This is a genomic window from Dietzia cinnamea NBRC 102147 (genome assembly GCF_001571065.1).
GTDB classification, from domain to species: Bacteria; Actinomycetota; Actinomycetes; order Mycobacteriales; family Mycobacteriaceae; genus Dietzia; species Dietzia cinnamea.
In genome coordinates, this window is sequence record NZ_BCSW01000019.1 from 1 (window position 1) to 57,625 (window position 57,625).

The 57,625-nt window shown below is 72.3% G+C and carries 51 protein-coding genes; 15 read left to right on the top strand and 36 right to left on the bottom strand.

Annotated elements, in window-relative coordinates; all coding sequences use genetic code 11:
* The 11 genes from urtC to DCI01S_RS08755 all read right to left on the bottom strand — a co-directional run.
* On the bottom strand, positions 1-1,029 hold a 1,029-nt coding region (gene urtC, locus DCI01S_RS08705), incomplete at its 3' end, for an urea ABC transporter permease subunit UrtC (RefSeq protein WP_061228891.1).
* A 146-nt stretch (positions 1,030-1,175) separates the two neighbouring features.
* Positions 1,176-2,060, bottom strand: coding sequence for an urea ABC transporter permease subunit UrtB (urtB, locus tag DCI01S_RS08710; protein ID WP_061228856.1), 885 nt, complete (start codon positions 2,058-2,060; stop codon positions 1,176-1,178).
* Positions 2,061-2,178: 118 nt separating this feature from the next.
* Positions 2,179-3,426 (bottom strand): urea ABC transporter substrate-binding protein, encoded by a 1,248-nt coding sequence (urtA, locus tag DCI01S_RS08715; RefSeq protein WP_156482563.1) that lies wholly within the window; start codon positions 3,424-3,426, stop codon positions 2,179-2,181.
* 426 nt (positions 3,427-3,852) lie between these two features.
* Positions 3,853-4,821: an urease accessory protein UreD gene (locus DCI01S_RS08720; RefSeq protein WP_061228857.1), complete on the bottom strand. Its 969-nt coding sequence runs from the start codon at positions 4,819-4,821 to the stop codon at positions 3,853-3,855.
* Positions 4,818-5,453, bottom strand: a complete 636-nt coding sequence (ureG, locus tag DCI01S_RS08725; protein ID WP_061228858.1) for an urease accessory protein UreG — start codon at positions 5,451-5,453, stop codon at positions 4,818-4,820. Before ureG ends, DCI01S_RS08720 begins: the two co-directional genes overlap by 4 nt.
* A 353-nt stretch (positions 5,454-5,806) precedes the next feature.
* Positions 5,807-6,655 carry an urease accessory protein UreF gene (locus tag DCI01S_RS08730; protein ID WP_061228859.1) on the bottom strand — a complete coding sequence of 283 codons (849 nt, stop codon included), beginning with the start codon at positions 6,653-6,655 and terminating at the stop codon, positions 5,807-5,809.
* The gene (gene ureC, locus DCI01S_RS08735) at positions 6,655-8,832 is read right to left on the bottom strand and encodes an urease subunit alpha (protein WP_082767703.1); all 2,178 of its coding nucleotides are present in this window, start codon (positions 8,830-8,832) and stop codon (positions 6,655-6,657) included. Before ureC ends, DCI01S_RS08730 begins: the two co-directional genes overlap by 1 nt.
* Before the next feature lie 54 nt (positions 8,833-8,886).
* Positions 8,887-9,663: a hypothetical protein gene (locus DCI01S_RS08740; RefSeq protein WP_061228860.1), complete on the bottom strand. Its 777-nt coding sequence runs from the start codon at positions 9,661-9,663 to the stop codon at positions 8,887-8,889.
* Entirely contained in the window at positions 9,660-9,980 is a 321-nt protein-coding gene (locus DCI01S_RS08745) for an urease subunit gamma (RefSeq protein ID WP_061228861.1), read from the bottom strand. The genes DCI01S_RS08740 and DCI01S_RS08745 overlap by 4 nt, the downstream gene beginning before the upstream one ends.
* Positions 9,981-10,101: 121 nt before the next feature.
* Positions 10,102-11,067 carry a PDR/VanB family oxidoreductase gene (locus DCI01S_RS08750; protein WP_061228862.1) on the bottom strand — a complete coding sequence of 322 codons (966 nt, stop codon included), beginning with the start codon at positions 11,065-11,067 and terminating at the stop codon, positions 10,102-10,104.
* Positions 11,064-12,170 (bottom strand): Rieske 2Fe-2S domain-containing protein, encoded by a 1,107-nt coding sequence (locus tag DCI01S_RS08755; protein WP_082767704.1) that lies wholly within the window; start codon positions 12,168-12,170, stop codon positions 11,064-11,066. The genes DCI01S_RS08750 and DCI01S_RS08755 overlap by 4 nt, the downstream gene beginning before the upstream one ends.
* A gap of 181 nt (positions 12,171-12,351) precedes the next feature.
* Between DCI01S_RS08755 and DCI01S_RS08760 the strand changes: the two genes are divergently transcribed.
* The 8 genes from DCI01S_RS08760 (at position 12,352) to uraH (ending at position 19,717) form a co-directional block, all read left to right on the top strand.
* On the top strand, positions 12,352-12,945 hold the full coding sequence (locus DCI01S_RS08760; protein ID WP_061228863.1) for a helix-turn-helix domain-containing protein: 594 nt from the start codon (positions 12,352-12,354) through the stop codon (positions 12,943-12,945).
* Positions 12,946-13,069: 124 nt separating this feature from the next.
* Positions 13,070-14,443, top strand: a complete 1,374-nt coding sequence (locus DCI01S_RS08765; RefSeq protein ID WP_061228864.1) for an amidohydrolase family protein — start codon at positions 13,070-13,072, stop codon at positions 14,441-14,443.
* A 38-nt stretch (positions 14,444-14,481) separates the two neighbouring features.
* Positions 14,482-15,993, top strand: a complete 1,512-nt coding sequence (locus tag DCI01S_RS08770; protein WP_061228865.1) for an aldehyde dehydrogenase family protein — start codon at positions 14,482-14,484, stop codon at positions 15,991-15,993.
* 65 nt (positions 15,994-16,058) lie between these two features.
* A complete protein-coding gene (locus DCI01S_RS08775) occupies positions 16,059-16,559 on the top strand; it encodes a thiamine pyrophosphate-binding protein (RefSeq protein ID WP_061228866.1) in 501 nt (166 codons plus the stop codon).
* A gap of 29 nt (positions 16,560-16,588) precedes the next feature.
* On the top strand, positions 16,589-17,203 hold the full coding sequence (locus DCI01S_RS08780; protein ID WP_061228867.1) for a thiamine pyrophosphate-dependent enzyme: 615 nt from the start codon (positions 16,589-16,591) through the stop codon (positions 17,201-17,203).
* Positions 17,203-18,813 (top strand): GMC family oxidoreductase, encoded by a 1,611-nt coding sequence (locus DCI01S_RS08785; RefSeq protein ID WP_061228868.1) that lies wholly within the window; start codon positions 17,203-17,205, stop codon positions 18,811-18,813. The genes DCI01S_RS08780 and DCI01S_RS08785 overlap by 1 nt, the downstream gene beginning before the upstream one ends.
* Complete coding sequence (locus tag DCI01S_RS08790) at positions 18,813-19,373, top strand: 2-oxo-4-hydroxy-4-carboxy-5-ureidoimidazoline decarboxylase (protein ID WP_061228869.1); 561 nt, start codon at positions 18,813-18,815, stop codon at positions 19,371-19,373. Before DCI01S_RS08785 ends, DCI01S_RS08790 begins: the two co-directional genes overlap by 1 nt.
* Positions 19,373-19,717, top strand: coding sequence for a hydroxyisourate hydrolase (gene uraH, locus DCI01S_RS08795; protein WP_061228870.1), 345 nt, complete (start codon positions 19,373-19,375; stop codon positions 19,715-19,717). The genes DCI01S_RS08790 and uraH overlap by 1 nt, the downstream gene beginning before the upstream one ends.
* Here uraH and DCI01S_RS08800 read toward each other — a convergent pair.
* From DCI01S_RS08800 to DCI01S_RS08870, 15 genes are all read right to left on the bottom strand, one after another.
* Positions 19,702-20,301: a glycosyl-4,4'-diaponeurosporenoate acyltransferase CrtO family protein gene (locus DCI01S_RS08800; protein ID WP_156482561.1), complete on the bottom strand. Its 600-nt coding sequence runs from the start codon at positions 20,299-20,301 to the stop codon at positions 19,702-19,704. The two genes, uraH and DCI01S_RS08800, sit on opposite strands and share 16 nt — an antisense overlap.
* Before the next feature lie 102 nt (positions 20,302-20,403).
* Positions 20,404-21,783, bottom strand: coding sequence for an amidohydrolase family protein (locus DCI01S_RS08805; protein WP_244881686.1), 1,380 nt, complete (start codon positions 21,781-21,783; stop codon positions 20,404-20,406).
* On the bottom strand, positions 21,780-24,575 hold the full coding sequence (locus tag DCI01S_RS08810; protein WP_082767706.1) for a molybdopterin-dependent oxidoreductase: 2,796 nt from the start codon (positions 24,573-24,575) through the stop codon (positions 21,780-21,782). The genes DCI01S_RS08805 and DCI01S_RS08810 overlap by 4 nt, the downstream gene beginning before the upstream one ends.
* The gene (locus DCI01S_RS08815; protein WP_167349553.1) at positions 24,572-25,402 is read right to left on the bottom strand and encodes an FAD binding domain-containing protein; all 831 of its coding nucleotides are present in this window, start codon (positions 25,400-25,402) and stop codon (positions 24,572-24,574) included. Before DCI01S_RS08815 ends, DCI01S_RS08810 begins: the two co-directional genes overlap by 4 nt.
* Before the next feature lie 14 nt (positions 25,403-25,416).
* The gene (locus DCI01S_RS08820; protein WP_061228896.1) at positions 25,417-26,802 is read right to left on the bottom strand and encodes an 8-oxoguanine deaminase; all 1,386 of its coding nucleotides are present in this window, start codon (positions 26,800-26,802) and stop codon (positions 25,417-25,419) included.
* A 14-nt stretch (positions 26,803-26,816) separates the two neighbouring features.
* Complete coding sequence (locus DCI01S_RS08825) at positions 26,817-28,247, bottom strand: amidohydrolase family protein (RefSeq protein WP_061228873.1); 1,431 nt, start codon at positions 28,245-28,247, stop codon at positions 26,817-26,819.
* Between the two features lie 23 nt (positions 28,248-28,270).
* Positions 28,271-28,876 carry a pyridoxamine 5'-phosphate oxidase family protein gene (locus DCI01S_RS08830; protein WP_061228874.1) on the bottom strand — a complete coding sequence of 202 codons (606 nt, stop codon included), beginning with the start codon at positions 28,874-28,876 and terminating at the stop codon, positions 28,271-28,273.
* Positions 28,873-29,703, bottom strand: coding sequence for a creatininase family protein (locus tag DCI01S_RS08835; protein ID WP_061228875.1), 831 nt, complete (start codon positions 29,701-29,703; stop codon positions 28,873-28,875). Before DCI01S_RS08835 ends, DCI01S_RS08830 begins: the two co-directional genes overlap by 4 nt.
* Entirely contained in the window at positions 29,691-31,034 is a 1,344-nt protein-coding gene (locus DCI01S_RS08840) for an FAD-binding oxidoreductase (RefSeq protein ID WP_061228876.1), read from the bottom strand. The genes DCI01S_RS08835 and DCI01S_RS08840 overlap by 13 nt, the downstream gene beginning before the upstream one ends.
* A 5-nt stretch (positions 31,035-31,039) precedes the next feature.
* Positions 31,040-32,230 (bottom strand): hypothetical protein, encoded by a 1,191-nt coding sequence (locus DCI01S_RS08845; RefSeq protein WP_061228877.1) that lies wholly within the window; start codon positions 32,228-32,230, stop codon positions 31,040-31,042.
* 92 nt (positions 32,231-32,322) lie between these two features.
* Positions 32,323-32,841 carry a nucleoside deaminase gene (locus DCI01S_RS08850; protein WP_061228878.1) on the bottom strand — a complete coding sequence of 173 codons (519 nt, stop codon included), beginning with the start codon at positions 32,839-32,841 and terminating at the stop codon, positions 32,323-32,325.
* Positions 32,841-34,031 carry an ABC transporter substrate-binding protein gene (locus DCI01S_RS08855; RefSeq protein ID WP_156482562.1) on the bottom strand — a complete coding sequence of 397 codons (1,191 nt, stop codon included), beginning with the start codon at positions 34,029-34,031 and terminating at the stop codon, positions 32,841-32,843. Before DCI01S_RS08855 ends, DCI01S_RS08850 begins: the two co-directional genes overlap by 1 nt.
* Positions 34,032-34,151: 120 nt before the next feature.
* Positions 34,152-35,096, bottom strand: coding sequence for an ABC transporter permease (locus DCI01S_RS08860; RefSeq protein WP_244881687.1), 945 nt, complete (start codon positions 35,094-35,096; stop codon positions 34,152-34,154).
* Entirely contained in the window at positions 35,096-35,872 is a 777-nt protein-coding gene (locus DCI01S_RS08865; protein ID WP_061228879.1) for an ABC transporter ATP-binding protein, read from the bottom strand. The genes DCI01S_RS08860 and DCI01S_RS08865 overlap by 1 nt, the downstream gene beginning before the upstream one ends.
* The gene (locus DCI01S_RS08870) at positions 35,869-37,224 is read right to left on the bottom strand and encodes an amidohydrolase family protein (RefSeq protein ID WP_082767709.1); all 1,356 of its coding nucleotides are present in this window, start codon (positions 37,222-37,224) and stop codon (positions 35,869-35,871) included. The genes DCI01S_RS08865 and DCI01S_RS08870 overlap by 4 nt, the downstream gene beginning before the upstream one ends.
* A gap of 335 nt (positions 37,225-37,559) precedes the next feature.
* On the opposite strand from DCI01S_RS08870, the gene DCI01S_RS08875 reads away from it, so the two are divergent.
* On the top strand, positions 37,560-38,174 hold the full coding sequence (locus DCI01S_RS08875; protein WP_061228880.1) for a type II toxin-antitoxin system RelB family anti-toxin: 615 nt from the start codon (positions 37,560-37,562) through the stop codon (positions 38,172-38,174).
* Between the two features lie 438 nt (positions 38,175-38,612).
* Positions 38,613-40,247 carry an HNH endonuclease signature motif containing protein gene (locus DCI01S_RS08880; RefSeq protein WP_082767710.1) on the top strand — a complete coding sequence of 545 codons (1,635 nt, stop codon included), beginning with the start codon at positions 38,613-38,615 and terminating at the stop codon, positions 40,245-40,247.
* 11 nt (positions 40,248-40,258) lie between these two features.
* Here the strand turns inward: DCI01S_RS08880 and DCI01S_RS08885 are convergent, their stop codons facing one another.
* From DCI01S_RS08885 to DCI01S_RS08920, 8 genes are all read right to left on the bottom strand, one after another.
* Positions 40,259-41,812 carry a SidA/IucD/PvdA family monooxygenase gene (locus tag DCI01S_RS08885; RefSeq protein ID WP_082767711.1) on the bottom strand — a complete coding sequence of 518 codons (1,554 nt, stop codon included), beginning with the start codon at positions 41,810-41,812 and terminating at the stop codon, positions 40,259-40,261.
* A 173-nt stretch (positions 41,813-41,985) separates the two neighbouring features.
* Positions 41,986-42,780 carry an alpha/beta fold hydrolase gene (locus DCI01S_RS08890; RefSeq protein ID WP_061228881.1) on the bottom strand — a complete coding sequence of 265 codons (795 nt, stop codon included), beginning with the start codon at positions 42,778-42,780 and terminating at the stop codon, positions 41,986-41,988.
* A complete protein-coding gene (locus tag DCI01S_RS08895) occupies positions 42,780-43,844 on the bottom strand; it encodes an isopenicillin N synthase family dioxygenase (RefSeq protein ID WP_061228882.1) in 1,065 nt (354 codons plus the stop codon). Before DCI01S_RS08895 ends, DCI01S_RS08890 begins: the two co-directional genes overlap by 1 nt.
* Positions 43,845-43,998: 154 nt before the next feature.
* Entirely contained in the window at positions 43,999-45,054 is a 1,056-nt protein-coding gene (gene alc / locus DCI01S_RS08900) for an allantoicase (protein ID WP_061228883.1), read from the bottom strand.
* On the bottom strand, positions 45,051-46,436 hold the full coding sequence (gene allB / locus DCI01S_RS08905) for an allantoinase AllB (RefSeq protein ID WP_061228884.1): 1,386 nt from the start codon (positions 46,434-46,436) through the stop codon (positions 45,051-45,053). The genes alc and allB overlap by 4 nt, the downstream gene beginning before the upstream one ends.
* Positions 46,433-47,800, bottom strand: a complete 1,368-nt coding sequence (locus DCI01S_RS08910; protein WP_061228885.1) for a DUF6986 family protein — start codon at positions 47,798-47,800, stop codon at positions 46,433-46,435. Before DCI01S_RS08910 ends, allB begins: the two co-directional genes overlap by 4 nt.
* A complete protein-coding gene (locus DCI01S_RS08915; RefSeq protein WP_061228900.1) occupies positions 47,797-48,543 on the bottom strand; it encodes an aspartate/glutamate racemase family protein in 747 nt (248 codons plus the stop codon). The genes DCI01S_RS08910 and DCI01S_RS08915 overlap by 4 nt, the downstream gene beginning before the upstream one ends.
* Before the next feature lie 50 nt (positions 48,544-48,593).
* Positions 48,594-49,340 (bottom strand): GntR family transcriptional regulator, encoded by a 747-nt coding sequence (locus tag DCI01S_RS08920; protein ID WP_061228886.1) that lies wholly within the window; start codon positions 49,338-49,340, stop codon positions 48,594-48,596.
* A gap of 205 nt (positions 49,341-49,545) precedes the next feature.
* On the opposite strand from DCI01S_RS08920, the gene DCI01S_RS08925 reads away from it, so the two are divergent.
* Positions 49,546-51,087 carry an NCS1 family nucleobase:cation symporter-1 gene (locus DCI01S_RS08925; RefSeq protein WP_082767713.1) on the top strand — a complete coding sequence of 514 codons (1,542 nt, stop codon included), beginning with the start codon at positions 49,546-49,548 and terminating at the stop codon, positions 51,085-51,087.
* A 65-nt stretch (positions 51,088-51,152) separates the two neighbouring features.
* Here the strand turns inward: DCI01S_RS08925 and DCI01S_RS08930 are convergent, their stop codons facing one another.
* On the bottom strand, positions 51,153-52,292 hold the full coding sequence (locus DCI01S_RS08930; RefSeq protein ID WP_061228887.1) for an XdhC family protein: 1,140 nt from the start codon (positions 52,290-52,292) through the stop codon (positions 51,153-51,155).
* A gap of 47 nt (positions 52,293-52,339) precedes the next feature.
* On the bottom strand, positions 52,340-52,627 hold the full coding sequence (locus DCI01S_RS08935; protein ID WP_061228888.1) for an ArsR/SmtB family transcription factor: 288 nt from the start codon (positions 52,625-52,627) through the stop codon (positions 52,340-52,342).
* A gap of 110 nt (positions 52,628-52,737) precedes the next feature.
* Between DCI01S_RS08935 and DCI01S_RS08940 the strand changes: the two genes are divergently transcribed.
* The 4 genes from DCI01S_RS08940 to DCI01S_RS08955 all read left to right on the top strand — a co-directional run.
* Positions 52,738-54,408, top strand: a complete 1,671-nt coding sequence (locus tag DCI01S_RS08940) for an ABC transporter substrate-binding protein (protein WP_061228889.1) — start codon at positions 52,738-52,740, stop codon at positions 54,406-54,408.
* On the top strand, positions 54,405-55,400 hold the full coding sequence (locus DCI01S_RS08945) for an ABC transporter permease (protein ID WP_244881688.1): 996 nt from the start codon (positions 54,405-54,407) through the stop codon (positions 55,398-55,400). Before DCI01S_RS08940 ends, DCI01S_RS08945 begins: the two co-directional genes overlap by 4 nt.
* Positions 55,393-56,958: an ATP-binding cassette domain-containing protein gene (locus DCI01S_RS17560; protein ID WP_061228890.1), complete on the top strand. Its 1,566-nt coding sequence runs from the start codon at positions 55,393-55,395 to the stop codon at positions 56,956-56,958. The genes DCI01S_RS08945 and DCI01S_RS17560 overlap by 8 nt, the downstream gene beginning before the upstream one ends.
* A partial coding sequence (locus tag DCI01S_RS08955) for an ABC transporter ATP-binding protein (RefSeq protein WP_082767714.1) occupies positions 56,955-57,625 on the top strand: 671 nt, incomplete at its 3' end. The genes DCI01S_RS17560 and DCI01S_RS08955, both read left to right, overlap by 4 nt.

Here is a 57,625-nt window from a genome sequence, read left to right on the forward strand (position 1 = left end):
CTCCTGGCCCTTGGCGCGCCGACGTCGCATCACGAACAGCGACGCCAGGCCGCCGGGCAGGAACCCCACCACCACGATGAACAAGATGCCCTGCAGGTAGGTCCACTGCGACGGGTAGGCCTCGGAGAACGCGGTCTGCGCCCAGGCCACACCGATCGCGCCGAGCACCGGGCCGAGCAGGGTCGCGCGGCCGCCGATCGCGACGCCGATGAGGAACGCGATCGAGGGCGCGATACCGATCGCCGACGGCGAGATGATCCCCACGATCGGCACGAACAGCGCCCCGGCGAGCCCCGCGGCGAACGCGGCCACGGCGTAGGCGAACGACTTGACCATCGCCGGGTCGTAGCCGAGGAACCGCACGCGCTCCTCCTGGTCGCGGACGGCCACGAGCAACTCGCCGAACCGGGAATTCATGACCTGGCGCACCAGCAGCACCACGAGAAGCAGCGCGCCGCCGGCGAGGAAGTACAGCATCCGCCGGTTGGCCGGGTCGGACAGCGCGAACCCGAAGAACCCGGTGAAGCGGTTGAGCCCGTTGGACCCGCCCAGCTCCGGCCGGCTCACGAGGAAGATCGCGGCGGCCGCCGCCAGGGCCTGCGAGAGGATCGCGAAGTAGGCGCCCTTGACCTTGCGGTTGAACACCAGGTAGCCGAACCCGAACGCCAGCAGCGGCGGCACCAGCAGGATCACCGCGAGCGTGAACCCGGGCGAGGCGAACGGCACCCAGTAGCCGGGCATCTCGCGCATCCCGGCGATCTGCATGAAGTCGGGCAGCGCGTCGGCGCCGCCGCGGTCGCGGGCGTCGGAGATTTTGAGGAACATCGCCATCGCGTAGGCGCCCACGCCGAAGTACACGCCCTGGCCGAGGGTGAGCATGCCGCCACGCCCCCATGCCAGACCGATGCCGCTGGCGACGATCGCGTAGCAGAAGAACTTGGCCAGCAGGCTCAGCCGGAAGTCGGACAGCAGCGCGGGCGCGAGGCCGAAGATGATCAGCGCGGCCACCGCGAGCGCGGCCCAGAACATCCACCGTGGCCGCTCGGCGTCGCCGGTCAGCAGGCGCCGGGCGCGGGTGCGCCGAGGTGGCGCGGCGGCGGGATCGGGGGCGGTGGTGGCAGCGGAGTCGGCGGAGTCGGCGCCGCCAGCCGCTCGGGTGACGGAGATGGTCTTGGTCATGCCAGGCTCCTGGTCTTGACGGCGAACAGGCCCTGCGGGCGCACCTGCAGGAAGATGATGATGGCGACAAAAACGAGCACCTTGGCCACCGACGCGGTGGTGGAGTACTCGAAGAACGAGTGCAGGACCCCGAGCGCGAACGCCGCGATCACGGCGCCCCGCAGCTGGCCGAGGCCACCCACGACCACCACGAGGAACGCGTCGATGAGGTACGACTGGCCGATCGTCGGGCTCGTTGAGCCTATGAGCGTGAGCGCCACCCCGGCGACGCCGGCCAGGCCGGAGCCGATGAAGAACGTGGTGATGTCGGTGCGGCGGGAGCTGATGCCCGACGACTCGGCGAGGTCACGGTTGAGCGTGACCGCCCGGATGCGGCGGCCCATGGGCGTGAACTTCATCGCGGCCATGACCGCGGCGACGCAGGTGATCGCCAGGACGAAGATGAACACGCGAGTCAGAGGCACCGACGCACCGAGCAGTTCGACGCTGCCGCGCAGGAACTCCGGCACCGCCACGTTGACGGCCGGGGCGCCCCAGATGTCGCGGGCGATCTGCTGCAGGACCAGTCCCACACCGAACGTCACGAGCAGGGTGTCCAGTGGACGGGCGTAGAGGCGCCGGATGAGCGTCACCTCGAGCAGCACGCCGAGCAGGCCGCCGACGACGAAACCCAGGGCCAGGGACAACAGCAGGCTCATCCCAGAGGCGGCGGTGATCTGCTGGACGACGTAGGCGGTGTAGCAGCCGGCCATGATGAACTCGCCGTGGGCCATGTTGATGACGCCCATCTGGCCGAACGTCAGGCTCAGGCCGAGGGCGGCGAGCAGGAGGATGGAGCCGATGCTCAATCCGGTCGCGAGTTGTCCGATGAGGATGTCCACATCGGCTCCTTTCTCCGGGTCCCGCCCTCCCCCTCCCCCGCTCCCGACTGACGGGCCGGGAGCGGGGTGGGTCGGGCGGGGTGGGCGGGGCTGGGTGATCCGGGCTGACGGTCGGGCGTCAGTTCCCGGACAGGTCGCCGGCCCAGTCGTAGGACTCGAGGAACGGGTCGGGCTCGATCGCCTCGCCGGAGCTCCACACCTCGTAGATCAGGCCGTCGGGGCGGATCTCGCCGACGATCGCGGTCTTGGAGATGTGGTTGTTCTCGCCGTTGATGGTGACGGTGCCCTCGGGGGCGTCGAAGCTGACGCCGTCGGCGGCGTCCTGGATGGCGTCGACGGCGAAGGAGTCCGCCTTCTCGACCGTGTTCTTCCACAGGTAGACCGACGTGTACGCGGCTTCCATCGGATCGGAGGTGACGCGGTTCGCGCCGTACTTCGCCTTGAACGCGTCGACGAACGCGGTGTTCTCCGGCGAGTCGATCGTCTGGTAGTAGTTCCACGAGGTCAGCTGGCCGTCAATATTCGCGGCGCCGATGCCCTGGACCTCCTCCTCGGCGATCGACACGCTCACCACCGGGGTGTCCTCGGCGGACAGGCCGGCGTTGGAGTACTCGCGGAAGAACGCCACGTTGGAGTCGCCGTTGAGCGTGTTGAACACGGCGTCCGGGTTGGCAGTGCGCACCTTGTTGACGATGGTGGAGAAGTCGGTCGAGCCGAGCGGGGTGTAGTCCTCGCCGAGGATCTCGACCTCGTTGGCCTCGGCCCACGCCTTGATGACGCGGTTGGCGGTCTGCGGGAAGACGTAGTCCGAGCCCACGAGGTACATGGACTCCACGCCCTGCTCCTTGAGGTACTCCAGGGCGGGGACGATCTGCTGGTTGGTGGTGGCGCCGGTGTAGAAGATGTTCTCCGACGCCTCGAGGCCCTCGTACTGCACCGGGTAGTAGAGCAACGCGTTGGCGTCCTCGACCACGGGCAGCATCGCCTTGCGGGAGGACGAGGTCCAGCCGCCGAAGATCGCGGCCACGCAGTCACTGGTGATGAGCTTCTGCGCCTTCTCCGCGAACACGGCCGGGTCGGAGGCGCCGTCCTCCACCACCGGTTCGATCTGCTTGCCCAGCACCCCGCCCTCGGCGTTGATCTGCTCGATCGCCAGCGCCACCGAATCACGCACGGTCTTCTCGGAGATGGCCATGGTGCCCGACAGCGAATGCAGCGACCCGACCTTGATGGTGTCGCCGGAGGTGTCCACGCAGGACTCGGCGGCGGCCGCGGCGGTGTCACCGGTCCGGTTGCCGCAGGCGGTGAGCGCACCCGCGCCCAGGATCACGAGGCCGGCGGTGGCCAGTGCACGCCGGGTGCGGATCGAGCGCGGCGTCTGGCTCGCGCGAGCTGTCTTCCCAGAGGAGATGGAGGTGGAGTTCACGTGGTTGACCTGACCTTCACTGACCGGCTGTCGAGTGCTCCCGCGGGCTGCGGGGCTCGAAGCGCGATGTGGATAAAGGTATGGACATGATGTGATTCAGCTGAGTCGCCGGTGTTTCGCCACCGTTGCCTCTACCGGCGTTGTGTGAACGGTGTGTTTCTCGCCCACCCCGCGATACAAGTGCGCGGGCGCGGCCGGCTGAGCCCGCACGCCGCTCCTGCGCGGGGTTACGCGTCCCCTTCGGCTTGTGATGCCTCTATGTACGCGTACGCGCGGGATGTGCTGGCGGAACGGTCCATAGAGGGCGCATACCTGGGCGTCGGCGGGCTGGGCGGCGGCCGTCGTCTCTCGGGGCCGGCCCGGCTCTCAGCTCTTGCGCAGGTCCGGCGCCGGCGCACCGAGGAGATGGACTCGCGCGGCGGACCAGACCGCGCGCACCGCTGCCTCCACGTTCTCCTGCCCGCGGCCGAGCACCCGCAGCCAGGCGCCGCAGCCGTCGGGCAGGGTGCTCACCCCGCACCGCACAGACCCCTCGGGATCGAGCCGGCCCGCCTGTGTCGCTACGACGCCGGCGGCCGCGTCGGCCGCGTCGCGCATGACCGCCGCGAGCTCCTCCGCCGGGCCGGGCGCCACGACGAACAGGGTCCCGATCGCGTCGGCGTCTCCTGTGACCAGCGGGTGGCCGGCCTCGTCGCGGGCGATGTGGGTGGTGTCCACGGCGAGCAGGGTGCCGTCGGGGCGGGAGATCTCCACGGCCGAGACGTAGGCGTCCACGTCCCAGCGCTCCCCGCGGGCCACGCGTCCGGCGGTGAGGACGTCGCCGGCGATGAGCACGGCGTCCTCGGGCACCTCGGCCCGCAGCTGCTGCTGGAACCTGCTGCCGCCGTACGGAATGAGCGGGTCCGGCAGCCACTCGCACACCGCGCCCTCGCCCAGCGTGAGGGAGACGGTCTGCGTGGCGTAACCGACGTCCATCCGGTGCACCCGGTTCGCGGCCTGCGTGGTGACCAGCGCCTGCGCGCCCTCGGCCAGACGGACCTCCATGTCCAGCCGGTCGCCGCCGACGATCCCGCCGCCGGTCGACATCACGTACACCGTCGGCATCTCGCGGAGGACCGGGTCGATGTACAGCGACCGCATCACCTGCAGCGGCGACTTCTGGAACCGTTCGGCCAGTACCGTGCGGCCGCGGCCGTCCCGGCGGAAGGCCAGGTCCAGCACGCCGACCTTGCCGGGCGAGCCGGCGGGCAGCGCGCCGGGCCCGGACTGCGGTCCGGCGGCGACGGCGGGCCACACGAACCCCGGGTCGGCGGCCCGGGTCAGCCGGTCGCTCACCGTGCGGGCAGCAGTTCCACCCGGCGGGACTCGAAGTAGTCGAGCACCTCGGCGATGCCGGTCCCGGAGAGGCAGTCGGTGAGCGCGACGGGCTTGCCCGAGCGGACGCGGTCAGCGTCCGAGGACATGATTCCCAGATCGCAGCGCACGTACTGGGCGATGTCGATCTTGTTGATCACCAGCAGGTCGCACTCGGTGATGCCGGGCCCGCGCTTGCGGGGCATCTTCTCGCCTTCGGCGGTGTCCAGGACGAAGACGAACAGGTCGACCAGTGCCGGCGAGAACGTCAGGGTGAGATTGTCGCCGCCGGACTCGTAGATGAGGGTGTCGACGTCCGGGTGGTCCTCGAGCATCTCCGCCCCCACCGCGAGGTTCATGGTGGGGTCGTCGCGCACGGCGGTGTGCGGGCACGAGCCTGTCTCCACGCCCACCACCCGGGCGGGATCGAGGACTCCGGCCAGGGTGCGGCGGACGTGCTCGGCGTCCTCCTGCGTGTAGATGTCGTTGGTGATCACGGCCGGGGTCCGGCCCCGCGCGATCAACTCCGGGACCAGCGCCTCGATGAGAGCGGTCTTGCCCGAGCCCACCGGCCCACCGATCCCGATCCGCAACACCTGCTGTGCCTCTGCCATGGACGAGACGCTAACGCAGCCGTGTTTCGGCAGTGTTGCGCGGCGTACGCAGCGCGGCCCTGCCCTCGGCGGGATCCGCCCTGACCTGGGGTGCCCTGCATCGCACGTTCAGGGCACCGCAGTTCAGCGGGCAATTGCAGGACCGGGCCCATGAATCAGAGCATCGCCAGCAGGAAGCCCGTGTAGTGCTGCCGCGGCGGCGTCGGCCGCAGCGGCAGAGACGGTGGCGGCAACTGCTCCACCCCGGCCGGCACGGCCCTGACCTGGGGTGCCCTGCAGCGCGCGTTCAGGGCACCCCAGGCCAGAGCGCTACCTCGTACGCAGGTACTCCGGTCAGGAGGGGGGAGGCCGGGTCACGAGGCGAACAGCCGGGCGTCGGCGCGTTCGTGGTGGCAGGACGCCAGGTCCAGCACTGGCGCGAACCCGCCGAGTTCCTCCAGCGACCGGCCCACCGCGGCGTCGGCGACCTCGGCGATCACCGGGGCCGCCCCGCGCACCAGCGCCTGCGCGGTGCGGTGATCGGCCAGTCGCAGTCGCAGCGCGGCGCCGGACAGGCTGATGACCAACGCTGTGAGGTCTGCGGCCACGGCCTCTCGCCGGCTCAGCCCGCCGCGGGCGTAGACCACGCCCATGACCACCGACTGCGACCCCGGCGACCGGCGGGCCCGGACGTGGTCGTTCCATGCGGACACCACCGGGTCGTCGAGTAGCTCGGCGGCCAGGTCGAGCACCTGTTTGCCGGTGCGGGTGGCGCCGTCGCGGAACTCGCGGGTCAACCGGGTGGCGTGCAGCCGCCGGTCGATGCGGGTCAGCGCGGCGAGCAGAGCAGCAGTGTCAGTGCAAGCAGGATTGGCGGCCGGCGGCGGGGCGAGCTCGTGGGTCGCCGCCCAGGCGAGGGCCAGCGCGGTCGCCTCGGCCGGGCCGGCGGAGTGGCGCAGGATCCCGTGCACGGCCTCGGCCACGGACCGAGCCCCGGCGGCGGCGCCGGCTCCGGCCCCGGCGTCGACAGCGCCCAACTGCCGGAGCCCCTCGAGCCCGTGCGAGAGCGTGTACATGCCCGAGGGGAACGAGGAGTCGGTGAACTGCAGCGCTAACAGCAGAGTCGCCAGTTCGGCGCGACCCGCATCCGGCACACCATCCGGGACGCGGCGGCCCTCGTCGTCGTGGTCGTCGTGGTCGTCGTGGTCGTCGTGGTCGGACATCACGCGAGGTAGTGCAGCTGGGCCAGCGGCAACGTGGTGGCGGGGGCGATGGTGGCGGGCTCGCCGTCGACGGTCACCACGTAGGTCTCGGGATCCACCTCGATCGTCGGGCAGCGGTCGTTGCGGACCATGTCCTTCTTGCCGATCCCCCGGCAGCCACGCACGGGCAGGCACGGCGAGGTCAGGCCCAGCTCCTCGGGCACGCCGGCCTCGATCGCGGCGGCGGACAGGAACGTCACCCGCGTGGACTGCAGCGCCCCGCCGTACGCGCCGAACATCGGGCGGTAGATCACCGGCTGCGGCGTGGGCAGCGACGCGTTGGGATCGCCCATCGGCGCCCACACGATCATCCCGCCCTTGATGATCAACGACGGCTTGGCGGCGAACGACTCCACCGGCCACACCACCAGGTCCGCGAGCTTGCCCGGCTCGATCGACCCCAGGTGGTCGGCGACCCCCGCGGCGATGGCCGGGTTGATGGTCATCTTGGCCACGTAACGCAGGACGCGCTCGTTGTCGTTGCGGTCGCTGTCCTCGGGAAGCGGCCCCCGCTCGACGCGGCAGTGGTGTGCGGTCTGGAACGCGCGCTGCCACGACTCCCCGATCCGGCCCATGGCCTGGGAATCCGACGAGAAGATGGAGATGATCCCCTCGTCGTGCAGCACGGTCTCGGCGGCGATCGTCTCCGCGCGCACCCGGGAGTCGGCAAAGCTCACGTCCTCCGGGATGTCGTGCGACAGGTGGTGGCACACCATCACCATGTCGAGCAGCTCGTCCACCGAGTTCACGGTGTACGGCAGGGTCGGGTTGGTCGAGGCGGGCAGCACGTTGGGCTCGCCGCACACCCGCAGGATGTCGGGGGCGTGGCCGCCGCCGGCGCCCTCGGAGTGGAAGGTGTGGATGGTCGAGTCGCCCAGCGCGGCGCGGGTGTCCTCGTAGAAACCGGACTCGTTGAGGGTGTCGGTGTGGATCGCGACCTGCACGTCGTAGGCGTCCGCCACCTCCTGCACGCAGCGGATCGCCGCGGGCGTGGTGCCCCAGTCCTCGTGGATCTTCAGCCCCGCGGCGCCGGCGACGATCTGCTCGACCGCCGATTCCGGCTGCGAGGTGTTGCCCTTGCCCAGGATCCCGATGTTCACGGGCAGCCCGTCTGCGGCCTGCAGCATCCGACCGATGTTCCACGCGCCCGGGGTGCACGTGGTGCCCTTGGTGCCCTCGGCCGGACCGGTACCGCCGCCGAACAGGGTGGTCACGCCGTTGCTCAGAGCCTCGTCGACCTGCTGCGGCGCGATGTAGTGGATGTGGGTGTCCACGCCGCCGGCGGTGACGATCTTGTGCTCGCCCGCCACGACCTCGGTGCCGGGGCCGATCACCAGGTCCGGGTGCACCCCGTCCTGCAGGTGCGGGTTACCGGCCTTGCCCACGGCCACGATCCGCCCGTCCCGCACACCGATGTCGCCCTTGACCACGCCCAGCACCGCGTCCACGATGATCGCGCCGGTGATCACCAGGTCGAGCGCGCCCGAGGCCCGCGTGCCGGCCGGGTCCTGCGCCATGCCGTCGCGGATCGCCTTGCCGCCGCCGTACACGGCCTCGTCGCCGTAGCCGCTGCTGCCGTCGGTGGTCACGGCGTTGTGGTCGGTCGCGATCTCGATCACCAGGTCGGTGTCGGCGAGCTGCAGCCGGTCCCCGACCGTGGGTCCGTAGATGTCCGTGTAGGTGGCGCGCGGGAGCACCGTGGGCGGGCCGTCGGCCGGGGGAACACGGTCGGGCGACGGGGCCACCTCGTCGTCGTCGCCGCCCCCGCCGCTGTGCAGGAACCCCCCGGCGACCATCCGCTCCAGCGCGCGCTCGCGCACGGCCGGGTCGTCGAGCGGGCCGTCGACCAACCCGGAGAACCCGTGGCACACGCGCTCGCCCGCGAAGTCGACCAGTCGCACCGTCCGCGTCTGGCCCGGTTCGAAGCGCACCGCCAGGCCCGCGCCGATCGCCAGGTGCCGCCCGTACGCCGCGATCCGGTCGAAGCGCAGCTCCCGGTTGGCCTCGAAGAAGTGGTAGTGCGATCCCACCTGGACGGCGCGGTCGCCGGTGTTGGTCACGCGCACCTCGATGGTCGCGCGGCCGGCACCCAGCTCGATGTCCCCGTCGCCGTAGAGGTAGTGCACCGATCCGGACATGTGTGGCTCCTGGAGGGTCGTCGGGGTGGGGTCGGGGTGAAGTAGCTGGGGTGACTAGTGGGAATGCGTGTAAACGGTGCCGTCGGCGGCCACGTGCGAGTGGGCGTACCCGTGGCCGTCCTCGGCGTCGAGGGCGACGTCGATACCGTCGTCGCCGTGGTCGAGCCGGTGCACGGCCTCGCGGACGCGGGTGTCGACCACGCTGCGCAGCACGGCCGGGCCGAACAGGTACTCGCCCTCACCGGGCAGGTCGAGTCCGGTGACCGGCGCGGGGGCGAGGGTTGCCGAGACCAACGCCGGCCGCCCGCCACCGAGGGCACGGACGCGCTCGAGTCCCTCGGCGAGGTCGGGGTCGGGTTCGTCGCCGCCCCGGAACGCCACCTCGACCAGGCCGGGCTGCCCGTACTGCCGCGCGAGCCGGGCGAGGCGGTACAGCTCGGCGTCGGCGAACGGGTCGATCGCGCGGCTCACCACGAGCGCCGAGCACACCGCGCCGTGCTTCCGGATCACCGCGCGCAGTCGGGTGATGAGCATGGTCGCGTCGCCGAGCGGAGCGGCCAGCGCCACGCTGCCCGGGGCGAGCCGCGCGCGGACGTCGCGCAACGTCCGGGAGCAGTCGGCGATCATCGCGGGCGCGCGGCCGAACGTCATGGGGACGACGACGACAACACCCGCACCCTGCCCCGCCTGGGCTTCCACCAGGTCGGCCAGGTCGCGGCCCGGCCGTGCTGCGGGGATGCCCAGGTCCGGCATCTGCTCGGACTCCGGGCCCAGCGCCAGCACGATCCGCGCGGTGGCCGGGTCGGTGTGCCCGTGTGCGTGGCCGGTCACGCGCTCTGCTCCACCGGCCCGATGGGATCGTGCACGGTGACGAGCTTGGTGCCGTCGGGGAACGTGGCTTCCACCTGGATCATCGCCAGTCGCTCGACCACGCCGTCCATCACCTGGCCGGAGTCCAGCACCTGGCGGCCCAGGTTCATGCACTCGGCGACCGTGCGGCCGTCGCGGGCGTGCTCGACGATCTCCCACGAGATGAGCGCGGTGGCCTCGGGGACGTTGAGCAGCACCCCGCGCTCGAGCCTGCGGCGCGCGACCTCGGCCGCGGTGAACAGGGTGAGCTTGTCCAGTTCGCGGGGGGTGAGCTTCATCCTCGGGTCCTCTCGTGCTCGGGCGGCGACGCAGCGTGCGCGTCGACGCTTCTGAACGCTAGCGACGTTGTGTGTCGGCAGTGTTACTTACCTCCGGTCCGGCCCACCCTCGTGCCCTCCCTCAGACGCCGAGCGTCAGTGACGGGGTGAGGGATCGCGAACAGCACACATTGATCAGGGCGTTGGACTCCCTCTCCGCGGGCGACTGGACCTCGTCGCGGTGGTCGGGGATGCCGGCCAGGACCGGGGTCAGGCACGAGCCGCAGATCCCCTGTTCGCAGGCGAGCGACGTCTCCACGCCATCGCGGCGGAGCACCTCGGCGATCGTTTCGTCCGGGCCCACGGTGAGCTCCCGGCCGGTGGAGGACACCACCACGGTGAACGCCTCCCCGGCGGTCTCCACCGACTGCGCCCGCGCGAACTGTTCGGTGTGCACCGCGTCCTTGGGCCACTCCATCGCGGCCGCACAGCCCGTCGCCGAGGCGATCATGCCCAGCGGTCCGCAGACGTAGAGCGCCAGGCCCGGGGCCGGGCGCGGGATCACCGTCTGGGCGTTGCCCCGGAACCCGTCACCGTGATCGCTGTAATGAAGGACCGTCCGGTCGCGCCACGGGCGGCTCTTCAGATGGCGACGCAGCGGCAGGCTCTCCGGCGTCCGCGAGTAGACGTGCATCTCGAAGGAGGCGCCCCGCCGGTGCAGCCTCTCCGCCATGGCCACCATCGGGGTGATCCCGATGCCGCCGGCGATGAGGACGCTGTGCTCGGCCTCCGTATCGAGCCGGAAGGTGGTGCGGGGGTGCGAGATCGTCAGCCGGTCCCCCACGGCGAGGGCGTGGACGGCGACCGAGCCTCCCCGGCCGTCGATCTCGCGCAGCACGGCGACAAGGTAGCGGTCGGGTTCGTCACCTCGGCCGACCAGCGAGTACTGCCGGGTCAGCTCACCCAGGTGGAGGTCGATGTGCGCCCCGGCGTCGAACCCCGGCAGCCGCGTCCCGGGCGTGGCCGGGCGCAGTTCCACCAGGACGACGCGGTCGCCGTCGGCGGTGAGTGAACCGACGACGACGTCGAGGACTCCGGCGGCGCTCACGCGGTGAAGAACTCGGACAGACCGGCGGCGCGCAGGGCCCGGCGGTAGGCGATCGAGGACCGGTCGGCGGGGATGTGTACCTCCAGTTTCGGGTCCAGAGGCAGGTTCTCGGGCTTCTGCTGTTCCACGATTCGGCGGTCCTCGTTGAAGACCTGCAGGTTGAAGTCGTACACCTCGGACAAGGGCTGGTCTAGGTCGAAGTTGCGGCACCGGGCGTCGAACAGCCGGGTCCGGGTGGCCGAGACCGGTGACGCGGCGTTCATGAGGCTGAGTCGGATGCCTTCGGGGAAGAACACCACCAGCGTCCCGGTGAACGGCACGTGCAATCGGTAGTGCCGGAGCCACAGGAAGTCGTCGGAGACCTCGAGGTCGGTCCCGGGCGGCAGGTTGGAGACCGTCGACCAGTACTCGGATTCGAACCCATCGGCGGTGGGCACCGGCGTGTACTCGGGAACCACCTGGTTTTCGGGGTCGGCGAACGTCTCGTGGTGGACAAATGCGAAGTGGCCCACGTCGAGGAAACCCTCGATTTGCCGGCCGGCGAACGCCTCGATGTCGATCCAGGGGCAGTTGATTTGCTGGAAGCCGGGCTCGTCCCAGTGCGGGACCGGCGGGATCGCGGGCTCGTCCCCGGGAGCCGCGGCCAGGCAGGTCCACACCAGGCCGTACCTCTCGACTGCGGCGTAGGAACGCAGGTGCATCCGGGCGGGGATCTTGTCTCCCGGGTGCGCGGGAATCGCGTTGCACTTCCCGCCCGAGCCGAACCTCAGTCCGTGGTAGGGGCACCGGATGCCCTCGCCGTCGCCCTGGTCCTCCCCCAGGCTCAGCTTGGTCCCACGGTGAGGGCAGATGTCATCGGCGACCACCACCTCGCCGCTCCCCTCGCCCCCCACGCGGTAGACCACCAGCGGAACGTCCAACAGGGTCGCCCCCAGCGGTCCCCCGGTGACCTCGACGGACCTGGCGACCGGGTACCAGTAGCGGGCCAGGATCTGCCAGTCATCAGGTGTGAACGTCAGCCCGCGGGGCAGCGGGAGCGGCTCCGGGACGGCGGTGGTCTCCGCGGGTGATGTCTCGGCGTGTGACAGCGTCGGCAGCGACATTGGTACTCCCTGTGATTTCGGGCGGGCAGGTGTCTAGGTCTCGTGACGACGCGCTCGTCCCGACGGCTCGTCCGCGTCACTGCCCTGATCGTAGGAAGCAATATGTATTAGTACGGATCTATCGCGTTACGGCCGCGTTTCCACTCACAAGGTGACGGGCCCGCGCGGTTATGGTCGACCCGTGCCCCACTCCCACCGCCGCGCCGGACAGGCCCCGGTCGAGCCCCTCATCAGCGCCTCCCTGGGCCGTGCGATCCGCGAGGCCCGCACTGGCAACAAACTCTCCATGCGCGCGCTCGCCGCCGCGGCCGAGATGAGCCAGCCCTTCCTCAGCCAGATCGAGGCCGGGCAGACGATGCCGTCCCTGGCGACGCTCTACCGGATCGCCAAGGTCCTCGAGATCTCGCCCGCCGAGTTATTACCGGCCGAACCGGACCCGGCGCCGGTGCACCTTTCGCGCGCCGACGAGGCCACGTGGGTACCGATCAGCGAGAAGGAGAACGCCGGCACCACGCGCGTTGTGAACAAGGGGTTGGCGAACGTCCAGGAGTACCGAATCCTGCCGGGCCAGTACCTGGGCGACTGGTTCGAGTCCGACGGCGAGCTGAGCGTCTACGTCATCGAGGGCACGATCTCGGTGGATCTCGACGGCATGGACCCGTTCGAACTGGGCCCCGGAGATGCGGTTACCCATCCGGGAGGACTGCGTAACCGCTGGTCCGTGGTCGGCGACGATCCGGTGCGCATCATCCTCGTTTACGCCGGCGACCGCTGAGGGCCACCTCGCACCGCTCCTTTAGCGCGCGCCCGCACGCCGCAACACCGCCGTAACGTTATAGCCACAAGCAATAAATGATTGACTCCTACTATCGGCGATAGCCGACAGAAGAGAGTCAGAAATGACCACCCAGCGCCTCCTCGTCCCCGACCTCATCGTCACGATGGACGACGACCTCACCATCCTCTCGGGCACCGCCGTGCTGGTCGAGAACGGGATGATCACCGCCCTCGGCGACCCCGACGACCTGGCGGCGGCCCACCCCGGAGCCGAGCGGGTCGACCTGCCCGACCGGCTGCTCATGCCCGGGCTGATCAACGCCCACCACCACTCGGGCATGCTTCGCGGCACCGCCGAACACCTGCCGGTCTGGGAGTGGCTGCGGCTGCACATCGACCCCATGCACCGGGTCCTGCGTCCCGAGGAAGCCGAGGCAGCGGCGTGGCTCTGCTACGCGGAGGGCCTGCTCGCCGGCACCACCACCGTCGTCGACATGTGGCGGTACATGGACGGCGCCGCACGCGCGGCCTCCACGTTGGGAAACCGCGTGGTGACCGTCAACTACGTGGGTGAGCACCCCGACTTCGACTACTTCGACACCCTGGACGACAACGAGCGGATGCTCCGCGAGTGGACCGGCGCAGCAGGCGGACGCATCATGCCGTGGGTCGGCCTCGAGCACCCCTTCTATGCCGACGCCGCGGGCCAGAAGCGCGCGATCGCGATGGCCAAGGACTACGACACCGGCCTCTACACGCACTGCAGCGAGTCGGAGGTCGAGCTGGCGGACTTCCAGTCGCGGTACAGCGCCAGGCCGATGTTCGCGCTCGAGAAGCTGGGGTTCTTCGACGTCCCACGGGCGCTGATCGCCCACGCCGTGTGGCTGGACCAGTCCGAGATCGACCTCATCGCCGAGCGCGGGGTGGGCGTGTCCCACAACCCCGTGTCCAACATGAAGCTGGCGAGCGGGATGGCCCCCGTCGCCGACATGATCGCCGCCGGCGTCAACGTGGGGCTGGGCACAGACGGCGAGAAGGAGAACAACAACCTCGACATGTTCGAGGAGATGAAGGTCGCCTCCCTCCTCGGCAAGCTCCGCACGATGGATGCCGCCGCCATGGACTCGTGGGAGGTCCTGCGCATGGCCACCCGGGGTGGCGCGGCCGCGATCGGCCGGGGCGACGAGCTGGGAGCCGTGGCGGTGGGCCGCGCGGCCGACCTCGTCGCCGTGCGGACCGACACCCCCCGGATGACACCGCTGCTGCCCGACGGGTCCTACGCGAACCTGCACCACAACCTCGTCCACGCGGTCCGCGGATCCGACGTCGACCTGACCATGGTCGCGGGCGAGATCGTGGTCCGTGACGGCCGGCTGGTCAACGCCGATCTCCCCGAGCTCATCGAGCGCGTGCGCTCCCTGGTCCCCGACCTGTTCGACCGCCGCTCGGCGTGGCTCGCCACCCAGCAGGACCCCGCGGGCCTGTTCCACGGCTGATCACCCCGCCACCCACCTCTACGGATACGAGACCCACCATGACGATCGAGATCCCGACCATCACCTACCTCGACCGCGTGGCCCGATTCCTGTCCGACGACCCCGGTCGCCTGCTCGTCGACGGCACCTGGCGCGAACCGGCCACCGGCCGTTCCCTGCCCACGGTCGACCCCGCGACCGGCGCCCACCTCGCCGACATCGCGTGCGCGGACGCGGCGGATGTCGACCGCGCCGTCACCGCCGCCCGCGCGGCGCTCGACGGGCCGTGGGCCACCATGACCCCGGCCGATCGCGGAGCCCTTCTCTGGCGCATCGCCGACCTGATGGAGGAGCACCTCGACGACCTCGCGGAACTCGAGACCCTGGATCAGGGCAAGAACCTGCGGACCTCCCGCTTCGGCGAGGTCCCGGCGGCGATCAACCAGTTCCGCTACTACTCGGGCTGGCCCACCCGGATCCTCGGGCAGACCATCCCCACCTCCCTGGGCCGGACCCCGCCGGACAAGCAGGTCCTGGCCTACACCCGCCGCGAACCCGTCGGAGTGGTCGCCGCGATCGTCCCGTGGAACTCCCCCCTGATCATGGCCGCGATGAAGCTCGCCCCCGCGCTGGCGGCCGGCTGCACAATCGTGCTCAAGCCCGCGGAGAACACCTCGCTGACGGCCCTGTACCTGGGCCGGTTGCTCCTGGAGGCGGGCCTCCCGGACGGCGTGGTCAACATCGTCACCGGCCTGGGCGCCGAAACCGGTCAGGCCCTCGCGGAGCACCGCGGGGTCGACAAGATCGCGTTCACCGGGTCGACCGCCATCGGCAAGCAGCTCGTGGCCACGGCGTCGGCAGACCTCAAGCGGTGCACCCTCGAACTCGGGGGCAAGTCCCCCGCGCTGGTGCTGCCGGACGCCGACCTCGACGCCGCCGTCGAGGGCATCTCCCGGGGGATCTTCGACAACGGTGGGCAGGTCTGTGTGGCCAGCGCCCGCGTCTACGCCCACCGCAGCGTGTACCGGGACGTCGTCGACGGTATGGCCGCCTTCGGCAGCAGGCTCCGGCTGGGGCACGGGCTCGATCCCGACGCCGACCTGGGGCCGCTGGTCAGCCGGACTCAGGCGCGTCGGGTCGCCTCGTTCATCGACGAGGGCCGCCGCGACGGTGTGACCGTGGCCGGCGGCGGCGGCGAACTCAGCGGACCCGCCGGCACCTTCTACTCCCCCACCGTGGTGACCGACGTGCGCGCCGACATGCCGCTGATGCGCGACGAGGTGTTCGGTCCCGTCGCCGTGGTGACGCCCTTCGACGACGTCGACGAGGTGATCGGCTGGGCCAATGACTCGCGGTACGGACTCGCGGCGAGCGTGTGGACCGAGGGCCTGAGCACAGCGCACCGCCTCGCCGCCCGGCTGCAGGCGGGAACCGTCTGGGTCAACTGCCACTCCTTCCTCGGCCCGGAGCTGCCCAAGGGCGGCCACAAGGAATCGGGATGGGGCTACGAGAACGGCGCGCAGGGGCTGGAGAACTACCTGGAGACCAAGACCGTCGTCGCGCTGGTCTGACCGCACCCACCTCTCCGCCGACACCCACACAAGACACCCACGTACAGACCAGAAAGGACCACACCATGCGCGCAGACGCCGTCGAGGCCGTGTTGAGCGGACTGAAGAAGGCCGGGGTGAGCATCGCCACCTACCTACCGGATTCCCTGCTCAAGGAGCTGTACCCCGCCCTGGACGCCGACCCCGACATCCGCACCATCCCGGTCACCAACGAAGGGGAGGGCGCCGCCCTGGCCGGCGGCGTCTTCCTGTCCGGCAAGCGCGCGGTGCTGGTGATGGAGAACTCCGGCCTGCGCGCAGCGACCGAGCACCTGGCCCGCCTGGGCCTGGGCGCCGGGATCCCCGTGGTGATGATCATGAGCTACCGCGGCGAGATGGGCGAGAACAACTGGTGGGCCATCCCCCACGGGATCACCATGGAACCCCTGCTCCAGGCCTTGCGTACCCCGTACACCATCGTACGCAGCGTCGAGGAGATCGAGACCGCCATCGTCCGGGCCTACGACACCGCGTACGCGTCCTACCACCACACCGCGATCGTCCTCGCCGGCGACCTGGTCCGCTGAGCCACCGAGAAACACGGAAAGGAACCACCATGAGCTATTCCCGTTTCGAGGCCATGAAGCTCCTCGCGGCGCGCCTGCAGGACCAACTGGTCATCCTCTCCCTCGGTGGCGCCGTCGACGAGTGGTACAACGCGGCCCCCCACATGCGCGAGGCGAGCCTGTTCCAGCAGCAGCTCGGCTGCGTCACGCCCGAGGCCCTCGGGTTGGCCGTCGGCCTGCCGGACCGGCAGATCGTCTCCCTCGACACCGACGGCGGGCTCCTGTTCAACCTGGGTGCCCTGGCCACCGTGGCCAACGAGCAGCCGGAGAACCTCTTCGTCGTCGTCTGGGACAACGAGCAGTACCAGTCCATCGGCGGGCCGGCCACCCACACCGCCGCCGGCCGCGTCGACCTCGCGGGCATCGCCCGCGGCGCCGGCATCACCCACGCCTACACCGCGCAGACGCTCGAGGAGTTCGACGCCCACTGCGCCGCGGGCCTGGCCGCCCGCGAGCCGTACCTGGTGGTGGCCAAGACCGACGGGATCCTCGAGCCCGGCATCCGGCGCAAGCACTCCGACGGCCGCGAGGACAAGTACATCTTCGTCCGGCACGTGGAGGCCTCCGAGGGGATCTCCATCATGGGACCGAGCGAGCACAACTGATGCCGGTCGTCACCGCGCCGGCGCCGCGCTACGACACGGTGGTGGTCGGGGGCGGCGCGGCCGGCTGCGTGCTGGCCGCCCGCCTCACCGAGGACCCCGACCGGCGGGTCCTGCTCATCGAGGCCGGACCGGACCACCGCGACCTGCGGGAGGTCCTCGACGCCGCCCACTGGGATGCGCTCATCGGCGGACGCCTCGACTACGGCTACCGGTCCCGGCCGACCGACCACGTCCTCGGCCGGTCCATCGCGATGCCCCGGGGCCGGGTGCTGGGCGGCTCGTCGTCGACCAACGCGATGCTCTGGTACCGCGGCAACCGCGCCGACTACGACGCGTGGGCCGACGCCGGGGCGACCGGGTGGGGTTACGACGACCTGTTGCCCTACTTCCGCCGCTCGGAGGCCCGCCCCGGCGGCGACCCGGCGTACCGGGGGCTGGACGGCCCGATGCGGGTCGCGCCCCTGGCGCAGGTCCACCCCATCGCCCATGCCCTCGTCGACGCCGCGGCCGAGCGCGGCCTGCCGGTGCTGGACGACGCCAACGCGGAGTCCAACGAGGGCGCCGTCCACGCCGACTACAACGCGGTGACCGGCGAGGACGGCGGCTTCGAGCGGTGGAGCACCGCCCGGGCCTACCTCGAACCGGCGCTGGACCGGCCCAACCTCGACGTGCTGGTGGACTCCCCCGTCCACGCGGTGCTGCTCGCCGGCACCCGCGCGACCGGGGTGCGGCACCTCCTCGGCCGGGGGACTCCCGGCGGAACCGATGGCCCTGGCCGCCCCGAGCCCGTCGAGACTCTCGCCGACCAGGTGGTCCTCGCGGCCGGCGCGCTGGACACCCCGCGCCTGCTGCAGCTCTCGGGCATCGGCGACCCCGGGCGCCTGGCCGCCGCAGGCATCGAGGTGCGGCACCCGCTGAGCGGGGTCGGCGAGAACTTCCAGGACCACCCGCTGATCCTGGGCATGAACTTCCGGGCCCGCGCCGACCTGGGCCCGGTGGTCGGCAACGGCGGCGGCACCATGGTCAACTGGCGCAGCTCCCACGCCGAGCACGGGCCGGACCTGCACGCCGTGGTGGCGCACGGCTCGCGCGGCGACGAGGCCCTCCACGCCGCCCACGACCTCACCGGCAACCGGGTGTTCGCCCTGGTGCCGGGGCTGTACCGCTCGCGCAGCGTGGGCTGGGTGCGGGTCCGCTCCGCCGACCCGACCGCCCCGGCGGACTTCCACCCCAACTACCTGGCCGACCCCACCGACCTGGCGGCGATGGTCGAGGCCGTGGACGCCGTCCAGGACCTCGTGGCCACCTCGGCGTACGCGGACCTGGCCGAGGGCCCCATCACCCCGGCGGCCGGCCTGGACACCGCGGCCAGGACCCGGTTCGTGCGCCAGAACATCGGGTCGTTCTTCCACTGCTCGGGCACCGCGCGGATCGGCACCGACGAGCTCGCCGTGGTGGACCCCGGGCTGCGGGTGCGGGGCCTGGACGGCCTGTGGGTCGCCGACGCCTCGGTGATGCCCTCCATCCCCACCTGCAACACGCAGGCGCCCACGGTGGCGATAGCCGAACGCGCCGCGGACCTGATCCGCGGCCAGAATGGAGCACGATGATGACCACCTCCCCGTCTGACGACTCTCCCTCTGACCACTACGGTTCTGACGACTCCGCGCTCGCGCCGGGCCTGGGCGGGTTCAACTCCGCCGACGCCGCGCGGCTCACGCCGGTGCTGACCAACCTGTCCGGGTCGGCGGAGTGGGCCCGCGAGATCGTGGGCGCCCGCCCGTTCCCGACCGTCGAGGCGCTGCTCGCCGCCGCGCGCGGGGTCCTGGCCGGGCAGGACGACGACGAGGTGATCGCCGCGGTCCGGGCGCACCCGCCCATCGGGGCCCGGGGACCGGTGAGCGACGCGTCGGCCCGCGAACAGAGCGCCGCCGCCCGCGCGGACGCCGAGACCGCCCGCGTCCTGGCCGAGGGGCAGGCCCGCTACGCCGAGCACTTCGGCCGCGGCTTCCTGGTCTGCGCCACCGGCCTGTCCGCCGAGCAGGTCCTGGCCGAGATCGACCGCCGGCTGGCCCTGCCCCCGGAGCAGGATCTGGTGGAGACCCGCGAGCACCTGGCCCGCATCAACGCCCTGCGCCTGGGGCGCCTACTCGAGGAGGGGACCCTCTGATGTCCATCAGCACGCACGTCCTGGACACCGCCACCGGCACGCCCGCCGTGGGGCTGGCGTACTCGCTGGTCCGGGCCGATCCCTGCAGCTGCGATGGATCCGGGGCCGTCCTGGCCGCCGGAGTGACCGACGACGACGGCCGCGGCCCGGACCTGTCCGGCGTCGCCGTCCCCGCCGGGATCTACCGGATGACCTTCGACACCGGCGGCTACCAGCGCACCCGCGGCGTCGACGGCTTCTACCCCGAGGCCGTGGTGTGCTTCGAGGTCACCGACCCCGCCGCCCACCACCACGTCCCGCTGATCCTGTCCCCGTTCGGCTACAGCACCTACCGCGGGTCCTGACCCCACGGCGTGGGCTGGCCAGCTCTCCCCGCAAGCCTGGCCGATATGGACTGGATGCGGGCGCGCAGGAGTCGCTGGAGCAGCACCGGGTACACGTGCACTACCAGTCCGAGCGCGATCAGCCACGCCGCGCCGTACCATGCCCCTGTCGAGAGCACGCCCACGGCCAATGCCACAGTGGCGACGATGCAGAGACCGTGGCCGACTTCGGAGCGCCGCGTGTGCTGATCGAGCCCGTGGAGGCCCTCTCTCGTGCCGCTGAACCCGCGTTCCTTCTCCACGACCCGGTTCCATCCGGTCACGTCGAGCAGCGTCCCGAACAGCCGGACCCCGAGTGCGGGGTAGAGCCGCGACTCCCAGGGCCGGACCCGGAGCCAAGCCAGATCCGGAATCCGTACCCGGGGGCTGATGATGGACGACACCCACGCCATGAGAACGAAATGGGTGACCAGGGCGAAGGAGAACCCCGCAGGGCCGATGAACAACCACGCCGCCGCGATAGCGCCTGCGGCGAGTGCCGTCGCCGCCAACGCCGACGCCGACGCGACCGGCATGACGCGCGCTGAGTCGAGGCGTGGAGGCACACGCCAAGGCTAAGCGACCTGCTCCCGGCCCGTGACCTGCGGTGCCCTGCGGGGCACGTGCAGGGCACCCCAGGTCAGGGCATTTCGGACAAGCCCGGTCACCTACCGGCCGATCCCCCTGGCGCGACACTGCCCGCGCAGCTCGGCGGCCATGTCCTGCTCGTCCGCGGTGACCAGTTCGTAGTCCCGCACCACCACCCTGCCGCCCACCACCACGTGTCGCGGCCGCCGGCCGGGCGAGGCCCACAGCAGGCCGCGCACCGGATCGGCCACCCCGGCGTCGGCGACACCGGAGACGTCCCACACGGCGAAGTCGGCCGCGCAGCCCGGGTCGAGGCGCCCGAGTTCGGGACGTCCGAGCCCGTCGGCGGACCCGGCGGTGGCCATGGTGAGCACCTCGAGCGCGTCGAGGGGTCGGCCGACCAGCGGCGCGACCTGCATGGCCAGCCGGGCGTCGGCCATCAGGTGCCCGGCGTCGTTGCTGCCGCCGCCGGAGGTGCCCAGGCCGACGGGCACGCCCGCGTCCAGCAGACCGGCGACGGGGGCGATCCCCCAACCCATGGGCAGATCGCAGGCCGGGGCGTGGGTGGCGGTCACCCCGGCGCGGGCCAGCGCGACGATCTCCTCGGGCGTGACGTCGCACAGGTGCGCCAGGGTGACATCCGGTTCGAGCCAGCCCCACTCCTCGAGGAGCTCGATCGGGCGGCGGCCGTACTCCCGCTCGGCGCGCTCCACGTCCACCTGCTCGTTGGACTGGGTGCGCCGCCGCAGCCCGTGCCGCGCCGCGACCTCCCGCAACACGGCGAAGGTCCCCGGACCGTCGGCGTGCACCCCGGAGGGGCCCACGGCGAGCTGGCGCAACCCGTCGGCGCTCACACCGCCGGCAGCGTCAGGCAGGTGCGCGGCGAGGATCGCGGTGACGGACGCGGCGGCCGCGTCGGGGTCGCCGCCGGCGGTGCCGCGGACAAAGGCCAGCCGGGCGCCGAGCGAGCCGGCCGCGTCATAGGCGGCTCCCGCCAGATCCACCGGGTCCTGTCCCGCGGGCCAGGTGAGGTGGTGGTCGCCGACGGTGGTGACGCCGCACAGCAGCGACTCCGCCATCGCCACCCGGGCGGCGGCGGACACCAGCTCGGGATCCACCGCCGCGCCCACGTAGGCAGCGCGCATCCGTCCGAGCCACTCGGCCATCGTCACGCCCCGCGTCCCGGGCAGGGTCCGGAAGGCGCTCTGCAGCAGGTGGTGATGAGCGTTGACCAGGCCGGGGGTGACGATCCCGCCCCGGGCGTCCAGGGTCACGGTGGGGCTCGCCGCCGGGCCCGCCGCCGCGTTCGCCGCCGACGCGGTGCCGGCCTCCTCCACCACTCGGCCGTCCACGCAGGTCAGCGAGGTAGTCGACCTCGCCGCCGACCCGTCCGACCCGGTCTCCCACCCGCGCGACCACACGCCCGACGCACCGGTCAGGCGCAGCACCCGCGCGGTCACCGCCGGACCCCCGCGGCAGCCGGGGCCGACAGGTCCGATCCCGGCCCGGCCTCCCCGGGGTCGACCCCCACTGCGTCAGCAGCCGCCTCGGCCGCACCGCCCGTAGCACCGCCCGTAGCACCGCCCATGGCACCCCCCGAAGCACCGTCCAGCGCACCGCCCGCGTCGGCGTCCGGCGCGAAGCTCCGCAACCACACCCGGTCCGGCGTGAGCGGGATGGACTCCTGGCGCACCCCCGTCGCGCGGGCCACCGCGATCCCCACCGCCGCCGCGACCGGACAGTACGGCGCCTCGGACATGGACTTGGCCCCCAGCACGCCCTGGGACTCCACGGTGTCGGCAAAGAAGACCTCCGTGCGCGGGACGTCGCCCAGGCGCGGCGGGTGATAGTGGCGGAAGGTCGCGTTGGTGACGGCGCCGTCGTCGTCGAGCAGCATCTGCTCGTACAGCGCCGCGCCGAACGCCTGCGCCACCCCGCCCTCGATCTGGCCGCGCAACTGCTGCGGGTTGAGCACCCGCCCCGCGTCCACCGCGTGGACGCTCTGCAGCACCCGCACCGTCCCGGTGTCGGGGCACACCGCCGCGCGCACGCCCTGCACGGTGAACGCGGCCTGCCGGGCCATCCCGTCGGTGGAGCCCTCCGCGGACACCGGCAGCGTCGCGCCGGCGGCGAGCAGCGCGGCGACCCGGGAGGCGGCGCGGTGCAAAGCCCGGCCGCCGACCACCGTGCCGGCCGAGCCGAACGCGCCCGTGTCATGGGCGAGCAGGCTCGTGTCGGAGGCGTGCAGCACCACCTTCTCCGACGGCACGCCCAGCACCTCGGCGACGATCTGCGTGTGCACGGTCGCGGTGCCGTTGCCGAACTCCGCGGTGCCCACGTAGGCGTGGACGGTGCCGTCGGCGTCCACCTCCACGCGCGCGGACCCATGGTGGCCCCCGGGCGGGGTGGTGGCGATCATGGTCATCGCGACCCCGCGGCCCTCGAGCCAGCCGGCGGGCGAGGGCTCGCCGCGGCCCGAGGCGAGGGCCTGCTCGACGTGGTCCAGGCACTGGTCGAGGCCGTAGGAGGAGAGCGTCAGCTCGTCGTCCACGCCCGCAGCGCTGACCAGCGGGTCGCCGGGCCGGATGACGTTGCGCCGCCGCAGCTCGACCGGGTCCAGGCCCGCCTTGTCGGCGAGCTCGTCCAGGGCCGCCTCCAGGGCGAACCCCACCTCCCCCAGTCCGTATCCGCGGAACGCGCCCGAGGGCACGGTGGAGGTGTAGACGGTCTCGGCGTCGACCCGCTTGGCCGGGCTGCGGTACAGCTCCATCGACTCGGTGATCGAGTGGAACATCACGCCCGCCGAGTGCCCGCCGTACGCCCCCGCGTCGGAGAGCACGTCCAGGGCCAGGGCGGTGAGCCGGCCGTCGTCGTCACACGCCGCCGTGACCGACACCCGGAACGGGTGGCGCACGGTCGCCGAGGTGAACTGCTCCTCGCGGCTGAGCTCCCACGCCACGTCCCGGCCGGTGCGCAGCGCGGCGAGCACAGCCAGGTCCTCCACGATCATCTCCTGCTTACCGCCGAACCCGCCGCCGACGCGGGCGGCGTGCACCCGCACGGCATCCCGGTCCAGGCCGAACACGTGGGCGATCTCGTCGCGCACCAGGAACGGCACCTGGGTGGACGAGCGCACGTCCAGGCTCCCGCCCCCGTCGCTCCCGCCCCCGCCGGGCCCGCCGTCGACGTGCCGGACGACCACCGAGTGCGTCTCCAGGTGCGCGTGCTGCACGCGCGCGGTCCGCCACGTACCCCGGACGACGTGGGCGGCCGCGGCCACCCCGCCGGCCACGTCCCCCACCTCGCCGTGGAAGTCGGCCACGAGGTTGCGGGACGGGTCGGCGATCCGCGCGGCGGGGGCGGCGTCGCCGTGCAGCAGCGGGGCGCCGGGGGCGCGGGCGACCTCCGGGTCGAACACCGGCTCCAGGACCTCGTAGGTCACGTCGATCTCCAGGCACGCGCGCCGGGCCAGGGCGGCCGTCTCGGCCACCACCGCCGCGACGCGCTGGCCGCGGTACCGGAGCACCCGGTCCAGCACGCGGGTGTCGTCGGGATCGTCCTCGCGGTTCTGGTGACGGGCGGCGGAGAACGCGCGCCCGGGGTCGTCGTGGTGGGTGAGGACGGCCACGACGCCGTCCATCGCCAGCGCCCGGCTCGCGTCGATCGAGACGATGCGCGCGTGGGCGTGCGGCGAGCCCAGCACCGCCAGGTGGGCGCACCCGGTGAGGTCGGTGTCGAGGGTGTAGGGCTCGCGGCCCCGCACCACCCGGTCCGAGGCCGGGGCCGCGACCGGGTCGCCGATCCGCCCCGACCGGCGCGTGCACACCGTCCCGTCGATCGCGTCCGAGATCGCCCGATACCCGGTGCAGCGGCACAGGTTGCCCTTCATGGCCGCGGCCCGGGAGGCCGGGGCGCCGTCGCGCGCGCACGGGGCCCGGTCCAGGCCGGTGACGGTGGTGACCATGCCGGGGGTGCAGAAGCCGCACTGGAACCCGCCCGCCGCGGCGAACGCCTCGGGCACCGCGTCCGGCACGCCGGACGCGGTACGGATCTCGGCGCCCTCCGCCCGGTGCGCGGGCACCACGCAGGAATGGGTGGGCACGCCGTCGAGCAGCACCGTGCACGCCCCGCAGTCCCCGGTGTCGCAGCCCTTCTTGACCGCGTGCACCCCGAACTCGCGCAACAGGGTCCGCAGGCACTGCCCCGGGCGCGGCTCGAGCCGGGTGTCCGTGCCGTCGATCACGACTCTCATCGCGTCTCCTCTCCTCGGGTGGCGGCCAGGGTGGTGGCCAGTTCCGCGGTGACCGCCGCCGCTGCCAGCCCGGCCACGTGCCGACGCCAGCGCGGGTCGCCCTGCGGGTCCGAGTACCAGTGCGGCAGGGCGCGCACCGCCTCCGTGGCCTCGGCCGGCGACGGCGGAACTGCCCAGGTGAGCACCTCGGGCGCGGGCACGGCCGCCGTGACGACCAGCGTGCAGCGGCCACCCGGGTCCAGTCGCCCGGTGACCAGCGACGCCGAGCGCCCGCTGGGCACGAGCGAGTTCCGGCGCACCGCGTACCGGGCCGTCAGGCTCGACGCGGGGATCCGCAGCGCCCGCAGCACCTCGCCGGGCGCCAACACCGTGGTCCCCGGCCCGTTGACGAGGCCCGCCGCCGGGACCGTGCGGGTGTCGCCGTTAGGGGTCCAGATCTCGGCGACCGCGCCGAGCGTGCACGCCGCTGCGGTGCCGGCGCCGGCGGGCAGCGCCGCGCACAGGTTGCCGCCCCAGGTGCCGCGCGACCAGATCTTCCACGAGGCCAGCAGGCACGAGAACGTGTCGTGCAGGAACGGCCGGATCGGCGCGGTGAGCGGGTGGTCGAGCACCGTGCGCAGCGAGGCCGTGGCGGCGGCCCTGAGGTCCCCATCGGGCAGGACCTCCAGGTCCTGCCACCCCAGGTCGACCAGGTCCACCAGCCCGGCGAGGTGTTCGTGCCGTTCGCCGTGCAGTGCGGTACCCCCGGCCAGCGGCATCGCCCCAGCCAGCAGGGCGGCGTGCACGTCAGCGCGCTCCCGCGGCCGATGCAGGTCGGTGACCGTCACCAGGTCCACCGCCCTCACCCCGCCTTCGCGAGCAACCGCCGGCGGGCCGCCACCACGTCGCGGGACACCGCCTCGGCGTCCACGGTCACGACCCGATCCGCGTCCACCACCCGGCGGCCCTGGACCCACACCCCGGCCATCGGCGGCCGCGAGCCCAAGACGAGGGCGGCCACCGGGTCGTCGATCGCCGTGTGGGTCGGGGCGTCCACCCGCCACAGGGCGACGTCGGCCAGATAACCGGGCGCGAGCCTCCCGATCTCGCCGTCGCGACCGAGCGCCCGGGCCCCGCCGACGGTGGCCATCCGCAGCGCGGTGCGCACGTCCATCGCCCGCGGGCCGCCGACGCCGCGCGCCAGCAGGAGCGCGGTGTGCATCTCCTCCCACAGCACGCCCGATTCGTTGCTCGCCGACCCGTCGACACCCAACCCCACCGGGATCCCGGCCGCGAGCATCGCCGGCACCCGCGCGATCCCGGCGCCGACACGACAGTTGGAGACCGGACAGTGCGCGGCCGCCATCCCGCCGGCGGCCATCGCGGCGATCGCGGCATCGTCCAGGTGGATGGAGTGGGCGAACCACACGTCCGGGCCGACCCAACCCACCGACTCCATGTACTCCATCGGTGTGCTGCCGAAGCGCTCGCGGCAGAACACCTCTTCGTCGTCGGTCTCGGCGAGGTGGGTGTGCAACCGCACTCCCCGCTCCCTGGCCAGTTCGGCGCTGATGCGCATCAGGTCGCTGGTCACCGAGAACGGCGAGCACGGTGCCACCGCGATGCGGCACATCGAGTCGGGCGCGGGGTCGTGGAACCGGTCGATCACATCGGCGGTGCCGGCGAGGATCGCGTCGGTGCTCTCCACCACCGAGTCCGGCGGCAGCCCGCCGTCGCGGCGCCCGAGATCCATCGAGCCGCGGGTGGGGTGGAACCGCAGGCCCACCGCGGCGGCCGCAGAGATCTCGGCGGCGAACACGTCCCCGGCGTCCGCCGGCACCACGTAGTGGTGGTCCGTGGTCGTGGTGCAGCCGCCCAGTGCCAGGTGCGCAAGCCCGCCGAGGGCCGCGGTGCGCACGTCGTCGGCGTCGATCCCCGCCCAGACCGGGTAGAGCGTGGTGAGCCACTCGAACAGCGTCGAGTCGACGGCCAGGCCACGCGTGAGCCACTGGTACAGGTGGTGATGGGTGTTGATGAGACCGGGCGTCGCCACGCAGCCGGTGCCGTCGACCCGCTCGGCGTCCGCGGGCACGAGCGCCGGATCGCACCGACCCCGGCCGACCGCGACGATCCGCCCACCATCGAGCAGGACGTGCCCGTCCGGGTACTCGGCCCCCGCGACACCGGGACCGTCCATCGTGACGACGGCACAGTTCTCGATGAGCACGGGGCGGATGGCCGCGGGCATGGTGGGGGACGCGGTCATGAGGGGACTCCGATCAGGGGGGTGACGGTCGAGGTGGTGGAGGCGGAACGGTCGAAGGCGGGGATGAAGCCTCGGGTGCGAGCCGACCGGACCATGCGCTCAGTGAGCTGGGCGTCGGCCTCGTCGGCGAGCGGGTGCAGGCTGCGCGCGCCCTCCGCCACCAGACGCCCACCCACGTAGACGTGGGTGAGATTGCGCAGCGAACAGGCCAGGACGTACGTGGCGACGGGGTCCCAGATCGGTCCGGTGGCTGGGGACGTGGGGTCGACGACGACGAGGTCCGCGTGCTTTCCCACCTCCACGCTGCCCACCCGGTCGGACAGGCCGAGGGCTTCCGCGGCCCCCAGGGTGTGCATGTGCAGGACCTCGCGGGCGGCCAGCACCGCGGCGTCGCAGTGGACGGCGCGCTGGGTGTACAGGCCGATCCGCATGTTCTGGAACGGGTCGGACACGTCGGTGCAGGACTGATCGTCCAGGCCCATCCCCACGCGGATGCCCGCGTCCCGGTACCGGGTGATGTCGGCGATGCCCGAGCCCAGCCGGCCGTTGGAGGTGGCCTGCCAGATCACGGCGGAGTCGGTCTCCGCGACCCGGCGGACCATGTGGTCGGTGGGGTGGACGAAGTGGCCGAACGCGAAGTCGGGGCCCAGGACCCCGGCGCGGTCGTACCAGTCGAACTTGGCCCGCTGCACCTCGAGTTGCTCGGCGGTCTCGACGAAGTGCGCCTGGTTGCCCACGCCGTGGGTGGCCATGGCGTGGAGTTCGCGCTCAGCGGTGACCGGCGACGACGACCACTGCACCGACCCGAACACCGACCCGCCCAGGTCCAGCTCACGGGGGACGGTGCGCAGCCGGTGCTCGGTGACGTGGGCGAACGCGTCGAAGCACTCGGCCTCGGGCAACTGCTCGTCGTCGAGGCGGGTGGAGGTGACGCAGCGGAGTCCGGAGTCGGCCTGGGCGTCGATCTGGCGGGTGACGAAGTCGACGTCGTGGACCCGCTCGGCGACCAGGGTCGAGGAGGCGTGGTCGAACACCGCCACGACCCGGCTCTGGGTGAAGTTGTAGGCGCTGGTCACACCGTTGCGCAGGAAGTCCAGGCAGCCGGCGAGGGTGAACCAGTACAGGTCCTCGGCCTCCGCCCCGACCATCATCTCGCCCAGCGTCGACACCCAGCCGTAGAGCGTGTCGTCGGGGGCGGTGCCGCGCATCCCGGCGGTGAACAGGTGGCTGTGCGCGGAGACGAACCCGGGGGCGAGGATGGCGCCGCCGAGGTCGTGGACTTCGCCCGGCAGGCCGAGCGGCGGGTCGCCGGGCCCGAGTCCGGCGATGATGCCGGCCTCGTCCACGTGGACCCAGCCGTGGAACCAGGCGGGCGCGGCCGGGTCCGCGGACACGGGCAGGACCAGCGCGTCGGTGAAGGTGATCATGGGTTCTCTCGTTCTCTCGTGTGTCAGCCCGGAAGTTCCTCGGCCCGCCACCGCTGCCCGTCCGTCACGAATCGGCGGCGGTGGGACGGCTCGTCGCGTCCGGCGGCCCAGAAGGTCACGGACCCGGGCCGCAGTCGCATGCCCAGCCACGTATCGGGCGGCTGCGCCGGCGACGGGCCGAACCGGTCCACCGCGGCGGCCCAGACCCGGCGTCTTCCCGGCGGGGCGAGTTCCGCCGTCGCGAGGTCGTTGGTCCAGGCCAGGAGCTTGAGGTACTCGCTGCGGGAGTGGTAGCTCGCCAGGTGCTCTTCTCGATCGGTCTGCTCGGCCACCCCGGTGACCGTGAGTTGCCGCGTCCGGTCGGCGGACACCACGACCAGCGTCGCGCGCGGGTCGGCGGCCAGGTCCAGGGCCTTCCTGGACCGCGAATCGGTGTGGAACGTGGGCCCGTCGGTGGTGGCCCCGGAGACCAGCAGGTGCCGGCAGTGCGGGGTGCCGTCCGATCCGACGGTGGCCAGGACCCCCAGCGGCGGATCCGCCGGGTCGACCGCCAACCACGCGACCATCGCCTCCAGTGGATCGTCGGTGGGGCCGGGCATGGTGACCACGGGCATCTCGACGGCGGTCACAGTCCAACTCCCGTCTCGGTGGCCGCGGCGGTGACGGTGGCCGCGGCGGGCACCCCGCGCGCCGGGTCGAACTCCTCGATCTCCGCGAGCGCGGCGGCCACGGTCTCCACGTGATCGGCCACCAACCGCCGGCCGGTCTCGGCGTCGGCCCCGGTGGGGTCGCCGATCACCCCGGTGTCGGACAGGTCGTCGGCCAACCAGCCGAGCCGCACGGGGCCGGTGAACCCGATGTGCCGGCACTCCGCGATCCCCGCGGGGACCCTCGCCTCGGCCACCGACATGTCGACGAGTTCGGGTTGCAGATGCAGCATCATCGACGTCTCCGCCCACCCGGCGTGGATGCCCATCCCCAGCTCGGTGGGGCCCGGGACCGCACGCCCGGCGTAGAGGAACGTGCGCAGCCCGAAGCGGCGGCGCAGTTCGCGCAGCGCCACCTCGAGCAGCGCGGAGTTGCCGCCGTGGCAGTTGACGAACAGCACCCGGGTGAACCCGCTGGCCCGCAGTGCCGAGCCGAGCTCGACCACCTCGCGCATCAGCGTCTCCCCGGAGATCCACAGCGCCCCGGCGAGGTTGGCGTGTTCGTCGCTCTTCGTGTATCCCAGCGCGGGCATGAGCCACGCGTCGACGCCCGCCTCCGCCGCGGCGGCCACCGCGTGGGCGGCCACGTGCTCGGCGACCAGGAGGTCGGTTGCCAGTGGCAGGTGCGGACCGTGGGGTTCGATCGCCCCGGCCGGGATGACGGCGACGGGGTCACCGGTTCCGACCCGGCCCGCCTCGACGGTCGTGAGTTCGGCGTAGCGCCGCTGCGGGCCGATCACGCCTCCCACCGCCCGGGGTTGAGCAGGCCGAACGGGTCGGTGCGGGCAGCCAGCGCGCGGACGGCCTCGGTGCCGTGGTCCACGCGGTACTGGTGCGGTGAGTGCACGCGCACCCCCAGCTCCTCCAGCACCGGCACACCCGCGTACGCGGCCTCCGGCGAGGTGTAGTGACCGTTGAGCATCCCGAACATCCGCCCGTGTCCCGCCTCCAGGTGCAGGGTCCCGCCCGGGTAGACGGCCTCCACCTCGTCGAGGCGTTCCACCAGGGCGTCACCCTGGCACTCCATGTGGAACCAGGTGTCCGGCTCGGCCTTCTGCAGCCAGTGGGTGGGGTGGTTGTAGGACAGGGTCGAGACCTTGATCGTCTCGTTGACGCCCGTGCGGACCGCCTCGACCACTCCCCCCGCACCGTCGATGATCGCCCGCACCTCGTCGACCGCGGCGGCGTCGACGATCGCCCGCAGGCTCGCCCGGCCGGCGGGGATGGCCTCGTCGGCGGGCAGGCACGAGGAGACGTGGGCGCCGTCCGCCGAGCACAGGCGCGGAGCCGGCTCGACCAGATGGACCCGCCGCGCCGCGGCGAACGCGTCGTGGTGGTCGTCGAAACTGGCGTACACGCACCGCCAGTCCTGCAGCGGCTCGATCCGCACGGTGGCGCGCACGATGATCCCGGCCACCCCGTAGGTGTGGACGAACGGCTGGGCGTCGGCGCCCTCCAGGTGCACGATCTCGGCGTCCTCGTGGGCGAAGACCACGTCGAGCGCCTCGACGAACCCCTCGTGGTTCCGACCGTGCACGATCGTGCCGGTGCCCGCCGACCCGCCGGCAAGGAACCCGCCGAGCGTCGACTGGACCGTCGACGGGTACATCCACAGCTGGCTGTCATGGTGGGAGGCCAGCCGCTTCTCGAGGCTCAGCATGCGGACCCCGGCCTCGGCGGTGACCACACCCGCCTCCGCGTCCACGTGGTCGACGCCTCGCAGCGCGGTCAGATCCAGGACCAGCCCGCCGTGCAGCGGGATCACCTGCCCGTAGTTGCCAGTGCCCTTACCGCGGGAGGTGATGGGCACCCGACGCCGCACCGCCGCGCGGACCACCGCCGGGACCTGCTCCACGCTGGTCGGTCGGCAGACGACCTCGGGTCGGCCGAGGGGCCACTGCTCCCGGAGGATCGGGCTGAGATAGGACCCGTCCCTGGAGGCCTTCTCCAGGGCACGGTCGTCGGTGTGGACGGCGCCCGGGCCGACCAGCTCGAGCAGGTCGTCGACCAGCCCGGCGACGTCGGCGCGGGGCTCGGCTGAGTTGGCGCAGGGCGCGGCGGGTGCGGATACGCGGGCCATGGCGATCAGTACCCCAACGAGATCGACGGGTCGATGAACTCGTTGGTCATGACCGCATCCGGCGTCATGGGTTCGGCGATCTCGATTCCGGCCGAGGCGAAGATCGGTCGGTTGAGCTCGATGAGCCGCTCCCAGCGCGCGGGGTCGAAGTCGCCGACCGTGCCGTTGTGACCGTCGCCCACCAGCCCAAGCTCGCGCATCGTCTCGAGGCCGTAGTCGGCCTGGGCCTGGGAGTAGACCCAGCCGGTGGCGTACTGGTCCACCAGGTCCAGCATCAGCTCATTGGTCGGCTGCGGGTCGGCGAGGTAGTCGACCAGCCCCTGCTGCAGAACCGGGACCAGCTTCTCCAGACACGCGGACTGCTCCTCGAGCTCGCCGGTGCGCACACTCACCGCCGACTTGTAGCTCGGGTATCCGGCGTCGTGGACGAGCTGATAGGCGATCGGCTTGTTCCACTCGGGCAGGTCGTTCTCGTAGACGTACAGCTCGCTCGAAGCGAAGCCCTGCTGCGCGGCCTCGCCGCCCGCGGCGACGAAGCTGGAGGTGGATCCGTCGTAGCTGCCGTCGATCTGGGCCTCGTCGAGGATCCCGGCGCCGGTCAGGTAGCGCCAGTAGGTGTCCGCCTCGAAGGTCAGCACCCGGGCGCCGGTCTCCTTGAGGTCGGCGATCTCCCGGACCTCCGGGTAGGTCTCCGGATCCCACATGATCATCATCGGGTTGATCTCGAGCGGGGCGAATACCGCCGTCACCGGGTTGGTCGCCGACACCTGGATCGCCTGGTCGGCGTCCACGAACCCGAGGGTGATGTCCGGGTCGGTGTACATCTGGGCCGAGACCGCCTGGAACCCGATGGCCGGCCCGCCGACCCGGATCTCCAGGTCGACCCCGGTGTACTCGTCGGAGACGAACAGCGGGCCGGTGACCTTCTTGGCCCCCGCGTCGACCTTGGGATCGGGTCCCAGCAGGTCGTAGATGTGGCCGTGCTCGGCCTCGGGGTTCCAGTCGGTCTGGATGACCACGGTGGCCGGGCAGGCGTCGCTCAGGTCGACGGCGCCGATCGCCCCCGTGTAGCCGGAGCCGGTGGAGCTCTCGGAGTCGCCACAGGCGCTGAGCGCGGTGAGCGCCAGGGCGCCGACGACGGCTCCGGTGGTCAGTCGCCGGCCGGCGTCGTGGCCGCGGGTGGGGCGGAAGTTCATGGGTGGGCCTTTCTCTCAGGCGGGTCTGTAAAGCGGGTGTGCGCAGCTCGAACGTGCTGCGGAACGGGTGGGAAGTGGACCGGCGGGCCGGTTCAGGCGTCCAGCCAGAAGCCGTCGTGGACCTCGCGAGCCCCGGGGACGTCGACGGGGCCGATCACCTCGATGCGTCTGCGGCCGCGGGCGAACACTTCGCGGCACGGCATGGCCATGGTGAGGTTCTGGGGGTCGTCCCCGGTGAGGACGGCGAGCTCGCTCTCGGACAGGGCGTAGACCACCCGGCCCAACCCCGCCCAGTACGTGGCCCCGGCGCACATCACACACGGTTCCGCGCTGGTGACCAGCGTCATCCCCTCCAGTTCGTCGGGTTCGTGCCGCAAGCCCACGTCGCGGACGACATTCGTCTCCGCGTGCCCGATCAGGTCGTGCTCGCAGCCGACGGTGTTGGTGGCGGTGGCCACGACCTCGCCATCGGCGTCGACCACGACCGCGCCGAACGGGTGGTTGCCCTCCGCGCGGGAGCGGCGGGCGACCTCCACCACCGTGAGCAGGTGCGGCATCCACGTCTCCGCGTCCGACGTCGCCTGACGCCTGGCGTCCGCGGTCGCCGGCATCACTTGAGTCCGATCGACGGGTCGATGAACCGGTTGGTGAGAACGGTCTCCGGCGAGACGTCAGCGGCGAGCTCCACGCCCAGCTGACCGTAGGCGTCCTTGAGGATCTCGACCATCTCGGCAGCGCGGGCATCCTCGAAGTTGCCGATCGTCTCGTCCGGTCCGTTGCCCACGAGGTCCAGCTCCAGCATCGTCTTGTGTGAGTGCTCGGCCAGCTCGGGGCTGTACACCCAGCCGGTGCTGTACTGCTCCACGATGTCGACGATCAGCTCGTTGGTGGCGGCCGGATCCTCGACGTAGTCGATGGTCGCCTGTTGCATCACCGGGACGAGCTTCTCCAGGCAGGGGGCGAGCTCCTCGAGTTCGGCCGACCGGACCGAGACCATCGACTTGTAGATCGGATACCCGATGTCGTGCAGCAACTGGTACTTCACCGGCTTGCCCCAGTCGGGGACCTCGTTCTCGTAGATGAACGGTTCGGCGCTGGCGAAGCCCTGCTGGGCGACCTTGCCCGCCCCGGCCACGAAGTTGGACGGGGAACCGTCGTAGCTGCCGTCAGCCTGCGACGGATCGAGGATGCCCGTGCCCGTGAGGTAGTTCATGTAGACGTTGCCCTCGAAGTACAGGACCCGTGCCTGCTCCTTCTTGAGATCCGCGATCGTCTCGACCTCGGGATACGTCTCCGGGTCCCACATGATCATCTGCGGGTTGATGTCGAGTGGGGCGAACACCCCGATCGTCGGGTTGTTCAGCGACGTCTGGACGGTCTGGTCCGAGTCGACGTAACCGAGCGTGATGTCCGGGTCCTGGTACATCTGACCGGTGACCTGCTGGAACCCGATCGCCGGACCACCGGCCCGGATCTCCACGTCCACGCCGGTGTACTCGCCCGAGGTGAACAGCGGGCCCGAGATGGATTTGGAGCCGGCGTCGACGGTGGGCTCTGGGCCGAGCAGCTCGTAGAGGTGGCCGTGCTCGGCCTCCGGGTTCCAGTCGGTCTGGATGACGATCTCCGCCGGGCAGACGTCGCTGAGGTCGACGGCGCCGATCTCCCCGCTGTAGCCGGAGGCCTGGGCCGAGTCGGAATCCCCGCCGCACGCGGTGAGGGTGACGGCGCCGAGGGCGCAGAGCGCGACCACGGAGACTGCAGAACGAGGGACGGCGGTGCGTGGGGTGACGGAGCGTCGCATTGCTTCTCCTGGCGATTGGTGGGTCTGAGTGAAGGGCCGGTATTGACGTGATCAATACTCGAAGTGAACCGCGCCCGTGTTTCGGCGGTGTTGCGGCTGGTGGCGAGTGTCGTTACGGACTCAGCGGGAATCGTCCGGGTTGTACCAACGCCCCACGACCCGGCGCGAGAGCAGGCCGAAGAACAGGAACACGGCCACGCCGAGCAGGGAGGCCAGGATGATCGACGCGAACAACTCGGGCGACTGCAGCCGCGCCCGGAAGGTGTCGATGAGGATGCCGATCCCCGGATCACCCTGCTTGAAGAAGAAGTCGCCGACGATCGCGCCGACCACCGACAGCCCGGCAGCCACGCGAAGGCCCTCGAACAGCGCCGGCAGGGCGGCAGGGGCCTCGAGCTTGCGCAGCACTGTGAGCCGCCCGGCGTGGTGCAGCGTAAAGAGCCGGCGCAGGCCCGGGTCGACGGACTTCAGCCCGAACAGGGTGTTGGAGACGATCGGGAACAGCGCGATCAACACGCACACGAACACGCGGGCGGTGAACCCGAAGCCGAACCAGAAGCCGATCAGCGGCACCAGCGCGAGGATCGGGATGCACTGCAGCACCACCGCGTAGGGGAACAGCGAGCGCTCGGCCCACTTCTCCTGGCTCATGATGATCGCCCACACGACGCCGATCACGAACGCGATCGCCAGCCCGGTCAGCGCGACGGTCGCGGTCCGGCCGAGCGCCTCGAGCATGCCCGAGATGCTGGGCCCGAACAGGCCGTCGGTGACCACCACGTGCGGCGCGGGAAGCAGGAACCGCCGCGACGGCTCGAGCACCCCGTAACTCACGAAGTACCACAGGCCCAGCACCGCGACCAGGACCGCCAACGGGCCGCCGTAGCGGACCACGGGCCCGTCAGCCGAGAGGCGGAACCGGGGGCGGGCGGGGCCAGCGGCGGGGGCTCCCCCGGCCGGTTCGGCCACCGGGCCGCGGCCCACGTCGGCGGCGGTGACCTTGTCGTCGTCGTGGGTTTTCACGGTCGCGCGGGCGGTGATTCCGTTCATCAGTGTGCCTCTCATCAGTGTGCCTCCTCGAGTGCCTGGGAAACCTCGCCGACGAGGTTGATGTAGTCCGCCGTGTAGCGGATCTCGGGGTCGCGGTCCGGCCCGAACGGCACGTCCACCGAATGGGTGATCCGCCCCGGCCGACCGGACATCACCACCACGCGCGTGGACAGGTACACCGCCTCCGCGACCGAGTGCGTGATGAACAGCCCGGCGAACCGCTTGGCCGCGAACAGCCCCAGCAGCTCGTCGCCGAGGCGCTGCCGGGTGATCTCGTCCAGCGCGCCGAACGGCTCGTCGAACAGGAACAACTCCGGGTCGAGGGTCAGCGAGCGGGCCAGCGAGACACGCATCTTCATGCCGCCCGACAGCTCCCGCGGCAGCGACTTCTCGAACCCGGCCAGGCCCACCAGTTCGATCGCCGCCGCCGCGCGGTCACGGCGTTCGGTGCGGCCGATGCCGTCGAGCTCGGCGAGCATCTCCACGTTCTGCTCGACCGTCCGCCACGGCAGCAGCGTCGCGTCCTGGAAGACGTAGCCGATGCGGTCGGTGCCGGTCTGCATGTAGCCGTCGGTGTGGGTGGCGAGCCCGGACGCGAGGCTGAGCAGCGTGGACTTGCCGCAGCCGGACGGGCCCACGACGCTGACGAACTCTCCGGCGCGGATCCGCAGGTCCACGCCGTCGAGCGCGCGGGTGCCATTGGGGTAGGTCACTCCGACGCCGTCGAATCCGAGGATCTCGCTGCCGGGCCGGGCGGCCTGCGCCGCCCGCATGTCGGTGGGTGTGGTCATCGGGTCTCCTCGTAGGTGGGTGTCCGTGGGTGGGTGGTGGCGGCTTGGTCGTCGAGCAGCGCGACACCGGGGTCGACGACGACGAGGACCTCCCTCGCCGCCACCACGCAGCCAGCCCGCAGCACGATCCGGTCGGGTGGCGCGTCGGCGATCACGTCGTCGAGCCCGCCCGCCCGGACCAGCAGCAGGTCGGCCCGGAGGCCGGGCGAGGGGCCGGCGAGCGGCAGACCCATGACTTCGCGGGCGCCGCCCGTGACGAGCTGCCAGGCGGTGTCCATGTCGAGGTGGGCGGCCACGATCAGCAACATCGCCGTCTCGGTGGCGTCGGAGCGGCCGACCGGGTTGAACGGGTCGCGCACGTTGTCGGCGCCGGCGGCGACGGTCACGTCGGTCTCGAGCAGGGCCCGCACCGGGGGCAGGCCGCGCGGGACCGAGGTGCAGCCGGCGCGGCCCTGCAGGTAGAGGTTGGTGATCGGCAGGGTCACCACCCCGACGTCCGCCCTGCTCAGCGCGCCGGCGGCGCGGGATTGGCCCGCCCCGTCGAGCGAGCCGATGCGGCAGCAGTGCCCGGCAGTGCGGATCTGCCCCGGCGGCCAGGTCGCGACACGGTCGGTGAACACCTCGAGCATGGCGTGGTCGCCGTCGAGGAACTCGTCCACGTGCAGGTCGATGCCGGTGCCCAGTTCCTCAGCGAGGTCCACCAGTCGGTTCGTCTCGGCGACCGGGTCGGTCGAGATGTGTGGGGCCCCGCCGATGAGGTCGGCACCGGCCGCGATCGCGGCGCGGGCCCGGTCCGCCGGGTCGACCTCGTTGACCATCACCGAGATCTGCAGGTCCATCACGCCGGCGAGCTCGTCGCGGACGCGGACGAGAGCGCGAACGCCGCGCAGCGGGTCGTGGTCGTCGTGCAGGTCCACGTGGCTGCGCACCGCGGTCGTCCCGTTGGCCACGAGCTTGCGCGCTGCGGCGAGGGCGCGGGCGTGGATCTCGTCCTCGTCGACCGTCGCGGCGTAGGCCCGCCACGCGTCGATCGCCGCCCCCAGGTCGCAGCCCGGCGGCCGCGTGGCGCCCCAGCTCAGGGCCTTGTCGAGGTGGGCGTGCGGCTCCGCGGGCGCGGTGAGCACCATGTAGCCGCGGGCGTCGATCACCGATTCGCCCCCGGTAGGACCACCGCGCGTCGGGGTGGTCCCCGCATCCGTCACGGCCACGACCAACCCGTCGACGATGTCCACGTCGACCACCCGGCCGCCCTGCAGCCGGGCCCCCGCGATCCGGTCCACGTGCCGCGGCGCGACTCGCTCGGCCCCGGCTCCGCGCTGTGCATCGCGCTGTGCCGCTCGTCGTGGTTCCATCGTTCCCCTCCTCTTCCCTCACGCCCGGCGCTTGCTCTCTGACCCGGCGCTGGCAAGCCCGGCCCACCGGTCTGGTCGCGCCCGGCGCGGCACTTGTGCTTCCGACCCCGGAGCGGGATAGTTGCCGGGTATTGATCGGATCAATACTGATGAGTGTGGTGGCCCCGTGTTTCGGCGGCATTACCCCGTTGTTCCGGCGCGGTTCCGGTGTCCGCCGATTCCGCGCCAACGCGACTACCTGCACGAATACCGACCCCGGCAGACCGCGTCCCACCAGATCCCGCCCCGCCAGACCCCGACCCGCCCCGACCCGCCCCGACCGCAAGGGAGGCCCCATGACCACCGCACGAGGCGACTCGCTGGACCGTCTCGGCGCGCGCATCCGGCACCACCGCCGCCAACTCGGACTGACGCTCGTCGAGGTGGCCGACCAGGCCGGGATCTCGCAGCCCTTCCTCAGTCAGATCGAGCGCGGTAAGGCGGCGCCCAGCATGTCCACGCTCGAGGGTCTCGCCCACGCCCTCGGCACCACCCAGGCCCACCTCCTCGACGCGGCCACCGCCGGCGGGGCCTCCGACACCGGCGGACCCGGAGACTCCGGCCGGGACCCGGCCCATTCCGACCGGGTCGACGTCCAGCGCTCCACCGAGGGCGCCACCCTGACCCGTGCGGAGGGCACGGTCGGCGGTCACACCCGACTCCTGCCCGGAGGCCCGGGGGGCACGCAGTTCCTCGAGTTCGTGGAGACCAACCACGTCCCGGGCCGGTTCTTCGAACACCCCGGCCAGGAATGGCTCTACATCACCCGGGGCACCGTCCTGCTCGAGGTCGGCGATTCGCTCACCCGACTCGAGGCGGGCGACGTCGCGAGGTACAACGGCACCCTCCCCCACCGGTGGTACGTCCCCGACGGCGGCGAGGCGTGCCTCATCGTCGCCCGACCGGGTTGACCGCGACCGGGCCGCCCGACCTGCGCCTGACCAGCACGACCACCACGACCACCCACCTCACTGCCCTGGGACATCCCCGCCCCGGCGCCCTCCCTCGCGCGCCGACCTGGGGCGCCCTGCGGGGGCCGAGCAGGGCACCCCAGGTCAGAGCACCCAAGACCGTGCACCGCCCACGGCGCCACACCCTTCACCGAACCAGAAGCCGGACCCGGACCCGGACCCGGACCCACCACCCCTCCGAGACCGCCCGCACCACGCATGCCCTCTACCTGCGGTGCCCTGCGGAGGGTGCGCAGGGCACCCCAGGTCAGCGGGCGCCGCGGTGATCAGCGACGACGACGAGGCCGGGCATCTCCTCCGTAATGAGATGACACTCGCTCGCGTGTTCGATCCAGTCTCCCTGTCCGCAATGTCAGACCTAGAACATATGGTCGAACCATGACGAGCACCTCCAAGTCCGACGCCCATGATTCCGCCTCCCATGCGGCGATCGTCCCCGATGCCCCCGGCCCGTTCGTGCCGCCTAAGGGGTTCACCACAGCGACGGGTCCCGCCGTCGACGTGATCGTCCCGGAGGCCTACGCCCGGTGGGATCCACATCAACAGCGCGGATATCTCGCCCAACGCCTGATCAACGCGGCCGAAGGACGCACCGTCGCCTTCGCCTACGATTGCGTCCGGGTCGCGGGGCAGCGCGACCGCCACCGGGACCCGTGGGAGACCGCCGCCTCGATCGTCAGCGCCTCGATGGCGTTGTCCCGGCACGGCGCCTCGCGTCTGGTCACCACCGCGGTCGAGTTGACCGAGCGGCTCCCCCGTACCGCGGCCCTGCTCGCGACCGGATGGATCGGCATCCTCGCCGCCCACACGATCGCCGAGGAGACCGCGATGGTCTCCGATGAGCTCATGCCCGAACTCGACAGGCGGATCAGTGAGGCACTGGCTCCCACCAGGCGCCGCACACACCCGCCGAGACTCGGCCCGCTACGAAAGATGCTCACCAAGACCGTCTCGGCGTGCGACCCGGTCGGGGCCGACGCCAGGGCGAGGGAGGCGCGGCGGGACCAGGACGTCGAGATGGTGCCGCTGGCCGACGACAGGGCCCTCATCACAGCGCACCTCACCGCGGAGACCGCCGTGGAGATCGCCGACCGTATCGAGGCCCTCGCGCGCACCGCCTCCGAGGACGACCCGCGTTCTCTCGGTGAGTTGCGTGCCGCGGGCCTACTGGCGCTGAGTCGCGGGTGGGCCTGCCTGCCCGACGTCGACGGCGAACACCCCGGTGACCCGGACGGACAGGCGGCCGCTCGGCGGGTGACCATCTACGCCTACGACGACGGCAGTCCGGACAACCGTGGCCTCACGCTGGCCGGCTACGGGCCGATCACCGGTCACACCGCCGACCAGCTGGAGCGCAGCGCTCGTCGCCGGATCGACTCACTGGCAGATCTCGCGGACCCCGACTGCTACGCGGCCCGGCGGTACACGCCCTCCGAGGCGTTGGCACGCTTCTGCAAGGGCCGCGACGGCACCTGTGTCTTCCCCGGGTGCCACACGCCGGCCGAGAAGACCGACCTCGACCACATCATCCCGTTCGACCATGACAACCCGGAGTGCGGCGGGCACACCACGTCCGATGATCTCGGCTCCCTCTGCCGCTTCCACCACCGACTCAAGACGGAGGGAATCTGGGCTTACTACCGGGACATCGACGGAACCTACGTCTGGCTCCACGGCCCCAATCACCCGGAGGCCGATCCGGGAACGCGCATCACGACGGCCCCCGGTGGACCGCTGGCCGCGCTCGCCCCGCCGCGGCATCCGGAGTCCAGCCGACGGCAGCAGAACGCGGCCGAAGCCGGCAGGACCGGCAGCGGCTCACCGGCGTCGAGGAGGCGCCCCCACCTGCGTCACCGCCGCGCGGCGGAGCGCAGCAGACTGCGGGCCCAGGCGCACCATCGTCAACAGGAACCCCGGTCAGGGCGCCCGCCGCGCTCGGCTCCCCCGCAGGATGACCGGCCCCAGCAGGACCAGCCGCGGTCCTCGGCGTTCGATGATGAGCCGCCGTTCTGATGGCGGGGCCGTCAGTAGCGGGGTCTCGTCGGGTACCAGCCGTCGTCGGGGCGGTGCGGGCCGATCGACCGGACCTCGCGGAACTCGAAGCCCGCGAAGTCGTCCGCGAGGCGGTCCCAGTTCTCGCGAGTGATCGCGGTGGTGACCGCCCCCGCGATGCGACCGACACCTCCGTAGATGCCGGACAGCTGGTTTCCGGTGACGCCCATGGACGTGCGCGCGCCGGTCGAGAAGTGGTGCAGCCTGGTCACCCAGGGCGCGGAGCCCGGTCGGCGTTCGGTGAACTCGAAACCCGGTCCGAGGTAGGGGTTGCGTCCTGCCGGGTGGCCGGCGGCGAAGTCGTGCACGTCGGCCCACAGGGCGATGTCGTCGACGAACTCCGCGAGCTCCGGGCGCAGTCGCAGGTCGACCTCGTACCCGGTCGCGGCGATCACCACATCGGCGTGGAACCGGCCGGCGGGGGTGACGATGGCGAGCTCGGTCCCGCCCGCGCCGTCGTCGACCACCGCGACCGAGTCCCAGGCACAGCCTGTGCGCAGTGCGAAGTCGGGATGGGCGAAGCACCGCCACACCGTGTGCTGGGTCGGCGGCTGCGGCAAGCCCCCGCTGAGGAGGGTGAAGTCCCACTTCGCGCGATCGTCGAGGTCGTAGAAGCGTTCCTGCATGCCGGGGAACTCCATCCACCGCAGCGGGTTGGAGTCCGGGACGGTGTCCCGCCGCATGAACACCTCCGCTCGCGCGGCGCCGTGGTCGAGCGCGGTGGCGGCGTTGTCGAACCCGGAGGCTCCGCCGCCCAGGACGGCGACCCGCCGGCCGCGCAGGGCCTCGAAGTCGATCGGGTCCTCGGTGTGGAACCAGCGCTCGCGCGGCAGCGCGCGGACCATTTCCGGCACTCGCTGTCCGCCGCCGCCGCTGAGGCCGAGGGCGAACACGATCCGCCGGGCGGTCACGGTCTGGGTGGTGGCCCCGTCGGCGGCGGCCACCTCCACGACGAACGGGCCATCCGCCGTGGCGGGTCGGTGCACGGCGGTCACCCGCGTCTCGTGGCGGACCTCGATCCCCGCTGCCTCGCGATACCAGCGCAGGTAGTCGTTCCAGTCCAGGCGCGGAACGAGGTCGATCTCCTGCCACGCCTGCTCGCCGTAGACCGCCTCGAACCAGCGGCGAACGTGCAGCGACGGGACGTCGAACTCGATGCCGCGCATGTGTTTGGGGCTGCGCAGGGTGTGCATGCGTGCGTAGCGGTCCCAGCAGCCCACCCGGTCGGCGGGCCCGTCATCCACCACCAGGACCCGGTCGATCCGTTGACGTCCGAGGGCGAAGGCGGCGCCGAGTCCGGCCTGACCGCCTCCGATGACGAGCACATCGAGTTGCGCGCATCCGGGTTCGCGCGGGATCCAGTCGCGAGCATGGCTCGTGGTGGCGATGTCCTCGCGGACGCGCGCGGTCAGCGCGGCCAGCCTGGCGTCGGCGTCTGCGAGACGACGGGGGCTGCGGCCCGCGGTGGCCGGGCTGGTGTCGCCCGGAGTGGGCAGCGTGGGCGCGTCGGGCATCACGGAGGTCATGGACGTCTCCTGCGGCATCGGGACCCGGGTCCTGTGCCCGGGCGGACACCGCGCCGCTGCCTGACTGATGACTCGGCCGCCGGGGCGTCGGTCGCCCGGCGGCCGGGTCGGCTGGGCCGACCGCACCGCCGCGGTGTCGCCTCCGAGTCTGACATCAGCGCTTTTCCGCCGTGTTACGCCGACGTGAGGGCGATGTGGCGCGCCGGCCGATCCGCGTCGCCGGCGGCGACGTCCCGCGTGAAGCTCGCCAGCGCCGCGCACAGTGGGCCTGGTGCGGACAGCTGCGGGACGTGGCCCGTGTGGAGCGTGACCACCCGGGCACCAGGGGTGAGCTGCTGCATGCGTCGCTGCGCGATGATCGGCACGGTGCGATCCCCGGTGGCTTCGACGTACAACCGCGGCAGGGCGCCGAAGCGCGCAGGGGTCCAGGCGGCGGAGATCAGCCGGGCGCTCTCCCGCTGCGGACGCAACCGTCGCGCGGCAGCGATCGCCTCCCCCTCCAGGGCATCGTGGAAGAACACCGCCGCCGCGGCCTCGGGCGGGACCGAGGTCTCGCGACCATCGGCGCTCGACTCGAGCCACCGGGAGATCCCCACATCCGTGGGCAGGCCGATCCCGGCGCAGAGCTGCGCGAAGTCCACCCCCGAAGGCAGCATCATCCCGGCGACGAAGGCGACCCCGGCGACCCGGTCCGGAATCAGTTCGGCGACCCGGGTCACCACGACCCCGCCGCCGGAGTGCCCCACGAGAACGGCGGGTCGTTCGAGAAGCCGCACGAGTGCCGACACATGGTCGGCCAGGGTGTCGAGGTCGACCACCTCGTCGTCGTCGCCGCCAACGCCCGGTAGGTCGACCACATGGGGGCGGAGGCCGGCCGCACGGAGCGGACCGGTGACGGTGTCCCACACCCAGCCGCCGGCCCACGCGCCGTGGACCAACACCACGTCCGTCACGGTGTCGACCTCCATTACCGGGCCGACGCCGCCAGGACCCGGGCCGCCTCGCGAACCGCCGCGGTATTGGCCTTGCCGTGCCGGGACCCGGCGAGCTTGGCTGCGATGTGTTCGCGGACGGTGACGGGCTCGTAGGCGTCGCCGTCGGTGCCCACGAACTCGGGCAGGGTGGCCACCACGGCGTCGACGTTGCCGTCGTGAAAGAACGCGGCAGAGCGGCGGCGGACGATGCGGCCGTCGACGATCGGTGGCGCCACGCGGTGCAGGGTCGACATCCACCGGTCGTTGGTCAGCCGCGCGGTGAGGTCGCCGAGGTTGACCAGCAGGCCGTCCTCCACGGGCTGGACGTCGTGCCAGCCTCCGTCGGTGCCGAGGACCTGGAGACCGGCAACCCGGTCGGCCCACAGGACCGTGACCAGACCGAAGTCGGTGTGCTCGCCCATTCCCTTGAGTTCGCCGTCGAGCGAGACGGGCCCCTCGTCGAGGGCGTAGTTGACCATGCGGAGAACGTCGATCGAGTGGTCGGTGAGCTGCTCAAAGTACCCCGCGGGCTGGCCGAGGGCGTCGGCGAAGACGCGGGTGAGCGTGCGCGCGACACGGGAGGCCTCGGCGAAGTAGGCATCGACCCGCTCGCGGAAACCGGGCCGCCGGCCACCGGGGAGATCGGGCCACACGTTGATCCCGTAGTCGTCCTCCGACAGGTCCAGACCGATGAACGAGCGTGCCTCGACCCCCACGTTGAACGCCTCGAAGAAGTCGTTCATCCGCCCCGCGGACTCCACCCCGAGGCTCAAACTGAGCGACTCGCTCCTGGGCGGGCTGTACCCGCGGTTCGCATCGGCCACGCGGTAGGCCTTCTTGGCCTCGAGGGGCAGTGCGAAGAAGTCGTCGATCGCGCCGGCCAGACCGTCGATGACCGCGGGTGCCACGCCGTGTCCGACGATCTGCATGAACCCGACGGTCGAGCAGGCCTCGTCGATCTCGCGGGCGACCCGCGCGCGGTCGTCGGAGGACCCGCCGACGACGTAGGGAGACAGGTCCACCGTGGGGACGTGGAAACCGGGGTGATCAGTGGTCATGAGCTTCTCCTGTGGCGGAGTGGCCGGCCGAGGTGACGGGGGCCGGTGTGCCGGGCCGCGGCGCCCACCACGCGGGGTGGGGGCCGGTGCACGACCATGTCTACCGAGGGCGGGTTCCGTCGCCGTAACCCGCGTGTGACCACCGCATTAACGGTCAGCTCCGCGGGAGCCGGGCGGCCATCGCCTCGAGCGCGTCCGCCGTGAGCCGCCCGTGCACCCGGAGTCGCGCGATGCCGCCGTCGGGGAAGACGTCGATGCGGACGAACCGGACGGGGTCGGGGTCTGTGCCGGGAGTGTCGGGGCCGGCGGGGGCCCCGACGAGGAACCGGTGGCGGCAATCGGGCTGCAGCGGGGTGCGGGGCACCAACTCGACCCAGGTCTCGGGGCGGTCGAGGTCCTCGGCCCTGCGGATGCCGTGCAGGGACGCCGATCCGGGGGCGTTGCCGACGTAATAGGAGGTGTCGATCTCCACGTGATCGACCGTGCCCGGGCCGGCCAGGGCAATGGTGACGTGGTCGTTGCCGTCGTCGCGGCGGCGGGCGTTCTCCCAGCCCTCGCCCATGTGGCGGGAGCGGCCGGGGGCGATGATGTTGGCCGGTGACGAGTAGAACAGGTCGGAGCAGTCGACGATCCGCCCGCCGTTCTCCGCCGCCGCCAGGTCGACTGTGCCCGCCAGGAACCGGGGGTCCGGCGCGGGTTCGCCGTGCACCCGCAGCCTGGCGATGCCCCCGTCGGGGATCATCCGCAGCCGCACGTGGGTCACGGGCGTCTCGTCGGCCACCGCGTAGGCGTTGCGGGTGTCGCCCTGCGCGGGGGACGGCGGGACCAGCGGCCGCCACGATGCCGCGGCGAGCTGCTCGGCGTCCGGGTAGCCCTCGACCCACGCACCGTCGAGGGCGACCTGCGGCGGGTAGTTGCCGCGGAAGAAGGCGGTGTCCACCACGACGCCGCGGACCACGCCCGGCACCCCGAGCCGGATGATCGCCGCGTCCTCGCCCGGTGTTCGACGGCGACGGCTCTCCCAACCGTCGTAGACCTTGCCCTTGTGCCCGAACAGGGTCGGGTCGAAGACCGGCTCGCCGGGCAGGAGCAGATTCTCCTTCTCGGCGAAGAACTCGTCGTCGGCGTGGACGACCGCGCCCGCGAGGGTGCGGGAGGCCAGATCCGGCAGTGTGAGGAAGTCAGGCGTGGTGGACGGGGTCGCGGTCATGCGGGGGTCTCCATTCTGGACGAGGCCAGGGAAGGGATGGGGCGGAGCACCGGGTGGCCCGCAGCCGGGCGGTCCAGGTCCACGCGGTGGCCGGCGAGGTAGACCTCGCGCACCACACCGGCGAGGGCGCGTTCGGCGTAGGCGGTGACGGGGTTCTTGTGCTCCAGCCGCTCGGGCAGGACCACGAAGGCATCGTCGGGGGCCAGGACCACCAGGTCCGCGCGGGCGCCGGGACGGATAGCCCCCCGGTCGGGAAGGCCGACGAACGCGGCGGGCCCGGAGGCCATCCACCGCACCACGTCGGGCAGCCCCATCCCCCGGCGCCGGGCCTCGGACCACATGACCGGCAGGCCCAGTTGGACGGAGGCGATCCCACCCCAGGCCTCGCCGAAGTCGCCGGTGTCGAATCGCTTGAGCTCGGGCACGCACGGTGAGTGGTCGGAGACCACCAGATCGATGGTCCCGTCGCGCAGCCCCTCCCACAGTCCCTCGCGGTTGCCGGCCTCCCGGATCGGCGGGCAACACTTGTAGTGGGTGGCACCGGGTTGGATCTCCTCGGCGAAGAGCGACAGGTAGTGCGGGCACGTCTCCACGGTGATCGGCAACCCCTCGGCCTTGGCGGCGCGGATCAGCGGCAGTGCGTCGGCGGCGGACAGGTGCAGGATGTGCGCGCGGCACCCGGTGCGCCGGACGCCGTCGATCACCTGCGCCACCGCGCGGACCTCCGCCGTCACGGGCCGCGAGTCGAGAAACCCGGTGTATGCCGGCCCGGACGGCGCGGGCTGCGCGTCGATGGTCCCGGCGTCCTCGGCGTGGACGATCAACAGGCCGTCGAACGACGCGATCTCCGCCATGGCCGCGAGCATCTGCGCCGGGTCCAGCGGCGGGAACTCGTCGATCCCGGAGTGCAGCAGGAAGCACTTGAACCCGAACACGCCGCCGTCCCACAGTTCGCGCAGTCGGCCGCGGTTCTCCGGCACCGCGCCGCCCCAGAAGCCGGTGTCGACGTGCAGTTTGCCCACCGTGCTGGCGAGTTTGGCGTCGAGCGCGGCGGGGCTGGTGGTGACGGGACTGGAGTTGAGGGGCATGTCGAGCAGGGTCGTCACGCCGCCGCGGGCCGCGGCGCGGGTGGCGCTGGCGAAGCCCTCCCAGTCGGTGCGGCCGGGTTCGTTGACGTGCACGTGCGTGTCGACGAGGCCGGGCAGCAGGACCACGTCGCGTGCCAGGGTCACCGTGGGGGCGCCGGTGGGTGCCCGGTCGAGTGCGCCCGGGGCCACGTCGACGGTGGTGATGGTGCCGTCGGCGACGACGACGAGGGCCTCCCGCTCGGCACCGTCGACGATCGCCCTCTGGGCCCGGATCACCAGGTCGGGGTGGGTCATCTGCTCTCCTCGTGGTCGGTTCCCGGGTGTGTCAGCGCGGCCAGGTCGGCGCGATCGACGCCGGCGCGGGAGGTGATCTCCTCCGCGGTGACGGCCCCGCAGTCCAGTGCGCGGACGCAGAAGTCGGCCAGGGCGCGGGCGGTGGCGGGTTCGTCGAGGTATCCGGCGTCCGGGCCCGTGCCGAGGTAGGCGGCGATTCTCGCGCACGCGGCCGGCACCGAACGCCGGTAGAAGGCGTAGGTGGCCACGTACCGGGACACCAGCTGCGCGGGATGCAGGTCCCAGCCCTGGTAGAAGCCGCGGCGCAGTGACCGGTCGATCAGCCGCGCGTGCAGACGCCACCCCGCGCGCACCGCCTCCGCGTCGCCGACGGGCAGCCGGTTGGTGGAGCCGTCGGACAGCGCCACCCCGGTGCCGGCGGCCGCGACCTGCATGACGGCTTTGGCGTGGTCGGCGGCCGGGTGGTCCATGGCCTGGTACTCGGCGGCGATCCCGCAGGCGGCCGAGTAGTCGTAGGTGCCGTAGTGCACACCGATGCAGCGCCCGTCGGCGGCGTGGATCAGCCGGGCGACCAGTGCCGAACCGTCGGGGCCGCAGATCGACTGCGGGGTCTCGATCTGGATCTCGAACCGCAGGGCGCGCTCGGCCAGGCCGTACTCGGTCTCGAGTTCGCGGCACAGCGCGACCATCACGTGCACCTGCTCGACGGCGGTGACCTTGGGCAGGGTGGGCCGGAACCCGGCCAGCAGGGAGTCGCGGTCCGGCGCGGCGGCGAGACCCTCGACCACCCGGACGAAGGTCCGGATTCCCCGGCGCCGGGTGGTCGGGTCGAAGGAGCCGAAGCGCAGTCCCCAGAACGGCGGCAGGGCGTCGCCGGGCCGGGTCACCACCTCGGCGAGCACCCGGTCCACGTGCGCGTCCTCGTCGTGGTCGCGCAGCGCGGCGGGTACGCCGCGCTGTGTGAAGCCGTCCTCGAAGTCGATACGCAGGTCCTCGATCGGCTCCCGCTCGAGCTTGGCCCGGACCAGCGCGTGAATCGCGGGGGCGTCCGCCGGGGCCACCAGGTCGCCGCCGCCTGCATCACCGCCGCCTGCATCACCGCTGACCAGGGCTGCCCTGAACACCCTCTGCAGGGCAGCGGGGTCCGGCAGGTGTTCGTCGAACGCGGCGAGGGCGACCGCGCCCACTTCTCTGACAATGCCGGCGTGCACCCGGTCCGCGGGCAGGTACAGGGTGTGGACGGGCTGCCGGGCGGTCGGCAGGCCGGGAAAGCGGTCGGCCAACTCGGCGTCGGCGGCGGCGAGGCGAGCGTCGGCGGCATCGCAGAGGCGAGCCTGCAGCACGACACGGTCGGGCGCGGTCATGCGCCTGCACCGCCGATGGTGGCCGGGGCTCCCGATGGGAAGGTGACGGGCTTGGGCAGGGGCCGTGCGTAGGTGCGCACGCGGGAGGTGGTCAGACCCAGGCGAACCAGGGACTCGGCGTGCGTAACCGCGGCGGCGACGCCGTCGACGACCGGAACGGACAGCTCGGCGGCGATGCGCTCGGACAGGCCCGCCATACCTCCGCAGCCCAGGCAGATCACCTCGGCTCGGTCGACCTCGACCAACAGTCGGGCCTGCTCGACGATCTGGTCCAGGCTCGACCCGGGATCCGACTCGAGTTCCAGGACGGGCACGTCGGCGGCGCGGATGCCCGCGCAGCGGGCGGTGAGGCCGGCGGTGAGAAGCCGGTCGCGGATCAGGGGCACGGTGCGGTCGAGGGTGGTGACCACTCCGTAGCTGTGGCCGAGCAGCATGGCGGTCATGGCCGAGGCCTCGGTGATGTCGACCACCGGGACCCGGCAGACCTCCTGCAGGGCCTCGCGGCCGTGGTCACCGAAGCCAGCCAGGATCACCGCGTCGTAGGGATCGGTGTGGCGGGCCACGCGCTGGCACACGGCGACCGCGGCCAGGTGACTCTCGTAGTTGCCCTCGACCGAGGCGGGGCCGAAGTCCGGGGTGAGAGGCACGATTTCGGTCCCCGGTGAGGCCGCGGCACGGGCGGCCTGGGCGATCTCAGCCGTCATTGCCTCGGATGTGTTGACGTTGACCACGAGCAGTCTCACCGCGATCTCCTCCGGGGTGGTGGGCGCGGGGGCTCGAGCCGACATGGCGGTCATCGGCCCGCGAAGTGTGGGTGGGCGGGCAGCGCAGCCATCGCTCGCCGGCGCTCGCGCTCGATGTGCACCACCGCGCAGGACCCGGCGAGCTCGGTGTTGCCAGTGGCGATTGCCTCCACCAGCAGAACGTGTTCCTCGTGGCGGCTCGTGCGGTCGCGATGCTGGCTGACGCTGTTGAGCCGGTCGGTGCGGTCCGCGAGTGGCGCAATAACCTGCTCGAGCAGCGGGTTCCCGGCCAGCGCCACGATCTGGGCGTGCAGCTGACCATTACAGCACATGAAGTGCTCGTGGGCGTCCGCCGCCGCCCGGGCGTCGGGGCCGGTGACCCTGGAGTCAGTGGCATGTGGGTCAGTGGCACGAAGTGCGTCGCGCGCCTCGGCCAGCAAGTCAAGCAGTGGCGCAGGATCGGCGCCCTCGGCCACGCGGGCGGCGGCGAGCCTGGCCACGGTCGCCTCGATGGGGGCGCGCAGTTCGAAGAGCTCGTCGAGGTCGTCGAACGACACGTGCGTCACCACGGCGGGACGACGCGGCTCGATGCGGACGAACCCGCCGGCCTCGAGCCGGGGCAGTGCCTCGCGGATCGGGACCCGGGAGACCTGCAGGCGCTCGGCCAACTCCCGCTCGCGCAGCGGGGCGCCCGCCTGGAACCGCGCCTCGATGATGTCGGTCCTCAGTCTGCGATACACGCGGTCGACGAGATTGACCTCGGACGACGCCTCATCCGGCACCGCGGTCGTGTTCACCGGATTAACACGCTGGTTACCGGCCGCTGACGTTTCGGTCATCGCGCACCCTCACTCTCGGTCATGGCACAGGTATACCAGCCCACTGTTTCAGAAATGTGACGCCACAATAAGGCCAGCTCGAGTGGGCGAAATCGACCCACCGGTATACCGCCAGCACATCGAGGGCACCCGCCCAGACCGAGCCAGAACCCCGGAGGAATCCATGACGATCGCCCCTGATAGCCCACCGGTCGCGGGCGGATCTGCACCACCCGCGCCATTCGGCACCTACGACCCGCTTCTGGTCAACGAGGAATTGGCGCCGCTCAAACAGCAGCGCTGGAAGGCGTACAATATCTTCGCGTTCTGGATGTCGGACGTGCACTCGGTGGGCGGCTATGTCACGGCCACGTCACTGTTCGCCATGGGCCTGGCCTCGTGGCAGGTGTTCCTGGCGATCATCGTCGCGATCCTCATCGTGAACCTGGCCGTCAACCTGGTGGCCAAGCCCAGTCAGGTCACCAGTGTTCCGTTCCCGGTGATCTGTCGGGCCGCGTTCGGCATCAAGGGGGCCAACATCCCCGCCCTCATCCGCGGGATCATCGCGGTGGCCTGGTACGGCATCCAGACGTTCCTCGCCTCTCAGGTGCTGGTCATGCTAATCCTCAAGCTGTGGCCGTCGATGGCCCCCTACGCCGACGAGGCCCAGTACTCCTTCCTGGGCCTGCACCCTGTGGGTTACCTGGCGTTCTTCATCATGTGGGGTCTGCAGATCCTGGTGTTCTGGCGCGGCATGGGGGCCATCCGCAAGTTCATCGACGTGGCCGGACCCGCGGTGTACGTGGTGATGTTCGCGCTGGCCGGGTATTTAGTGTTCCGGGCCGGCGGTTTCGGGGCGCTGGACTTCTCGCTGGGCAGCGAGCCGCTCACCGGCCGCCAGGCGGTGTTCGCCTTCTTCGCCGCGATCGCGATCATGGTGTCCTACTTCTCCGGCCCCAGCCTGAATTTCGGTGACATCTCGCGGTACGGCGAGTCCTACCGGGCCGTCAAGGTGGGCAATTTCCTGGGTCTGCCGGTCAACATTCTGTTCTTCTCGGCCCTGGTGGTGGTGACCGCCGCGGCGACCCTGCCGGTCTACGGTCAGATCATCACCGACCCGGTCGAGACGATCGAGGCCATCGACAGCACCACCGCGGTGGTCGTGGGCGCGCTGACCGTGATCATCGCGACCATCGGCATCAACATCGTGGCCAACTTCATCGCGCCTGCCTTCGACTTCTCGCAGGTTGCGCCCACCAAGATCAGCTGGCGCACCGGCGGCATGATCGCCGCCGTAGGCTCCCTGCTGCTGACGCCGTGGAACCTCTATGACTCGGCCGACGTCATCAAGTACACGCTCGGCATCCTGGCCTGCTTCATCGGTCCGTTGTTCGGCGTCCTCATCACCTTCTACTACTACGCCGCCAAGCAGCGGGTGAAGGTCGACGACCTCTACTCCTCCGCGCCCACCGGGAAGTATTGGTACACCCGGGGTTTCAACACCAACGCTGTGGCCGCCACCGTGATCGGCGCGGCCGTGGGCATGTGCTTCGTGCTGATACCGGCGCTGGGCGGTCTCGGCGACTTCTCGTGGTTCGTCTCCTGCGGCGTGGGCGCCCTGGCGTTCTACCTGCTCGAGCGCACCCGGCCGCAGACGGCGCCGCTGCCGACCGACGCCGAACTGGAACCCTCGGTCCGGGTCGATGGAGGTGTCGCCCAGGGGTGACATCAGCCAGCAGTACCTCACGCCGGCGCCCCCGCGGAATCCACACCTCTCGCGGGGGCGCCGTCTCACCGGTGGATCGCGGCATCCATCCCCACCAGCGGTGCCCCGGTCCCGCCCCGGCGATGGGCGACGAGCTCGGCCGCGATCGACAGCGCGGTCTCCGCGGCAGTTCGCGCGCCCAGGTCCAGCCCGATCGGCGAGTGCACGCGCTGCAGCCCCGCCTCGGGGACCCCCTCCGCGCGCAGGTCGGTCATCCGCTGGGTGTGGGTGCGTCGGCTGCCCATCGCGCCGATGTACCCGGCGCGGGTCCGCAGCGCCTCGACCAGCAGCGGGATGTCGAACCTGGGATCGTGGGTGAGGACGCAGATCGCGGTGGAGGCGTCGACGCGGGTCCCGGCGAGGTACTGGTGCGGCCACCGCCGCACCACCTCGGCGGCCGCCGGGAAGCGCTCGGCGGCGGCGAACACCGGTCGGGCATCGCACACCGTCACCCGGTACCCGAGCTGCGCACCCATCGGTACGAGGGCCTCGGCGAACGCGGTCGCGCCGAACACCAGCAACCGCGGCGGGTCGAGCCGGTGCAGGAAGACGCGGGCCGGCAGGGCGGCGCCGTCTGCAGCGCTGTCGGCGGCAGGGTCGGCGGCAGGGGCGGCGAAGACGACGCCGGTTCCGCGCCCCTCGGCGATCGCCGCGGCCACCGGCCCGCCGGCCCAGGGCGGGGCCTCGTCGTCGTCGACCCCTGTGCCGCCGTCTCCCCCCGCCACCATCCACTGCCCGGTGCACGGGCCGTCCAGAACGGTGGCCGCGACCACGGCGTGGCCCTCGCGCGCGGCGGTGAGCAGTCGGTCAACGGGGTGCGCGGGGCCCGGCGGTGGCGCGGGGGCGAGGGGTTCGACGAACACCTCGAGCGATCCGCCGCAGGTCGGGCCCACGTCGAGGAGGTGGTCGGGGAGTTCGTCGCCGTCGGGGCCGAAGCGCGCGAGGGCGGGGTGGCCGTCGGCGAAGACCTGCTCGCACAGGGTGTACACCGCCGCGTCCACGCAACCGCCGGAGACGCCGCCGACCACCTCGCCGGTCGCGGAGACCGCCATCGCGGTGCCCGGGGCCAGCGGCGCCGACCCGCCCGTCGCGACGACCCGGGCCAGCGCACACGCGACGCCGGCGGCGCGCCAGCGGGCCAGGGTCTCGGCGACGGGGATGTCCATGCGCTCAGGATGGCGAGGTCACATTGCCGAGGTGTTACCGCCGGGATTCAGTCGTGGCGCGCGCCCATGAGGTGCAGGATCCGGTGCACGGTGTCGTCGACGAGGGTGTAGCGCACGATGCGGCCGTCGGCGTCGTCGCGCGTCGCGCTGACCCAGCCCTGGTCGCGCAGGATCCGCAGCGCCTGGGACGCCGCGTTGCGGGTGATGCCGACGGCGTCGGCCAGGTCGGAGACCGTCGCGACGCCCGGCCCGGCGTGGTGCATGTGCGCCAGGAGACCGAGGCGGGTGGGGTCGGCGAGCAGGTCGAAGCGCGCGGCCCAGTCGTTCACGTCCATCCGTTCACGTCCATCGGTTCCTCCGTAACAGCCGCGACACATTCCGCCTCTACGCTCGGGCGCACTAGGTGTCCGACCGGACACGTATCTCCCGTGGGTAGGGGACGCACTTGAGACCGTTCTACGCCGTGGCCAGCGTGGGCCTCGCAGTGGCCCTGGCCGCGTCGGGATGCGCGATGCCGTCCGCCGCTGGTGACGGCGGCGACGGCGGCGGGAGCGTCGGCGGCCGGGTCGTGCTGGCCGACTCGGCGCCGATGGACGAGTTCAACCCGGTCGCCGGCTACGGCTCCACCGGCGTCTCGCCGCTGTACGAGGGACTCCTGCGCCCAGCGGCCGCGGACGACCAGACGCTCCCCGACCTCGTGCCCGCGCTGGCCGCGACCGAACCGGAGGTCAGCGATGACGGGCTCACGTGGACCGTGCGGTTACGCGAGGGCGTGCGGTTCCACGACGGCACCACGCTGGACTCCGGGGACGTCGCCGCCACGTACCGCGCAGTGGTCGATCCGACGTCGGGCTCGCCGATCGCGTCGGACTACACGTCGATCGCCCGGATCGGGACACCGGACACGCTCACCGTGGAATTCGGGCTCGATGCCCCGGACCCGGGGATGCCCGCACGCCTGCTGCTCGGCATCGCCCCGTCCGAGCTGCTCGCGCCGGGGCCGGCCGCGGAATCGACGCTCAACACCGCGCCCGTCGGCACGGGGCCGTACCGGCTGGAGCGCCTCTCCCCCGGCGAGGCCGTGCTCGTGGGCAATCCCGACCACCGCGACGGCGGGCCGGACGTCGACACCCTCGTCCTGCGGTCGGTGCCCGACGAGAACGCCCGCGCCCAGATGGTGCTCACCGGCGAGGTCGACGGCACCGTCCTGCCGCCCGCCCTCGCCGCGGGGCTGGCCGGCCGCGACGGGCACGAGCTGCTGTCGGTGGGCAGCGCCGACTGGCGGGCCGTGGCCCTGCCCACCGCGCACCCGTTCACCGGCGACCCGGCGGTCCGGCGCGCGCTGACGCTGGCCGTCGACCGCGAGGCGCTGGTCGAGCATGTCCTGGCCGGGCACGGTGAGCCCGCCACCTCGCCGATCACCGACGCCTACCCGGAGCACGAGCCGGACGACGCGCGACCCCACGCGGACCCTGCCGTGCGCCGGGCCGACGCGCGGGGCCAGCTCGCCGAGGCCGGGTGGCGGCCCGGTCCCGACGGGGTGCTGGTCCGCGGGGACGGGGCGGGCGGGGTAGACGGGGCCGGCGGGGCAGTCGGGGCCAGGGCCGAGTTCGTGCTGGCCTACCCCGTCGCCGACTCGCTGCGCCGCGAGCTCGCCTCGGCGGTGGCCGACCAACTGCGCGAGGTGGGCGTGGCCGTAGACCTGTGGGGCGGGACGTGGGACCAGATCGAGGCCCGCGCCGGGGAGGTGGCGGTCCTGCTCGGCGGCGGCGACAACCCGTACACCGTCGACACCCAGGCCCACCGAACCCTGCACTCGCCGACCCCACAGTCCGGGCCGCTGGACAACCCCGGCGACTACGGCGACGACGGCGTCGACCGCGCCCTCGACGCCGCCCGCCGCGCCGCCGACCCGGCCGAACGGACCCGCCTCTACCGGCAGGCCCAGCGGGCGTACCTCCAGAACCCCGGGCACCTGTTCCTCGTGACTCTCGACCACACCTATCTCGTCCGCGACACCGGCCACACCGGGCCCGCCCCGATCCTCGAGCCGCACTCCCACGGCGCGACCTGGGGACCGTGGTGGGCGATCGCGCACTGGACGGCCCGCCCGTGATCCGACGACTGCGTGAACGGCGGGCCGACCTCGCCCGCGTCACGGTCCGCCGGGCGCTCGCCGCGCCGATCGTCGTGCTCGCCGTGACGCTGGCGGCGTTCGTCATGGCCGACGCGTCACCGCTCGACCCGCTGGCCGCCCACCTCGGCGACGGGTACGAACGCCTCACCGAGGCCGAGCGCTCGGCCGCCGCCGTCGCCCTCGGCGTCGATCGGCCCTGGTGGCAGGCCTGGGCGCAGTGGATCGCGGGACTGGCGACCGGCGACGCCGGCTACTCCCCCACCTACCGCCAACCGGTGCTCGACGTGCTCACCGAGCGACTTCAGTGGACCGTGGGACTGTCTGCGGTGGGGCTGGGGATCGCCCTCGTCGTCGTCGTCCTCTCCGGCCTCATCGCGGCAGCGCGCCCCCACGGCGCGGTCGACCGGGCGCTCGCCGGGGCGGCGGTCACGCTGAGTTCGATCCCGACGTTCGCGCTGGCCCTGGGCTCGGTGGCGGTGTTCTCGGTGGCGCTGGGGTGGCTGCCCGTCTCCGGCGCGGCCCCGCCCGGCCAGGCGGCCACGGTGGGCGGCGTAGTGCGCTACGGCATGCTGCCCGCGCTCGTGCTGGCCGCCGGGCAGGTGCCGTGGATGCTGCTCGCGTTCCGGCGGGCGGTGCTCGACGCGGAGGCGTCGCCGGCCGTCGCCGAGGCGCGGGCCCGTGGACTGGGCGAATGGACCGTTCTGAGCAGGCACGTCGCACCCGTCGCGTGGGCGCCGCTTATCGCGCTGCTCGGCTCGCGGGTGCCCGAAGTGATGGTCGGATCGCTGGTCGTGGAGACCGTCTTCGCGTGGCCCGGGGTGGCGGCCGCGACCGTCGACGCCGCGCTCGGGGCCGACTTCGCGCTGCTCGCCGCGGTGACGGTCGCCGCGTCGCTCACCGTCCTGGTCGGCACGTGGCTCGCCGACTGTCTGCTGATGGTCGCCGACCCGAGGGTGCGGATCGATGCGTGATCGGGCGGTGGGGCGGGTGACTGGCCTGCGGGCGGCGGGCGGGGTGATGCTCGTGGCCGTGGTGGCGTTCGCGCTGCTGTGGCCCGTGATCGCGCCCGCCGATATGGCGTCGTCGGGCTACCTGTCTGCCGACCTGCCGCCGACGTGGGCGCACCCGATGGGCACCGACGGGCTGGGGCACGACCTGTCCGTCCGGGTGGCCCAGGGGCTGCGGGTGTCGCTCGCGGTCGCCGCGGGCGCAGCGGTGCTCGCCGGGGTGCTCGGCGTGGCGGTGGGAGCAGGGGCAGCGGCGTGCGGTGGCCGGGTCGACGCGGCACTCATGCGGTGCACCGACGCGATCGCCGCCGTGCCACACCTGCTCGCCACCGTCGTGGTGGTGGCGTTGTTCCGGGGCTCACACGCCGCCATCGTCACGGCCCTGGCGCTGACCCACTGGCCGGCCGTCGCGCGGGTCGTCCGGGCGGAGGCGCAGAAGGTCATGGCGTCGCGGTACGTCGCCGCCTCCCGTGTCGCCGGGGCGTCCCCGCTGCAGCTCGCGCGGTGGCACGTCCTGCCGGCTGTGGTGGGGCAGGCCGGACTCGCGATGGTGCTCATGGTGCCGCACGCCGTGTGGCACGAGTCGACGCTCTCGTTCCTCGGCATCGGGATGCCGCCCGAACGGCCGAGCCTCGGCACCCTCGTCGCGCTGTCCCAGTCCGGCCTCCTGCTCGGCCGGTGGTGGCCGCTGGCCTTCCCCACCGCCGCGCTCATCGCCGTGACCGTGGCGGTGGCGCTGCTGGGGCCCGGGACGCCGGGGCGCGGGTGGGTGCGGCACGGGGCCCCCGTGGGTGACCACAACCCCGGCGACCACCACCGCGACGACGACGACGAGGTGGGCTCCAGCCGGGCGAGCCTGACGGTGGACGATCTCGTGGTGGCGCACCGGGGCCCGGGCTCGGTGCGGGCGGTCGACGGGGCATCCCTGCGGATCGAGACGGGCCGGGTCGTGGCGATCATCGGGCCGTCGGGCGCCGGCAAGTCCAGCCTGCTCGACGCCTGCGCCGGGATGACCCCTGCGAGCGCGATCACCGCAGGCCGGGTGCACCTGGGCCCCGGCGCGTCGACCGGGCACGTCCCCCAGTCCGCCGCGGCCGCGTTCACCCCGACCCGGCACCTGCGGGGGCAGCTCGAGGAAGGACTCGCCGTTGGGCGCCGGGGCCGTGGCGCCCGCGGTGGCCCCGGCGTCGACGCCCTCTGCCGGCTCGCGGGGGTCGATCCCGCCCTGGCTGACCGCTACCCGCACCAACTCTCCGGCGGGCAGCTGCGACGGATGGCGATCGCGGCAGCGCTGAGCGCCGGGCCCACGGTGCTGCTCGCCGACGAACCCACCACCGGCCTGGACGCCGACCTGGCCCGGGCCGTCCTGACGACGCTGCGCCGACTGGCCGACGACGCCGAGCTCGCAGTGCTGCTCGTGACCCACGACCACGCCGCGCTCGCGGAGAGTGGCGTCGCCGATGAGGTCCTCGAGATGCATGGCGGGCGGCTCCGGTCGGTCGCGGAGCTGGTGTCGCCATGACGCTGTCCGCACGCGGGGTCGCCTTCCGGCACGCCGGGGCCGACGGATTCACGTTGCCCCCGACCGATCTGACCGTGCGCGGGGGCCGGATCACCGCGCTCGTGGGCCCCTCCGGAAGTGGGAAGACCACCCTCGCGCACCTGCTCGCCGGGCTGCTGTCGCCCACCGCCGGGGAGGTGACGGTGACCGATGAGCCCATGACGCCGACCGACGGCCCGGGTGTGCGGGAGGTGCGGCGCCGGCGCGGCCGACTGCCCGGGCACACGGCGCTGCTGGATCAGGACCCGATGGCGTCGGCGGACCCCCGGATGACTCTCCGCCGGATGATCGCGCTCCCCGGACGGCTGCGCGGGAGCCCGGTGGACGTGGACGCGCTCGCCCGGGAGGTCGGACTGGACCCCGGCCTACTCGACCGACGGCCCGAACAGGTCTCCGGCGGACAACTCCACCGCGCCTGCCTCGCCCGGGCGCTGGCCCAGCGGCCGCGTTACCTGATCGCCGACGAGGCCACCGCGCATCTGGACCCCGAGAGCACGAACGCGATCGCGGGCGTCCTGCGGGCCCGCGCCGACGGGGGGCTCGGCGTCCTCGCGATCACCCATGATCAGCGGCTCGCCGCCGACTGGGCTGACGTCGTCCACACGATGGGCGGCGCCGCCGGAACTAG

What these genes read in the sequence shown, in the direction of transcription:
- DCI01S_RS08910 (WP_061228885.1), bottom strand. Translation starts at nt 47,800, where the DNA reads ATGACCGCGCCCGACCGTGTCGTGCTGCAGGCTCGCCTCTGCGATGCC.
- alc (WP_061228883.1), bottom strand. Translation starts at nt 45,054, where the DNA reads ATGACCGCGACCCCGTCCACCACGCCTGACTTCCTCACACTGCCGGAT.
- DCI01S_RS08755 (WP_082767704.1), bottom strand. Translation starts at nt 12,170, where the DNA reads ATGTCGCTGCCGACGCTGTCACACGCCGAGACATCACCCGCGGAGACC.
- DCI01S_RS17560 (WP_061228890.1), top strand. Translation starts at nt 55,393, where the DNA reads ATGCGTGATCGGGCGGTGGGGCGGGTGACTGGCCTGCGGGCGGCGGGC.
- DCI01S_RS08850 (WP_061228878.1), bottom strand. Translation starts at nt 32,841, where the DNA reads ATGCCGGCGACCGCGGACGCCAGGCGTCAGGCGACGTCGGACGCGGAG.
- DCI01S_RS08885 (WP_082767711.1), bottom strand. Translation starts at nt 41,812, where the DNA reads ATGACCTCCGTGATGCCCGACGCGCCCACGCTGCCCACTCCGGGCGAC.
- DCI01S_RS08825 (WP_061228873.1), bottom strand. Translation starts at nt 28,247, where the DNA reads ATGATCACCTTCACCGACGCGCTGGTCCTGCCCGTGTCCGCGGACCCG.
- DCI01S_RS08930 (WP_061228887.1), bottom strand. Translation starts at nt 52,292, where the DNA reads ATGGACATCCCCGTCGCCGAGACCCTGGCCCGCTGGCGCGCCGCCGGC.
- DCI01S_RS08765 (WP_061228864.1), top strand. Translation starts at nt 13,070, where the DNA reads ATGACCACCCAGCGCCTCCTCGTCCCCGACCTCATCGTCACGATGGAC.
- DCI01S_RS08855 (WP_156482562.1), bottom strand. Translation starts at nt 34,031, where the DNA reads ATGCGACGCTCCGTCACCCCACGCACCGCCGTCCCTCGTTCTGCAGTC.
- DCI01S_RS08925 (WP_082767713.1), top strand. Translation starts at nt 49,546, where the DNA reads ATGACGATCGCCCCTGATAGCCCACCGGTCGCGGGCGGATCTGCACCA.
- DCI01S_RS08745 (WP_061228861.1), bottom strand. Translation starts at nt 9,980, where the DNA reads ATGAAGCTCACCCCCCGCGAACTGGACAAGCTCACCCTGTTCACCGCG.
- DCI01S_RS08770 (WP_061228865.1), top strand. Translation starts at nt 14,482, where the DNA reads ATGACGATCGAGATCCCGACCATCACCTACCTCGACCGCGTGGCCCGA.
- DCI01S_RS08790 (WP_061228869.1), top strand. Translation starts at nt 18,813, where the DNA reads ATGACCACCTCCCCGTCTGACGACTCTCCCTCTGACCACTACGGTTCT.
- uraH (WP_061228870.1), top strand. Translation starts at nt 19,373, where the DNA reads ATGTCCATCAGCACGCACGTCCTGGACACCGCCACCGGCACGCCCGCC.
- DCI01S_RS08820 (WP_061228896.1), bottom strand. Translation starts at nt 26,802, where the DNA reads ATGCCCGCGGCCATCCGCCCCGTGCTCATCGAGAACTGTGCCGTCGTC.
- DCI01S_RS08840 (WP_061228876.1), bottom strand. Translation starts at nt 31,034, where the DNA reads ATGGCCCGCGTATCCGCACCCGCCGCGCCCTGCGCCAACTCAGCCGAG.
- ureG (WP_061228858.1), bottom strand. Translation starts at nt 5,453, where the DNA reads ATGGCAGAGGCACAGCAGGTGTTGCGGATCGGGATCGGTGGGCCGGTG.
- DCI01S_RS08845 (WP_061228877.1), bottom strand. Translation starts at nt 32,230, where the DNA reads ATGAACTTCCGCCCCACCCGCGGCCACGACGCCGGCCGGCGACTGACC.
- DCI01S_RS08890 (WP_061228881.1), bottom strand. Translation starts at nt 42,780, where the DNA reads ATGGAGGTCGACACCGTGACGGACGTGGTGTTGGTCCACGGCGCGTGG.
- DCI01S_RS08775 (WP_061228866.1), top strand. Translation starts at nt 16,059, where the DNA reads ATGCGCGCAGACGCCGTCGAGGCCGTGTTGAGCGGACTGAAGAAGGCC.
- DCI01S_RS08785 (WP_061228868.1), top strand. Translation starts at nt 17,203, where the DNA reads ATGCCGGTCGTCACCGCGCCGGCGCCGCGCTACGACACGGTGGTGGTC.
- DCI01S_RS08810 (WP_082767706.1), bottom strand. Translation starts at nt 24,575, where the DNA reads ATGAGAGTCGTGATCGACGGCACGGACACCCGGCTCGAGCCGCGCCCG.
- ureC (WP_082767703.1), bottom strand. Translation starts at nt 8,832, where the DNA reads ATGTCCGGATCGGTGCACTACCTCTACGGCGACGGGGACATCGAGCTG.
- DCI01S_RS08875 (WP_061228880.1), top strand. Translation starts at nt 37,560, where the DNA reads ATGACCACCGCACGAGGCGACTCGCTGGACCGTCTCGGCGCGCGCATC.
- DCI01S_RS08730 (WP_061228859.1), bottom strand. Translation starts at nt 6,655, where the DNA reads ATGTCCGACCACGACGACCACGACGACCACGACGACCACGACGACGAG.
- DCI01S_RS08880 (WP_082767710.1), top strand. Translation starts at nt 38,613, where the DNA reads ATGACGAGCACCTCCAAGTCCGACGCCCATGATTCCGCCTCCCATGCG.
- DCI01S_RS08870 (WP_082767709.1), bottom strand. Translation starts at nt 37,224, where the DNA reads ATGGAACCACGACGAGCGGCACAGCGCGATGCACAGCGCGGAGCCGGG.
- DCI01S_RS08935 (WP_061228888.1), bottom strand. Translation starts at nt 52,627, where the DNA reads ATGGACGTGAACGACTGGGCCGCGCGCTTCGACCTGCTCGCCGACCCC.
- allB (WP_061228884.1), bottom strand. Translation starts at nt 46,436, where the DNA reads ATGACCCACCCCGACCTGGTGATCCGGGCCCAGAGGGCGATCGTCGAC.
- DCI01S_RS08860 (WP_244881687.1), bottom strand. Translation starts at nt 35,096, where the DNA reads ATGAGAGGCACACTGATGAACGGAATCACCGCCCGCGCGACCGTGAAA.
- DCI01S_RS08895 (WP_061228882.1), bottom strand. Translation starts at nt 43,844, where the DNA reads ATGACCACTGATCACCCCGGTTTCCACGTCCCCACGGTGGACCTGTCT.
- DCI01S_RS08780 (WP_061228867.1), top strand. Translation starts at nt 16,589, where the DNA reads ATGAGCTATTCCCGTTTCGAGGCCATGAAGCTCCTCGCGGCGCGCCTG.
- DCI01S_RS08865 (WP_061228879.1), bottom strand. Translation starts at nt 35,872, where the DNA reads ATGACCACACCCACCGACATGCGGGCGGCGCAGGCCGCCCGGCCCGGC.